The following is a 57,671-nucleotide window of genomic DNA, read 5'->3' as shown; positions in this document are numbered from 1 at the left end:
CCACGCCGTGTCCACGCCCCCGCGCGCTCCCGCCCCACAGGCCCCCGCGCCCGAGGAGCGCCACCCCGAGGCCGCCTGAGCGCTCCGCCGTAAGGGCCACCCTGAACGAGGCGCCCAGCCCGGCGCCTACGCGCCTGCCGCCTGCACGGCTACAGCCTGCACGGCTACAGCCTGCACGGCTACCGCCTACTCGACGACGACGACCTTCGTGCCGACCGTGGCGAACTTCCACAGCGCGGCGCCGTCCTCGCGCGACTGGCGGATGCCGCCGAGCTTCTTCGAGGCGTCCGGTGCGGCGGTCGAGCCGTCGGCCGCCGCGCTGAAGCCGATCGCGACGCCGTCCACGGTCGCGAAGCGGACGACGTGCTCGATGGCGACGCCGTCGGAACCGGTGACGGCGCCGGAGCGCGAGGTGACCTTGTACGAGGTGGGCGCCGGGTCCACCGTGCCCGGCGTGACCTCGAAGGTGCGCCGGACCCTGTCGTTCGCGCCGACGAGCCAGACGCGGTCGTCGTCCAGCGAGTAGACGACCCGTTCACCCGTGCCCGACCGGGCGGGGAGCGCGGCCAGGTCCTCGGTGCCCGGCGCCTTCGACGCGTTGGTCGTCGGGGACTTGGTGGGCTGCGGTTTGCCCAGATCCTCCGGCACATTGGCCGACGCCCGGTAGGCGAGGAAGCCGACTGCGACGATCGCTGCCGCGGTGAGCCCGGCCACGAATCCCGAGCTGCTCCTAGCCACCTTGTGTGCCCACCTCTCGTATGGCATACGTCTTTTCGGTGACGGTAGCACCAGGTGGTGGCCGGGCCGTGGCGGCCGTGCCCAGGCCTCGGGCGCCGTAGGCTGTTCGCGTGCTCTTGCTCGCTCTGGATACCGCCACCTCCGCCGTCACCGTCGCGCTGCACGACGGGACGTCCGTCGTCGCCTCGTCGAGTCAGGTGGACGCCCGTCGGCACGGAGAACTGCTGCTGCCCGCCGTCGACCGGGTGCTGGCCGAGGCCGGGCTGCGGCTCGACGCCGTCACCGGCATCGTCGTCGGCGTGGGCCCCGGCCCGTACACCGGGCTGCGGGTCGGCCTGATGACCGCCGACACCCTCGGGCTCGCGCTGGGCGTGCCCGTGTACGGCCTCTGCACCCTCGACGGCCTCGCGTACGCGGCCGACATCGGGACCCCCTTCGTCGTGGCGACCGACGCCCGGCGCAAGGAGGTCTACTGGGCGCGCTACTCCGATTCCCGTACGCGGGACACCGAGCCCGCCGTGGACCGGCCCGCCGAGATCGCCGAGGCCGTCGCCGGTCTGCCCGCAGTCGGCGCGGGCGCGCGGCTCTACCCCGACACCTTCCCCGACGCGCACGAACCCGAGAACGTCTCCGCGGCGGCACTCGCGTCCCTCGCGGCGGAGAGGCTGGCGCGCGGCGAGGAACTCCCGGCCCCCCGCCCGCTGTACCTGCGCCGCCCCGACGCCCAGGTACCCAAGAACTACAAGGTGGTCACCCCCAAGTGACGGCGGTGCTGCGCGAGATGCGCTGGTGGGACATCGATCCCGTACTGGCGCTGGAGAAGGACCTCTTCCCCGAGGACGCCTGGTCGCGGGGCATGTTCTGGTCGGAGCTGGCCCATTCGCGAGGGCCGGCCGCGACACGACGGTATGTCGTGGCCAAGGACGGTGAGCGGCTCGTCGGGTACGGGGGCCTCGCCGCCCAGGGCGACGTGGGGGACGTACAGACCATCGCCGTCGCCCGTGACCAGTGGGGCACCGGGCTCGGCGCGCTGATCCTGACCGAGCTGCTGCGGGCCGCGACCGCCTTCGAGTGCGCCGAGGTGCTGCTCGAATGCCGGGTCGACAACGTCCGCGCCCAGAAGCTGTACGAGCGCTTCGGCTTCGAGCCCATCGGTTTCCGGCGCGGCTACTACCAGCCGGGCAACATCGACGCGCTCGTGATGCGACTGAGCACGGCGTCCGACAGCGGCTCCCCCGCGGGTTCCACCTCTGCACAAGGAACAGATACCCATGACTGACGAACCTCTCGTCCTCGGCATCGAGACCTCCTGCGACGAGACCGGCGTCGGCATCGTCCGCGGCTCCACGCTGCTCGCGGACGCGATCGCGTCGAGCGTCGACGAGCACGCGCGCTTCGGCGGCGTCGTGCCGGAGGTCGCGAGCCGCGCGCATCTGGAAGCGATGGTGCCGACCATCGAGCGGGCCCTGAAGGAGGCGGGGGTGAGCGCGCGCGATCTCGACGGGATCGCGGTCACGGCCGGCCCCGGGCTCGCGGGCGCCCTGCTCGTCGGGGTCTCGGCGGCGAAGGCGTACGCGTACGCGCTGGGCAAGCCGCTGTACGGCGTCAACCACCTGGCCTCGCACATCTGCGTGGACCAGCTGGAGCACGGCGCGCTGCCGGAGCCGACGATGGCGCTGCTGGTCTCCGGCGGACACTCCTCGCTGCTGCTCTCCACGGACATCACCTCCGACGTACGGCCGATGGGCGCGAGCATCGACGACGCCGCGGGCGAGGCCTTCGACAAGATCGCGCGCGTGCTGAACCTGGGCTTCCCGGGCGGTCCGGTCATCGACCGGTACGCGCGCGAGGGCGACCCGGAGGCGATCGCGTTCCCGCGCGGGCTGACCGGGCCGCGCGACCCGGCGTACGACTTCTCCTTCTCCGGTCTGAAGACCGCCGTGGCGCGCTGGATCGAGGCGAAGCGGGCGGCGGGGGAGGAGGTGCCGGTGCGCGACGTGGCCGCGTCCTTCCAGGAGGCGGTCGTGGACGTGCTGACCCGGAAGGCCGTACGCGCCTGTCGTGACCAGGGGGTCGACCACCTCATGATCGGCGGCGGGGTGGCCGCCAACTCCCGGCTTCGGGTCCTCGCCCAGGAGCGCTGCGAGGCCGCCGGGATCCGGCTGCGGGTCCCCCGGCCCAAGTTGTGCACCGACAACGGCGCGATGGTGGCGGCGCTCGGCGCCGAGATGGTGGCGCGCGGGCGCGCGGCCTCGGACTGGGACCTCTCGGCGGACTCCTCGCTGCCGGTGACGGATCCGCACGTCCCTGGGCGTACGCATGATCACGTGCACGAGGTGAGCAAGGAGAACCTGTACTCGTGACGGTCGCCTTGATGTGGGAGGCGCGGGCGGTGGCAGGCCGGGGCGAGGAGCTGCTGGCCTGGGCCCGGGCGCAGGACCTCGCCGTGAGTCCCCTGCGCCGGGAGACCTTCCGGGCACCTCAGGACCGCGTCCTGGTCATCACCTGGTGGGACGCTCCGTACGACGCCGACCTTCCCGAACTGCCCGAGCCGGACGGCGAGTTGGTGACGCGGGCGGTGCACAGGTGGCGGTTCGAGCCGGTGGCGGAGGGCTGACCGGACGGTAGTCGTCCAACCGTCGTCGGGACAGCCGTCGGGAGGCACTGTCGGGACAGCCGTCGGGATCACTGTTGGGACAGCCGTCGGGTTCAGTCGTCGGGCCAGCGACTCGGTTGTGACCTCCTTGGGCGTGGTCCTCACACAAGAAGAACGCCGAAGCCGAAGCGTCGAAGGCGAAGGACGCCCAGGACAAGGCTGAAACGGCCGAGGGCACCGCGGTTGAGAAGAAGAACGCAGCGGTCAAGGCCCGCGACAACGCCAAGGCCAAGCGGGACGACGCCTGGGACGCGGAGCAGAAGGCCGACGCCGCCCGTGCCAAGGCGGATGCGAAGGGCGCTTACGCCGACTCCCTGGAGGCGGGGGAGGCGGCAGACGCCGCCCGAACTGCTGCCGGCAAGGCGGACAAGCACGCGGACGACGCCGAAGCGGCCGCCGGCAGGGCCCGTTCCGAGGCCGACGCCGCCACGAAGGCGGCAGCCGACGCGGACGCCGCAGCCACCCGCGCCGAGGCGGCGGCGAAGCGGTCCCGTGCCCACGCCGACGGTGCGCAGGCCGCGAAGCTGAAGGCCGATGCCGCGGTGAAGACCGCGACCAGCGCCGCAGCCGACGCCATCAAGGCTGCCGCCCACGCCGCCTCCGAGGCGAAGACGGCCGTCAAGCTGGCCGACGACGCGGAGGAGAAGGCCAAGACCGCCAAGGGTCATGCGAGCGAGGCGAAGAAGGAGGCCGTCAAGGCCCTGGCGGCATCGGCGAAGGCCGCTGGCTTCGCCCATGTCACCGCTCAGGCCGCCGTGGACGCCGGCAACGCGGCCGCGCAGGTCGCCAAACCGGCGAACGACGCGATCCAGCTCGGCTCCCCCTACGTCACCACGGACTCGGCAGCGAGCCTGGTCGTGCTGACCGGGCAGGCATCGAAGACGATCGCCGATCAGCAGAAAGCCGTCGCCGACGCCCACGCCAAGAACGCCCAGGAGGAATCCGCCACCGCCAAGGCCCTCGCCGAAGCGGCGCAGGGTGACGCGAAGGCGGCCTATCAGCACGCGGCCAACGCCGCCTCGCACGCCTCGGATGCCCGCACGTTCGCGAAGGAGGCCCTCGGCTACGCTGCCGACGCCGCCACGGCCGCATCCAAGGCCACCGCGTCACTGGCTCGCACGATCGAATACGACCGTCAGGCAACGGAAGACGCGGCCGCCGCGGACAAGGCAGCAGGCCGCGCCGAAGGCTACGCCAAGGACGCCCGCGACTCCGCCGACCAAGCCGCCCTCGACGCGGCAGCCGCACGCACGGCCGCCTCGGAGGCCGAACAGGCCGCGAAGGACGCGCGGGCAGCGGCCGACCGCGCCGACACCGCGGCAACCGAAGCCGAACAGGCAGCCAAGGACGCGGAGAAGTACTCCAAGGAAGCGCAGGAAGCAGCCGACAGGGCCGAGAGGGAGGAGAACGCGAAGCAGATCGAGACGGGAACCGTCGTCGACGAGGTCGGTGTCGCCATCGGCAACATGTTCTACGTCGTCGACCACCTCAAGAAGACCAGCGATCCGGAAGTCGTGAAGAAGTCGGACGGCTGCGACGGCTGGATCGACAAGCTCTTCTACAACGGCGACTGCACGATGACCACGAAGATCCGGTTCAAAGCGGACCTCGACCTGTACATGTGCACCGCGCAGGATCTGGACCTGTCGGAGTTCACGTGCCCCTCCGGCGCGACGGTGTACCTGGGCGAGTACTCGACCAAGGAACTGTCCACCGAGGTCACGCACACCATCACGATCGCGGAGTACCAGAAGAACATCGACCCGGTGGACATCCTCTTCGGGAGCTGGATCAAGTGCGCCCAGAAGATCACCCCCGGTGGTGGAAACGGAAGCTGGGGCGGATGCGCCTGGGCAGCCGTGGATGTCGCGAGCCTGTTCGCAGGCAAGATCCTCAGACCCATCGCGGACGCCGTCAGAGCGGTTGACGCCGCTGCGAGGACCGGTATCGGCTTCACCGACGCCTACAGGGCCCTGCGTTCCCTCGGCCTGTCCGAAGAGGTCATCGCCGGCATCAGTAAGGTGAAATTCCAGAGGCTGAGGGAAGCTTGTCTGAAGGACAGCTTCCCCGCCGAAACGAACGTGCTGTTGGCTGGTGGTACGTCGAAGCCGATCGACGCGATCAGCGTCGGCGACAAAGTGCTAGCCACTGACCCGAATACTGGTATTACCCGCTCGGCACCAGTCACGGCGACATACTCCCACCCGGCAGACCGGCTCCTTCAGATCGCCCTTGCCGATGGCGGACGGATCGTCACCACTCCGGGACACCGGATGTATGTTCAGGGCCGTGGCTGGGTCAGGGCCTCCGACCTGCATACGGGAGATCCGCTCCGTACGGCAACCAGTGCCGTGGACGACGTGGTCGGCATCCGCCCGCTGACCGCTCCACAGAGGGTCTGGGACTTGAGTGTCGCCGACCTTCACACCTTCTACGTGCTCGCGGGCATCACTCCTGTACTCGTCCACAACGTCAACTGCCCGACATACGTTGACGTAGCCCCAAGCGGTAATGGAATCGTGGCCGACATCGACGCCAAGGGACTCTTCTCGTTTGCCATCAAGGTCGGTTCGGACACCCCGCGCGGGGGCGAAATGTTCAACGCCGCTCTTGCTCATTTCGGCGACAAGGTGAAGGGTGTTAAGGCGTACTGGCAGGGCGGTGGAGAGCTCAGCGACAACTTGAACTCCTTCAATGCGGCCGTGCGAGGTGGCGCATCATTTGAGGATGCGGCTCGAACCACATTCACGGGAAAGATGTCACAGAGAGCGGGGTTTTCGAATGTGGAAATCATTGAACTCCGAGGCATGCCGGGAGAATACACAAACGTGGGTGTGATCTTCCAGTAGGGGACCGCCTCGCGCCATTTGCGAGATGCTGGATGCGCGCCAGGGTGGGTTTCACACGAAAGTGGTACGCACCCTGGCGCCGTGCAGTTGCCGGGCACACAAAGAAGGGAAGATGAGCGCAAGATGGATAAGATGAAGGAAATCGCAGGTGAACTGCGAGCAGCTCACGCCGAAGGAAAGGACGCAGTGGAGCTCGCATTGATTTCCCGAGAAAAATTGGGCCCGGCATTTGGCGTCATCTCTTTCATTGCTTCATTCCGTCTTGCTTTTAATATCCCGTTGCCCGTCCTGCAGCGGGCGCAAGCATGGGAGCGGTTCGGTTGGGGAGGTGTTCAAATTTCTGATGAAGAATTTTCCGCCATCCTCTCGCCCTGGCTCGCGAGGCAGTGAGCCTTTCCCAGTGATAGATCATGGCTCTGTGAGATCGTTCAGATGGTGCGGTCGTACTCGAGCTGGAGCAGAACGATGGCTGCGGCGGCGATCTGGGTGATACGGCTGAGACCGAGGCTGCCCCGGCGTAAGGCCTTGAAGCTGGTCTCGCGCAGGGAGTTAGCGCGCTCGCCTACGCCGTAGATGATCTTGCCGTAGGTCTGCTGGGCGGGTGGGCTTCACCGCGAGGCCTGCCACACCCCGTCACGAGAAGAAGAAAAGCCATGTCAGAGTACGGCTTTGCCCGCGCATCCGATGAAGTTCTCACCGTCAGAAATGAGCTGGCCAACCAGGTGGTCCAGGCGCTCCAGCGCGCCTGCCTGCCTGCCTGCCTTCCGCGACGGAGAAACAACAGCGGACCGGTCGGGTGCTGTGGTCTACGTCGAGCCCGACGCAGAGACGACTTCGGCGTCTGTGTCCGTGGGATGGAGATGCGACCCTGGCGCGGTTCAGGCGGCTGTCGGCAGTCTCACCTCTGGCAATCCTGACGCGCCGGTCGTCCGCTATCCCGGGGCGATCGGTCAGCACATGCAAGGTGCGCTGATCAAGATCTTGCTGTCGGCGAGAGTCATCGCAACGCTGGAAAACGACAACATGAATCCGGAACACGTCCTGGTATTCGGGATGATGTCTGACCTGTCACCCGCGCTAAGGCCCATATTCGTTCCGCCGGAAATTTAGCTTCGACCTTCCGTAGGGGACCGTCAGCAACAGCATCGGTGAAGACGTCGACGCGTTCAACAGGAATGGACTCAGTGCTGATGGGAAGTACGTCGCTGCATGGGGGAAACCGGGCTGCTGACCCCGTTGCGGAATTTCAGGGTATTGTGCAGGACGTCCTGGATGCCGCTGAGGAATCGTGCGGAGTTGAAGGTCTTGAACAGGTCCTGGAGCGGGCGCTTGCAGTTCTGCAGCGAAACCCAGACTTGAGGAAGCAGTTCGAGACCGAGCTCATTTCCCTGATCGATTCGCTTGAGGAGGGGGTGACCGAGTTGGTTTCCTTCGTCATGCACGAGCTGCGATGGCAGGCTGTTGAGGAGGCGGTTAGAAACAGAATCCTCTTCTCGCAGGGAAATGTCAGTAACCTTCGACTCTATGAAGCGATCCTGGATTCATTTTCCGATTCATGGCGTGATCGCGACCTCTATTCGAGATTTATTCGATAAGGGGCTTCAGAGACAGCTGTGGATGGCAGTAGTGGACCGAACGCCGGCGGAGAGACTGGTGTTGAGCGATTCGTCAGGGACGCAGCGTACGACGCCGAGCTTCCCGAACTTTGCCTTTCCAAGGTCCTGCGTTGACATAAAGGCCGACAGACTCATGCTGTGCCTGCCGGCCCGCGTAACCCCGTGAACCGGGACAAGGCCGTGCTCGTCGCCGTGCTGATTGTGTTCGGCGTGCTCTCGGTCCTGTTGTTGCCGGACGGCTGGGGTTTCGCCTCGTTGCCTCTGGTGCCGGTCTGTGTCGCTCTGGTGCACGGGTCACGTCGGGCCTGGTCGCAGCGTCAGTTCCGCCCATACCGTCTTGCGCGGTGCCGGGCCGTCGGTCACGCCCCAGCGGGTCGCCAGGGCCCCGACGAGAGTGAGACCGCGACCTGATTCCGCGTCCGGGGCGGCGGGGGCCGGTGACTGCTTCGGGCGGCAGTCGGCGCGGGGGTCCATGACCTCGATCCGCAGGGTGTGAACTCCTGTGAGGAGCAGGCGCAGTTCGAAGCCGCGGCCCGGGACGCGGGCATGCACGACGGCGTTCGCCGTCAGTTCGGCGACGATCAACGCTGCGGCGTCCGAGGCCCCACTGCCGTACGGGACGTCCCACGCGTGCAGTTGGCCGAGAGCCAGCATTCGCGCCAGGCGGGCTGCCCTCGGCGTGGCCGAGAAGCGCTGGGTGAACACACGTACGGTAACCGGGACTTGGGTGTCGGGGCGGTTCATGGTGGTCAACGGTGGCGGGCTGGGGCGCTGTCTACCAGGCTGTACGTCCGTACTGCGGGTGGAGTACGGGGTCGCCGTGTGGACAGTACGGTGATCGTTCGGTGACTCTGGGTGCATGGCACACGATATTGGCTGGGTGGCGCAGGGGCAGGGCGGTGAGCCGGAGTCGTCGGACAGCATGAGGGCGTTCGGCGGATTCGTCCAGGGGCTGCGGGAACATGCGGGGTTGAGCCGGGAGGAGTTCGGGGCGCTGGTTCATCTGTCCAGGCACTCCGTGGAGTCCATTGAGTTGGGACGGCGGCTTGCGGATCAGAGGTTCGTGGATCTGGCTGAGGAGGCTTTGGGGAACACAGGAGCGCTACGCAGGGCGTTCCGGCATATGGCTCGGCAGCCGGGATTCGCGGCCTGGTTCCGCATGTGGGCAAGGCTGGAGAGGCAGGCGGTCAGTCTCGACACATACGAGTGCAGGCTGGTGCCGGGGCTGATGCAGCCCGAGCCCTACGTACGGGAGGTGTTCGAGAACGCGGTCCCGCCCCTCACCGACGAGGAGTTGGCGGCACAGGTTGCCGCTCGCATGGAGCGCCAACAGCTCCTGCGGGAGCGTCCCAACACCTCGTTCAGCTTCATCATCGAGGAGAGCATCCTTCGCAGGGATCTGGGCGGTCCGGCGGTGACACGTTGCTTGCTGGATCGCATGCTGGAGTGCGCGGGGCGGCGCAATGTGGCCCTCCAGATCATGCCGCTGGAGCGCAAGCAGCACGCAAGTCTGGCGGGACCGCTGCAACTTCTGGAGACCCCTGATGGACGCCGGTTCGCCTACGCCGAAGGGCACATGAACGGTTGGCTGATTACCGAGCCGAAGGACGTGGTCGTACTCAGTCAGCGTTATGCGAGACTGCGCTCGCAGGCCCTCACTCCCGAGGACTCCGTGGGTCTGCTGGAGCGACTGCGAGGAGCCTTATGAGCACCGTCGAACTCGCCTGGTTCAAGTCCAGTTACAGCAGCGATCAGGGCGACAGCTGTATCGAAGTCGCCCCCACCCCCACCACCATCCACATCCGCGACTCAAAAGACCCAAGCCGCCCCCACCTCGGCCTCACCCCCGCCGCCTGGGCCACCTTCATCGCACACGCCGCCGCCCGGGCGGACTGACCCAGGCCGCCCGGGCCCCCTGTAGCCTTCACGCTGACCCCGGTTTTCCGGAAGGATCCTGCAAGGTTTCGGCAACGGAGGTGGGCGCAGTGGCCCGGGAGAGCATCAAGAACAAGGTGACCATCACCGAGATCGCCCGGCAGGCCGGGGTCTCGGTCCCCACCGTGTCGCGTGTCGTCAACGGCCGCTCCGACGTGTCGCCGGAAACCCGGTCCCGGATCGAGGATCTGCTGCGGCGCCACGGCTACCAGCGCAAGTCCGCCGCTCAGCGCGACCGGGCCGTCCTCATCGACCTGGTCTTCAACGACCTCGACAGCCCTTGGGCGGTGGAGATCATCCGCGGTGTGGAGGAGGTCGCGCACGCGTCCGGCGTGGGCACCGTGGTGTCCGCCATCCACAACGCGTCGGGCTCGGCGCGGCAGTGGATGACCAACCTGCGTACGCGCGCGTCGGACGGGGTGATCCTGGTGACCTCCGTCCTCGAACCCCGTCTGCACGAGGAGCTGCGGCGCCTCGGCGTCCCGCTCGTCGTCGTCGACCCCTCGGGCTCGCCCTCCCTGGACGCGCCGACCGTCGGCGCGACCAACTGGGCGGGCGGCATGGCCGCGACGGAACACCTGCTGGGTCTCGGCCACCGCAGGATCGGCTTCATCGCCGGGCCGCAGCGGCTGCTGTGCTCGCGGGCACGGCTCGACGGCTATCGCGCGGCCCTCGAGGGCGCGGACGTCGCGGTCGACGACGCCCTGATCGTGCCGGGCGACTTCTATCACGCGGCGGGCTTCGACGGCTGCAACGTCCTGCTCGACCTGGACGAGCCGCCGACCGCGCTGTTCGCCGCCAGCGACCAGATGGCCCTCGGCGCGATCGAGGCCCTCAGGCGCCGCGGGCTTCGCGTGCCGGAGGACATGAGCGTCGTGGGGTTCGACGATCTGCCCGAGGTCCGGTGGTCGGCTCCGCCGTTGACGACGGTTCGCCAGCCCCTCGCGGACATGGGCAAGTTGGCGACCCGCACGGTGCTGCGGCTCGCGGCCGGCGAGGAGCCGGCGTCCCCTCGGGTCGAGCTCGCCACCGAGCTCGTCGTACGGGCGAGTACGGCAGCGCTTGCCGGCCGTTCCTGACGGCGGCGTGCCCCACGTTCCTGGCAGGTCTGACGTGCCTGCCGGTCCGCCTCGATCTCGATTACTCCGATATTTGTCAGGAGCGTTGACATACCTGTCGGACGCCCGTAACTTCCGTGCGCACTTAACCGATAATTTTCGGGCAACCTTCCGGAAGGTGTGCGATGCGAGCGTTGGGCAACACCTCACTCTCCCGCCGCGGATTCCTGGCGGCCTCCGCGGCGACCGGCCTGGGGGCGGCCGCCCTGAGCGCGTGCGGTTCCTCGGACGGCGGGAACAGCTCGGGCAAGACCGAGATCGAGTGGTGGAACATCACCACCACCCAGCCCGCGAAGAAGCTGTGGGCCCAGCGGGCCAGGGAGTTCGAGGCCGCGCATCCCGACGTGAAGATCAAGATCGTGACGCTGGAGAACGAGGCGTACAAGTCCAAGATGACCGCGCAGACCGCCTCCGGGAAGCTGCCGGACATCTACCACACGTGGGGCGGTGGCGTCCTCAAGCAGCAGATCGACGCGGGTCTGGTCGAGGACCTGACGGACAAGGTCGCGTCCTGGACGAAGGACTTCATGCCCGCCGCGGTCGAGGCCTACCGGTTCGAGGACAGGGCGTACGCCGTCCCCTTCGACATCGGCATGGTCGGCTTCTGGTACAACAAGGCGCTCTTCAAGCAGGCCGGCATCGACACCCCGCCCACCACCTGGTCCGGCTACCTCGACGCCGTCCAGGCCCTCAAGGACGAGGGGATCACGCCCATCGCCCTGGCCGGCAAGGAGAAGTGGCCCGGCATGTACTACTGGGCGTACCTCTCGATGCGTGTCGCGGGCCTGGAGGCGATGCAGAAGGCCTCCGACGACGCCGACTTTACCGGTGAGGACTTCGTCAAGGCCGGCGAGCACCTCAAGGAACTCGTCGCCCTCAAGCCCTTCCAGAAGGGCTTCCTCGGCGCCGCCTACTCCACGCCCACCGGCGAGGCGGCCACGATGGGCAACGGCAAGGCGGCCATGGAACTGATGGGCCAGTGGGCGCCGGTCGTCCAGAACGACTCGGGCAAGGGCATCGGCAAGGACCTCGGCTTCTTCTCCTTCCCCGGCGTGGAGGGCGGCAAGGGCGCGCTCACCGAGGTGTTCGGCGGGGGCGGCGGCCACGCGGTGCGCAAGGGCGCGCCGGAGGCGGCGGTGGAGTTCCTGAAGTTCTTCGCGGAGAAGGAGTTCGCCGAGAAGCTCGTCAAGGAGACCGGGCTGATACCGGTGTCCAAGGCCGCCGAGGGCGCGCTGACGGATCCCAACCTCACCGCCGTCTCGGACGCACTGAACAAGTCCACCGGCTTCCAGCTCTACCTCGACCAGGCCTACGCCCCCGCGGTCGGCCAGGAGATCAACGACAGCGTCGCCGCGCTCCTCGCGGGCTCCAAGTCGCCCGAGCAGGTGACGCGTTCGGTCACGCAGGTCGCCAAGAGCGAGGGCTAGCGGCGGCCGATGACGCATCCGACCTCTACCCCGACCTCGATCACTTCATCGCCGACCTACGCGCCGGACGCCGGCAAGTCTCCCCGCCCGGCGCCCGATTCACCCGGCCCGGCCGCCCGGCGGCCTGCCCTGCGCCGGGTGCGTGACTGGCTGTCGGCCTTCGTCTTCACCGTCCCGGCCCTCGTCCTGTTCGGCCTGCTCGTGCTCGTGCCGATGGGCTACGCGTTCTACATCAGCTTCTTCAACTGGGGTGGATTCGGAACGCCTTCGGACAGCGTGGGGTTCGACAACTACACCCGGCTCCTCGACGACCCGGTGTTCCTGGGCGACCTGTGGCGCGGCGTCCTGCTCATCGCGTTCTCCATCGTCCTTCAACTGCCGTTCGCGCTCGCGATGGCCGTGTTGCTGAACCAGAGGCTGCGCGGCCGGGCCGTCTACCGGATGCTGTTCTTCGCGCCGTACATCCTGTCCGAGGTCATCACCGGTGTGCTGTTCAGCATGATCTTCGCGCCGGGTGAAGGGCTCGCCGACAAAACCCTCGACGCGATCGGGTTCGGCGGGCTGGGCGGGGACTGGTTCGCCGGCCAGGACTCCGTCCTGCCCACGCTCTTCCTCGTCATGACCTGGAAGTACTTCGGCTTCCACATGATGCTGTACCTGGCGGGTCTGCAGGGCATCCCGGCCGAGTTGCACGAGGCGGCGCGCATCGACGGCGCCGGCGCCTGGCAGCGCTTCCGGCACATCACGCTGCCGCTGCTCGCGCCGACCCTCCGGATCAGCGTCTTCCTGTCCGTGATCGGCGCCATCCAGCTCTTCGACCTGGTGTGGGTGATCACTTCGGGCGGCCCCGACCACGCCTCCGAGACCATGGTCATCAGCCTCTTCCAGTACGGCTTCAAGCGCTACCAGATGGGCTATGCCAGTGCCATCAGCGTGGCGATGTTCCTGATCAGCCTCGTCTTCGCCCTCGCCTACCAGCGCTTCGTGCTGCGCCGCGACACCGAAGGAGCCATCACCACCATGCGAGCCAAACGATGAGCGCGTCGACGAGCGTGACCGGGGCCAAGAGCGCACCGCCGCGCGTCCCGGCCCACGTGCCGAAGAGCGTGCGGCGGCGCCGGAGGCTGCGCACCGTCCCCGTGTACGTGGTCCTCTGGGCGGTCGGCGTCTTCATGGTCACCCCGCTCCTGTACGCCCTTGTCTCCGGCTTCAAGTCGACCGACCAGCTGTCCGGCAACACCTTCGGCCTTCCGGACCCGTGGGTGACCTCCAACTACACGTCACTGCTCGGCTCGGGCGCGTTCTGGCGGTCCATCGGCAGCAGCACCGTGATCGCCCTGGCCACCGCCGTGCTGACGGTGGGGGCGGCGGCGCTCGCCGCGTACGCGCTGGCCCGGTTCGCCTTCCGGGGACGGGAGTTGCTGTTCACCGTCTTCACGATGGGGCTGATGTTCCCCTTCGCGGTGGCGATCCTGCCGCTGTTCATCCTGCTGCGCACCTTCGGGCTCCTGGACAACCCGTGGGGCGTGATCCTGCCCCAGGCGGCCTTCGGCCTGCCCATGACGATCGTCATCCTGCGCGGCTTCTTCCGGGAGATACCCGGGGAACTGGAGGAGGCCGCGACACTCGACGGCTGCTCGACCTTCGGTTTCTTCTGGCGCATCCTGCTGCCGCTGGCGCGCCCGGCCCTCGGCACGGTCTCCGTCCTCGCCATCGTGGGGAGCTGGAACAACTTCCTGCTGCCGCTGCTCGTCTTCAGCGAACCCACCTGGTGGACGATCCCGGTCGGCATCCAGCAGTTCCAGGGCCAGTACTCCTCCGATGTGGCCCGCATCTTCGCGTATCTGGTCCTCGCCATGGCACCCGCCCTGGCCTTCTACGCGGTCGCCGAGCGTCAGTTGATCGGTGGCATCACGCTCGGCGCGACCAAGGGCTGACCTTGCCGAATTCCCCTCTGGATGTGAGGAGTCACATGACCGAGCCCTGGCAGGACCCGGCTCTGCCCGCCGGCGCCCGCGCCGCCGACCTGCTCGCCCGCATGACCCCGCAGGAGAAGATCGCCCAGCTCTACGGCGTCTGGCCCGGCTCGAACTCGACCCCGGGCGGCGACATGGCCCCGCTGCAGCACGCGATGTCCGAGGACGTGGACCTCACCGAGCTGCTGCCGCACGGCCTCGGCCAGCTGACCCGGCCCTTCGGCACGGCGCCGGTCGATCCCGCCAAGGGCGCCGCCCGGCTGGCGTCCCTCCAGGAACGCGTCCGTGCCGCGAACCGCTTCCGGCTGCCCGCCCTCGCGCACGAGGAGTGCCTCACCGGCTTCACCGCCTGGCAGGCGACGGTCTTCCCCACGCCGCTCGCCTGGGGCGCCAGCTTCGACCCGGCGCTGGTGAAGGAGATGGCGTCGGCGATCGGCGCCTCCATGCGGTCGGTCGGCATCCACCAGGGTCTGGCGCCCGTCCTCGATGTCGTACGGGATCCGCGCTGGGGCCGTACGGAGGAGTCGATCGGCGAGGACCCCTACCTCGTGGCGACGGTCGGCACCGCCTACGTCCAGGGGCTGGAGGCGGCGGGCATCGTCGCCACGCTCAAGCACTTCGCGGGCTACTCGGCCTCACGCGGCGCCCGCAACCACGCGCCCGCCTCGATCGGCCCGCGCGAACTGGCGGACGTCATCCTGGCGCCGTTCGAGATGGCCGTACGGGAGGGCGGCGCACGGTCGGTGATGGCGGCGTACAACGACATCGACGGGCTGCCCGCGCACGCGCACCGCGGACTGCTCACCGAACTTCTGCGGGAACAGTGGGAGTTCACCGGCACGGTCGTCTCCGACTACTTCGGCGTGTCCTTCCTTGAGGCGGCGCACCAGCTCACGGACTCCCCGGCGGGGGCGGCGTCGCTCGCGCTCGCGGCGGGCGTGGACGTGGAACTGCCGGCGGTGCGGTGCTTCGGAGCGGGACCGCTGGACGAGGAGCTGGTGGACCGGGCGGTGCTGCGGGTCCTGACACAGAAGTGCGAGGCGGGTCTGCTGGATCCGGACTGGGCGCCGCCCGGTCCCTCGTCCGATCTGGTCTCGTCCGACCCGGTGGATTTCGACCCGCCCGCCATGCGGGCCCTGGCAGGGCAGTTGGCCCAGGAGTCGGTCGTCCTGCTGGCCAACGACGGCATCCTGCCGCTCGCCGCCTCCGAGGCGCGGCGTATCGCGGTCCTCGGCCCGCACGCCGACGACCCGGCGGCCATGCTCGGCTGCTACACGTTCCCCCGCCATGTCCTCCTGGACCACCCCGAGGTACCGATGGGCGTCGCCGTGCCGACGCTGCTCGAAGCGCTGCGCGCGGAGCTGCCGGACGCGGACTTCGTGGACGATCCGGCGGCGGCCGAGGTGTGCGTGGTCGCGGTCGGCGACCGGTCGGGGCTGTTCGGGCGCGGCACGTCGGGGGAGGGGTGCGACGCGGCGGACCTCGAACTGCCCGAGGGGCAGGGTGAGTTGGTGGACGAGGCGCTGGCGTCGGGAACGCCGGTCGTGCTGGTCGTGCTGTCGGGCCGCCCGTACGCGCTCGGGCGCTGGGCGGACCGGGTCGCGGCGGTGGTGCAGGCGTTCTTCCCCGGCGAGGAGGGAGGACCCGCGGTGGCGGGCGTCCTGTCGGGGCGGGTCAATCCGTCCGGGCGGCTTCCGGTGAGCGTGCCGCGCGACCCCGCCGGGCAGCCGTGGACGTATCTCGCGCCGCCGCTCGGACAACGAGGAGAGGCGAGCAACCTCGACCCCACACCGCTGTTCCCGTTCGGACACGGGCTGTCCTACACGACGTACGACTGGCAGACACCGTCGGTCGACGACGACTCGTTCCCGACGGACGGCGAGACCACGCTGCGCCTGACGGTGCGCAACAGCGGGTCGCGGCCCGGCGCGGAGGTGGTCCAGCTCTATCTCCATGACCCGGTCGGCAAGGTGGCCCGCCCGGTGGCCCGTCTTGTGGGCTATGCGCGCGTGCCGCTGGAGGCGGGGGCGTCGGCGGAGGTCCACTTCACGTTTCCGGCGGACATGGCCGCGTACACGGGCCCGGAAGGTGACCGGATCGTCGAACCCGGAGCGCTGGAGCTGCGGTTGGCCGCGTCCTGCGCCGAGGGTGATGTGCGGTATGCGGTGCCGGTGACGCTGACCGGGCCGGAGCGGGTCGTGGGCCGGGAGCGGCGGATGCGGTGCGAAGTACGGGTGAAATGAGATGGGCGTGGTCATGAAGCGCCCGGCTCACGCCGTGTCCCAGCCCGCGACGCTCGCCGAGATCGCCAGAGCGGCGGGAGTCTCTGCTCCGACTGTTTCGAAGGTGCTCAACGGTCGTGCCGATGTGGCACCGGCGACCCGGACCCGGGTCGAGGAGCTCCTGCGCCGGCACGGCTATCGGCGCCGCCGGGCCGAGGCGTCCCGGTCGCCTCTGATCGACCTGGTCTTCCACGAGCTGGAGAGCGCCTGGGCGTTGGAGGTCATCCGGGGCGTCGAGAATGTCGCGCGGGGCGAGGGCCTGAGCGTGGTGCTCTCCGAGAGCGCGGGCCGGCCCACCCCCGGGCGTACCTGGGCCGACCAGGTCGCGGCCCGGCGGCCGCACGGTGTCGTGCTCGTCCTGAGCGGGCTCGGCGAGTCCCATCGGGCGCTGCTGACCAGCCGTTCCATTCCGTTCGTGGTGATGGATCCGGCGGGCGACCCCGGCGACGACGTGCCGTCCGTCGGCGCCACCAACTGGCAGGGTGGGCTGGCCGCGACCCGGCATCTCGTGTACCTCGGTCACCGGCGGATCGGCGTGATCAGCGGGCCCTTGCAGATGATGTGCAGCCGGGCGCGTCTCGACGGCTACCGGGCCGCGCTCGAAACGGCCGGGCTGCCCGTGGACCCCTCGCTGATCCGGGCGGGCGACTTCCACCACGAGGCCGGCCACCGGGCCGGGCTGGAGCTGCTGCGGCTGCCCAACCGCCCGTCCGCGGTCTTCGCGGGCAACGACCTGCAGGCCCTCGGGCTGTACGAGGCGGCCCGTGAGCTTGGGCTTCGCATCCCGGAGGATCTCAGCGTCGTCGGCTTCGACGACCTCCCCGTGGCCCGCTGGGCGGGACCGCCGCTGACCACCGTGCGGCAGCCGCTCACGGAGATGGCCGAGGCGGCGGCCCGGCTCGTCCTCGACCTCGGACGCGGGGAGCGGCCGCCGACGGTGACCCAGGTGGAGGTGGCGACGAGTCTGGTGGTGCGGAGCAGTTGCTGTCGGTGGGATGCCGAAAATTTCGCAGAAGCCGGAGGTGTCTGAGGAAACTCAACGAAAGATGAGAGTTTCCTCAGGAAAGGCGGTAAGGGGTTCCTGCTCGTAACAATTCGGACTTACGTTCCTCTGTGTGAGCGGAGAAGACGAGCACGAGGACGACAACGGGGGTGTCGTGCGACGCGGTGACCGGCGGGCACGACTGCTGAAGATCACCGGAATCGTGCTCGGTTGCGCCCTCGTCGTCTCGGCCGCCGGAGTGGCATGGGCCTACTGGCATCTGAACCGCAACATCCAGAGCGTCGACATCGACAGCGCACTGGGCGACGACCGTCCGGCGAGGGCGATGGTGACGCCGGCCCCGGCCGGCTCCGGCTCTGACTCCGGCTCCGGCGTCGACTCCGCCGCGGCCGAGTCGCTGCCGAGCGGTGCGATGAACATCCTCGTCCTCGGCTCGGACTCGCGCAGCGGCAAGCGGAACGCCTCGCTCGGTGGCGGTGGTGCGAGCTCGGGTGCCCGCTCCGACACGGCGATGGTCGTTCACATCGACGAGGGCCGCACGGAGGCGACGATCGTGAGCATCCCGCGCGACACGCTCGTCACCCGCCCCGCGTGCCCGCGGGAGTCCGGAGGCTCGACGCCGGTCGCGTACGGCGTGATGTTCAACAGCGCGTACTCGGTGGGCGGTCCGGTCTGCGCGGTCAAGACGGTGGAGTCCCTGACGAACGTCCGCATGGACCACTACATGGAGATCGACTTCTCCGGCTTCGCGGACCTGGTCGACGCGCTGGGCGGCGTGACGGTGACGACGGACGAGGACATCTCCGACGAGCAGAGCCACCTGAACCTGAAGGCGGGCACCCACGACCTGGACGGCACTGAGGCACTGGCCCTCGCCCGCACCCGCCACGGCATAGGCGACGGCAGCGACCTGGGCCGCATAGGCCTCCAGCAGACCCTGGTGAAGGCCCTGCTGGACCAGATCTCCGCCACCGATCTCCTCACCCGTCCCGCCCAGCTCTACACCGTCGCCGACACCGTCACGGGCAGCCTCACCACGGACACGGGCCTCGACTCCCTGACCGAGCTGATGCGCCTGGGCCAGAGCCTGAAGGGCCTTACCTCGGCCGACACCAAGACGGTGACGATGCCGGTGGTCACGGCCCCGTCCGACCCCAACCGGGTGGTGGCGGACGAGCCGGAGGCGCGGGAGCTGTGGGCGTCGCTGAAGTGACCTGACCGCACGTCGGGGCGAGCTTCGGCTCTGAACCAGCTTGGCCGCCCGGCCCCGGGGGTGTCTGATGGTGGCGTGAGAGCAGAGCCGCCGGACCAGCACGGACCGGACCAGCACGGACCGGACCAGCGCAGAGGTGCCGCTCAAAGCGCCACCGAGACCGTCTTCCGCATCGAGTCGCCTCGCATCATCGCGGGCGTCGCACGCATCGTGCGCGACGTCGGCATCGCCGAGGAACTCGCGCAGGACGCGCTGGTCGCCGCCCTGGAGCAGTGGCCCAGGGACGGCGTCCCGAACAACCCCGGCGCCTGGCTCATGGCCACGGCCAAGCACCGGGCGATCGATCTCGTACGGCGGCGGGAACGGTACGCCCGCAAGCTGGAGGAGATGGGCCGCGACCTGGAAAGGTCCGCCTCCGCCTCCGAGTACGTGAACGAGCCGTCCGACCCCGACGACATCGACGACGACTTGCTGCGGCTGGTCTTCATGGCCTGCCACCCCGTGCTCTCCGCCGACGCCCGCATCGCCCTCACGCTGCGGCTGCTCGGCGGACTGACCACCGCCGAGATCGCCCGCGCCTACCTCTCCCCGGAGGCGACCATCGCGCAGCGCATCGTGCGCGCCAAGCGGACGCTCGCCGCGAAGGGAGTCGCCTTCGAGGTGCCGTACGGGCCGGAGCGCGAAGCCCGGCTCGGTTCCGTGCTCGAGGTCATCTACCTGATCTTCAACGAGGGGTACGCGGCCACCGCCGGGGACGACTGGTTGCGGCCGGCGCTCTGCGAGGACGCGCTCCGGCTCGCCCGGGTGCTGGGCGAGTTGATGCCCAAGGAGCCGGAAGTGCACGGTCTGGCGGCCCTGTTGGAGCTGCAGGCGTCGCGCTCGGCGGCGCGCACCGGACCGTCGGGGGAGTTGGTCCTGCTCAAGGACCAGAACCGGGCCCGCTGGAACCGCATGCTGATCCGCCGCGGTTTCGCCGCCCTCGCCCGCGCGGAGGCCGTCTCGAACGGCGGACCGGGACCGTACGTCCTCCAGGCCGCCATCGCCGCGTGCCACGCCCACGCGTACACGTACGAGGAGACGGACTGGGGCCGGATCGCCACGCTGTACGGGTTCCTGGCCGCCCGCATTCCGTCCCCCGTCGTCGAGTTGAACCGGGCCGTCGCCGTCTCCATGGCCGAGGGTCCCGAGCCTGCCCTCGCGCTCGTCGACGCCCTCGCCGCCGAACCCGCCCTGCGCGGCTACCACTTGCTGCCCAGCGTGCGCGGCGATCTGCTGACGCGCCTGGGGCGTACGCCGGAGGCACGGGCGGAGTTCGCACGGGCGGCCTCACTCACCCGCAACGAGCGCGAGCGCGAGCTGCTGCTGGCGCGGGCCGAGGAGTGCGACAGGGCTTAGGGCCTGCACGGCGGATCATGGCCGGGTCCGCTCCTGATCCGCCGGACAGGCCCTGGGCCGGTCAGGAGGCGCAGAGGCAGAACGGGTGGCCGGCCGGGTCCGCGTACACCCGCCAGGTCCGCTTCCGGTCCTCCGCGTCGAGCACCTTCGCGCCCAGCGCCAGGACCTCCTTCTCCGCCGCGTCCATGTCCTCGACCGTCAGGTCCAGATGGAACTGCTGCGAGCCGTCGGGCGCGGGCCACTTCGGCGCTACGTGGCCGGGGGCGGCCTGGAACGCCAGCGGGTGCCCTCCGGGGACGCGCAGGTCGACCCAGCCCTCGTCCTCCTCGATCTCACCGCCCAGAATCCCGGCGTAGAACTCGGCGAGGGCACGCGGATCGGGACAGTCCAGGACGACGACGCCCAGCTTGGCGATAGCCATGACTTCCTCCTCGGTGCGGTTACCCCTATACGGGTCCAACTGGTAACCGTTACTGCATGCTGCCGCATCAGAGGTAACGTCGCAAGCATGAATGACAGAGCGCCCGCTCCCGGCGGCCTGCTCCTGATCCAGTCCCTGGTGAACACGCTGGACATCGAGTCGGGCGTCGATTCCCTGGACACGGCCGAGGGGCGCGCGGCGCTGGACCTGACGGAGGCCGGCGTACCGAGCGCGCGCGAACTGCGCGAATCGCTGCGTGCCGCGCTCCTGGCGCACGCGGGCCACCGGCCCCACCGCACGGTGCGCCCCCTGGGCGAGCTGCTCGCCTCGGCCCCGCTCGTCGTCACCGTCTCCCCGGCCGACGGCTCCGCGGCCCTGCGCCCCGCCGGCGACCCCGCCCCGCTCGCCTCCCGTGTGGCCCAGGCCGTCGCGGAGGCCGTCACGGCCGGCACCTGGCTCCGGCTGAAGGCCTGCGAGGCTCCGGACTGCCACTGGGCGTACTACGACCGCAGCCCGGCGGGCCGCGGCCGCTGGTGCTCGATGGCGGTGTGCGGGGCACGGGCGAAGATGCGCCGCTATCGCGCGAAGTAAGCATCTCGTCCGAGATGTCGCTCAGGGTTCGGCAGGCTGCTCCTCGTCTCGCCGGGCCGCCGACCGCGAGCCCACCAGGAGCAGGCACAGCACGGCCGCTCCGGCCACGATCCCGGCCAGTACGAGCAGCGGATCGAGTGGCCGTACCGACGCGGCGGGCTGCACCGCGGGGGCCGCGGCGGCGCTCGACGCCGGAGCGGCCGCCGCCGTCTCGGTCACGGACACACCGGGTGAGGGCGACTCCGCCTTCGGGGCCTTCGTCTTCTTGCTGCCGGCAGCCCCTTCGCCCGCCGGACTGGACGGCGGCCGACTCACCACGGTCCCGTGGTGACCCGAGGAGGTCTCCGCGTGCGTGTGAGTGGGTGGGGGCGCCGCCGAGGTGGCCGGCGCGCGGACCACGATCCGAGCCGTCATGTCCGGGTGGACCGTGCAGTAGTAGCCGTACGACCCGGCCTTCGTGAACGTGAAGCTCCAGCTCCGTCCCTTGTCCAGCATCGGTGAGTGGAACGACACGGGTCCGGAGGTTGTCTTCACGTCGTGAGGTGCGGTGTCCTGGTTCGTCCAGGTCACCGTGTCGCCGACGTCGACGGTCAGGACACTCGGCCCGAAGGCGTACCCCTTCATCAGCACCTGGTGCGAGGCTGCCGAGGCCTGCCCGGGTGCGGCCGACAGCAGGGCGAGCAGGGCGAGCGGGGCCAGCAGGGCGAGTACGACACCGAGCACCGCCCGCCGCGCCGCGCTCACGCGAACTCCCCCGCGATGAGCAGCCGCAGCCGGGAGGCCGGGCACAGCCGGGGCCATCGGAATCCGGTGGCACGCCGCAGAAGCCGGTACGGCAGCCGGGCCGTGCCCACGACGAGCAGCCGGTCGTCGGCGCGCTCGACCACGCGCAGCCGTAGCAGTACGGGGAAGGCGACACCGCGCAGTTCGAGGTCACCCGTCAGCCGCAGCCTCCTCCCGTGGTCGAGGAGTTCGACGTGCTCGGACGTGAGGGTGGCGCGCAGGGGGCTGCCGAGGACGAAACGGAACGAGGGCCGGGTCTGGGCGTCCTGGACCTCCTGGACCTCCTGGACCTTCGGGATCGTGAGTGCGGCCCCGGTGAGCAGGACGCGGCGCCGACGGGTCGCGAACGGGCCGTAGAACGCGGTGAGTTCGACGAGGGAACGGCCGGGCGCGACGGCGTACCGGCCGGGCAGTGGCAGCGGCGACGGGTCGGGGTTGTCGTCGGAGTCCGGCGGGGGCGGGGGCACGGCGGGCAGGGTGACGGTCGTCATCCTGGTTCTCCTTCGGGGAGAGGTGGGGCGCGGTGGGAGAATGGGGTGGACGCCGGTTCGGCCGACTGAGCCTCGGCCGAACCGGCGTCGCCTTGTGTGCCGTGTCAGCAGCTGCCGGTGAGGTAGCTCTCGGTGGGGGCGAGCATCTGCTCGGCCCAGATGGTGTGCATCTTCACGTAGCTGTCGGCGTTGAGCAGATCGGTGATCTGCTGCCCGGGCGACTGCTCCAGATGTGCCTTGTTGATGTGGTTCAGCAACACGCTCAGGGTGTCGTCGAGCGTGGCGCCCCCGCCCTCCGTGGCGGGCATGAGGATGCTCTCGACCCACACCGTGTGCGTCTTGATGTACGCGTCCAGCGCGAGCGCGTCCTGCACCTGCTGACCCGGAGAGCGCTCCAGGTGCGCGGAATTGAGGTGCTGCAGGATGGGCAGCAGCACGTCCTGGACGCTGGCGCACTGCTCGTCGTCACCGGAGCCGCCACCGCTGCCGCCACCGGAGGTACCGCCGGTGCTGCCTCCCGTGCCGCCACCGGAAGACCCGCCGGAGCTGGATCCGCCGGTGGATCCCCCCGACGAACCGCCGGTCGAACCGCCCGAGGTCCCGCCGGAGCCGCCCGTGGTCCCGCCGCTGCCGCCCGTGGTCCCGCCGCTGCCGTCCTCGACGACCTTCACGGACGAGACCATGTCCGGGTGCACCGCGCAGTAGTACTCGTACGTCCCCGCCGCGGTGAAGGTGTACGACCACGAGTCACCCTGTTCCAGCGTGCCCGAGTCGAACTTCTTCGGGCCCTTGGTCGTGGTGACCGTGTGCGGAACGCTGTCGTGGTTGGTCCACCGGACCGTCTCGCCGACCTTGACGACGAGCTGTTTGCCGTCGCCGAACTTGTAGTTCATGATGTCGATCTGGTAATCGGGCGCGGCGGCAGCGGCGGGCTGAGCCTCGGCCGCCGCGGCTGCGGGCGCCTGAGCCGCGCCCGCAGTCGAGTCGGTGGCCGTAGTGGATCCCGACGCCGCGTGCAGCAGCCCCAGGCTCAGCACCGCGGCCAGAGCCGCGCCGAGCCCGGCGACGACCAGGCCCCGGTTTCCGGCCGGGGGCCGGCGGTCCCGCTCGCTGTCGCCCGTTCCTTTGCTTCGTATCACTGCAACTCCTATTCCTTTCCAGGGAGTTCAGCGGCCGGGATCGGCCGTGACCAGGAGACTCGTCACGGCGAGCACGACGAGGACGAGCCCCGTCTCGGCCGCGACCGAGTAGCTGAAGGGCCGCACGGTGGCGGCGTCGCCGCGCAGCAGCACGGCGAGATCGAGACGCGTGCGCACCCACTGGCGACTGCGCTGTGCGGCCAGCAGAACAACGGCGAGCACACCGGTCTTGATGAGCAGCAGATGCCCGTACGAGGTGTGCAGCAGGGCACCGTACGAGCCCACGACCTGCCAGGCCAGCACCAGCCCGGCGGCGGCGATCGCGGCCACGGACGCGCCAGCGAGCTTCGAGTAGCCGGGCACGACCAGGGCCAGCTCGTCGGGGTCACGGCGCGGCAGCACGGCCACCGCGAGCATGACCAGACCGCCGATCCACAGGCTCGCGCCGAGCAGGTGGACCAGGTCGGCCACCGCACCCCAAGTGGGCCTGTTCCCCTCGGAGTTGTGGCCCACCATGCCGGCCGTACGCAGCAGACCGAGCGTGACGGCGAGGGCGCCCACACGCCAGCCCGGCGAGCGGGCGGTGCGCCCGCCGCCCTGCAGCAGCGCGGTCAGCACCACGGCGGCGAGCACCCACAGCAGGCCGCGGGCGGCGAGCGCGATGCCCGGCTTGGTGGCGAGGACGGACGCGTACGTCGCCGGGGTGAGCGCATCGCGGAGGCCGCCCAACTCGGCGTACGCGCCCTGCAGTCCGATCGTCGCGACGGTGGACAGCAGCCCGGCCGACCAGGCCAGCGTCAGCAGTGTTCTGGCCCTTCGCTCGTCCGCGCCGCGTGGCCACAGCAGCGCGACGAAGGCCAGCCCACCGACGAAGAGGGCCAGCGAGAGATAGCCGGTCCAGCGAGCGGCGACGAGGCCTTTTCGCACCGAGGGGGAGGGCGCGGGGGCGGCCTCGTCGCCGTGGTCCCGGAGTGCGGCCGGGGCGCGGACGGCGAAGGCGAGCCGCCCGGAGGAGAGATGTCCGTCCTCCTCGTCGACGACGGACCAGGTGACGGCGAACTGGCCGTCGGCGGCTGCGGGCAGGGAGACCCGCACGGTGTCGCCGTTTCGGCGCGGCGCACGGGCCACCGGCAGCCGGTCGCCGGCCATGGTCATCACGCGTACGTCGGCGGGCTCGACCGGTTCGTCGAAGGTGAGAGTGAGGTGGTCCGGCCGGCGGTCGAGTTCCGCGCCGTCCTTGGGGGTGGAGCGGACCAGTTCGGTGTGGGCGGAGGCAGGAGTCGTGCAGAGGAATCCGTAGAGGAGTCCGGTGAGGAGAAGCAGCAGTAGCGGACGCCGGGCCGTCACGGCGTCACCGTCGGCGTGGCGAGTCCGACGCAGGGGGAGGGTCCCGGCTCGGGCGTCGAGGTGTCGTCCGCGGCGCCTGCGTTGGCCGCGTCCGTTCCGCCGACGAGGCCGAGCAGCTGTCCCCCGAATCCCGCGATCCCGGTCAGGAGCGGCTTCAGGAGGCGTACCTCGCCGTCCTCGCAGTCGGCGTCGGAAGAGCCGGGGGAGCCGTCGGGCCGCTCCGGGCTCGTGGAGTGGGACGGTGAGGGCGCGGGAGTGTCCATACCGTCGTGTCCGTGCCCCGAGCCGCCGCCCGTGGAACCGTGCCCGGCGTGACCGCCGCTGCCGCCGTCGATCGGCAGCTCGACGCCGCCCACCGGCAACTGCCCGGTTCCGGCGGGGACTTGACCGCCGGGCTGTACCGCGCCCGGCGCGGCCCCCGGTGGCGCCTGACTCGGCGGAGCCGTCGCGGCCGGAGGCGACGTGGGCGGGACGGCGGCCTGGGCGGACCCGGGCGCGTTCGGCGCCCCGATCCCCGACGCGTAACCGAGCACGATCACCACGGCGCCGACGAGCACCCCCGCGACTGCCTCGTCGCGGTGATCCCCCGGCCAGTCCGCCCTGCGGAACAACGGCATGATCACTCCTGGCATGGTCCGGTCATTCCGGTCAGTGAATGCGGACCAGTGGAGTGGGGCGCGGATTCGGAGCGGCTACGCGCCGGTTAATCGCCTGTTGCCTGGCTCTCTTTCGGGGGTACCCCTGCTGTGAGAACGGGCTACGTCGACGTTATCCCCGCAATTCGAGTGTGAAGAATTCGGGTGCGGGTGCAGCAATTCCGACACAATACTCGAATGCGATTACCCATTGAGGGGGCGCCGTGTTGAATATATGTCGGGCGAATACCGAACCGCCACAAGGCCGATGGAGCGATGGCTGCCGACAGGCGCCGACGACTGCTTGCCGACCCGTCAGGCCGAAGGCCGCCCCATGGCCCGGTAGGTCCACCCCGCCGCGCGCCATGCCGCCGGGTCCAGGGCATTTCGGCCGTCCAGGAGAATCCGCTGCGCGGCGGCCTCGCCGAGCCGCGCCGGATCCAGCTCGCGGAATTCGCGCCACTCCGTGAGATGCAGGACGACATCGGCGCCCCGTACTGCCTCGATCGCGGAATCGGCATACCCCAGCGTGGGAAAGAGCCGCCGCGCGTTCACCATTCCCTTGGGGTCGTAGACCGTGACCTGACCGCCCTGGAGATGAATCTGCCCCGCCACGTTCAGGGCGGGAGAATCCCGTACGTCGTCCGAGTCCGGCTTGAACGTCGCGCCGAGCACCGCGACCCGCTTGCCGAGGAACGCCCCGCCGCCGAGCGCCTCGCGGGCCAGCTCCACCATCTGGCCGCGCTGGCGCATATTGATGGAGTCGATCTCGCGCAGGAAGGTCAGTGCCTGGTCGGCGCCCAGCTCGCCGGCCCGGGCCATGAACGCGCGGATGTCCTTCGGCAGACAGCCGCCGCCGAAACCGATCCCGGCACGCAGGAACTTCTTCCCGATCCGCTCGTCGTACCCGATCGCCTCCGCCAGCTTGGCGACATCGCCGCCCGCGGCCTCGCACACCTCGGCCATGGCGTTGATGAAGGAGATCTTGGTCGCGAGGAAGGAGTTCGCCGAGGTCTTCACCAGCTCGGCGGTGGGGAAGTCGGTCACCACGAAGGGCGAGCCCTCGGCGATCGGCGTCGCGTACACCTCGCGCAGCAGCTTCTCGGCGCGGTCGCCGCGCACACCCACGACGATGCGGTCGGGGTGCAGCGTGTCCTGGACGGCGAAGCCCTCGCGGAGGAACTCCGGATTCCAGGCCAGTTCGACGTCCTCGCCCGCGGGCGCCAGTTCCGCGAGGCGGGCCGCCAGCCGGTCCGCCGAACCGACGGGCACGGTCGACTTTCCGACGACGAGGGCGGGACCCGTCAGATGCGGGGCGAGTGATTCGAAGGCGGCGTCGACGTACGACATGTCGCACGCGTACTCGCCGTGCTTCTGCGGGGTGTTCACGCAGACGAAGTGGACGTCGCCGAACTCCGCGACCTCGGCCCAGTCCATCGTGAACCGCAGCCGCCCGCTGGCCCCTTCGATGCCCGCGACGTGCTTGCGCAGCAGCTCTTCCAGCCCCGGCTCGTACATCGGGACCTCGCCCCGCTGGAGCATCTCGATCTTCTCGGGAACGACATCGAGACCCAGTACCTCGAAACCGAGTTCGGCCATCGCCGCGGCGTGCGTGGCACCGAGATAACCGGTGCCGATCACGGTGATCTTCAAGGCCATGTCCGCTCCAGTAGGTGTCGGGCGTAGGTGAGCTGCCCGAGCGAGCATAGTCGGGGCGTGGCCCGCCCCCTCACGGGGCAACTTTCCCGTGTCCTGCCCGCTGCCGTTCCTGCCGACCGTTCGCGTTGTCGTCAAGCTCACTTGTCACTTGTCGTCAAGCTCACGTATCACTCGCGTGGCCGGACCCCTAAAATTCGAGTTACTTAACGGTAGTTAGCGTCAGCATCGCAGTGTCTTTGGAGCGTGAGAGACCTTGGCCGGATCGGCTGATTTCGACCTGTACCGCCCGTCCGAGGAGCACGACATGCTCCGTGACGCCATACGTTCGCTCGCCGAGGCGAAGATCGCGCCGTACGCGGCGATCGTGGACGAAGAGGCCCGCTTCCCGCAGGAGGCGCTCGACGCGCTGGTCGCCAACGACCTGCACGCGGTGCACGTACCGGAGTCGTATGGCGGTGCGGGCGCGGACGCGCTGGCGACGGTGATCGTGATCGAGGAGGTGGCCCGCGCCTGCGCGTCCTCCTCCCTGATACCGGCGGTGAACAAGCTGGGCTCGCTCCCCGTCATCCTCTCCGGCTCGGAGGACCTGAAGAAGAAGTACCTGTCCCCGCTGGCCAAGGGCGACGGGATGTTCTCGTACTGCCTCTCCGAGCCGGACGCGGGCTCGGACGCGGCGGGCATGAAGACGAAGGCGGTCCGCGACGGGGACTCGTACGTCCTGAACGGCGTGAAGCGCTGGATCACGAACGCGGGCGTGAGCGAGTACTACACGGTCATGGCCGTGACGGATCCCACGAAGCGCTCGAAGGGCATCAGCGCCTTCGTCGTCGAGAAGTCGGACGAAGGCGTCTCCTTCGGCGCACCGGAGAAGAAGCTCGGCATCAAGGGCTCGCCGACGCGCGAGGTGTACCTGGACAACGTCCGCATCCCCGCCGACCGCATGATCGGCGAGGAGGGCACGGGCTTCGCGACGGCCATGAAGACCCTGGACCACACCCGCATCACGATCGCCGCACAGGCGCTCGGCATCGCACAGGGCGCCCTCGACTACGCCAAGGGCTACGTCCAGGAGCGCAAGCAGTTCGGCAAGCCGATCGCCGACTTCCAGGGCATCCAGTTCATGCTCGCCGACATGGCCATGAAGATCGAGGCCGCCCGCCAGCTGACGTACGCCGCCGCCGCCAAGTCGGAGCGCGGCGACCGCGACCTCACGTTCCAGGGCGCCGCCGCCAAGTGCTTCGCCTCGGACGTGGCCATGGAGGTCACCACGGACGCTGTCCAACTCCTCGGCGGCTACGGCTACACCCGTGACTACCCGGTCGAGCGCATGATGCGTGACGCGAAGATCACGCAGATCTACGAAGGCACGAACCAGGTCCAGCGCATCGTCATGGCGAGGAACCTGCCGTAACGCGACGTCAGACGCCGAAGGGCCCCGCCGGGACATCGGCGGGGCCCTTCGACATGCGTGTGAAGGTGGCTCAGTTGCCCGAGACCGTCACCTTCTCGTCGTTCTTCAGCTGGCCCACCAGGGTCTTGACCTTGGCGGTGTCCCACTGGAGGTTGCCGTTGGCGGAGTTGCCGGAGATCGGCATGTTCATGGACTTGCCGTCGCCGCCGGTGATGCCCTTCATGGCCCAGAACATGGAGGCGAGGTCGAAGAGGGACATGTCCTTGTCGACGGTGAGGGTGTCGAGGCCGGCGCCCATGGTCGGGTAGAGCTTGAAGGGGTTGAGGATCGTGGACGGCGTCGCGGTCTGGTTGGCGAGGGCCGAGAGGAACTTCTGCTGGTTCTTCGTACGGTCCAGGTCGCTGCCCGCCAGTGCGTACCGCGTACGGACGAAGGCCAGTGCCTGCTCGCCGTTGAGGGTCTGCTTGCCCGCCTCGAAGTCGGCGCCGGACTTGGAGTCCTTCATGCCGCCCTTGGGGATGTCGATCTCCACGCCGCCCACCGAGTCGACGATCTTGGCGAAGCCGGCGAAGCCTATCTCCGCGTAGTGGTCGATGTGCAGGCCCGTGTTCGCCTCGACGGTACGCACGAGCAGCTCGGGCCCGTCCTCCGCGTACGCCGCGTTCAGCTTCACCTGGCGGCCGGTGCCCTGGTAGACCTTGCCGGAGTCCGAGCCCTTGAAGGTCGGGATCGTGACATTCGAGTCGCGCGGCAGCGAGATCATCGTGTTCCCGTTGTCGCCGACGTGCAGGATCATCATCGAGTCCGTGCGCTTGCCCTCGGCCGAGCCCGTGCGGAGCTTCTTCTTCTCCTCGGCGGACAGGCCCTCGCGGCTGTCGGAGCCGACGATCAGGAAGTTGGTGCCCTCGCCCGTCTCGGGCCGGTCGATCACCTTCGACAGGTCGACCTCGCGCTTGAGCTTCGAGTCGGCCCAGAAGTACGTACTGACGGAGACCACGACCAGCAGGGTGACCAATGTGATCGTGGTCCACTTGATGCGGCGGCCCCAGTTCGGCGCGGGCCGCGCACGCCGGCCGCGGAAGCCGGGCTCGTCCGGACCGCCGCCGCCCGACGAGCCGTACACCTGGCCCGTGTTGTAGCCGCTGTCGTAGCGGTCGCCGCCGGGCTCGTCGTCATAGCCGTACCCGTCGTTGTAGGTCGGCTGTCGCGGTACCCCGCCGTAGGGCGGCGCCGACGGGCGCGGGCCGGAGCCCGGGCCACGCCGCACCTGCCGCATTACGCGCGCGCCCTCGGGCTGGGCGCTCGCGCTGCCGCGGCCGTAACGGTCGCCGCCGTTGTCTCCGGACCATCCCTCGGGCCTAAAGTTCATGCGCACCAGTGTGCAGTGCCCGAGTGTGTGCCTCACAAGAGTCGGCGGAAAATCACACCACGCCTGTTGCAAACCTGATGCACAAACTGCACGACCTGCCCCGGCATAAGGTGGAGGCCCTGACAGAACAGGCCCCGGCCCCGGAGTCCGATATACCGGGCAAGCCGACTTCCTTCATCGACCGCTGAGGCCACCGACCGTTTTCAGCCACTCCCCGCCATGGTCTGCGGTCCATCTCGGCCCGCGGTCCATCTCGGCTCGCGGTCCATTACGGCTCGTGGTCCGTCATGACCTACGGACACACCACCTGGTCGCCCCTCACCACCGCGGACTCCCGCTGCACCGGCTCCTCCGCCCGTACCCTCCGCACCTCCCGGAAGTCCAAGCCCGCGATCACCTTCAACGTCTGCCCCTGCCCCTGGACCGCCCGCAGCTCGCTGCCCGGCAGTGCCGCCGCGAGCGAAGTCGCCGAGCGGTCCCAGCGGGGGTCGTACGTGATGACGGTGCGGTGCGCGGCACGTTCGCGGGCGTTCACCGGCGTACGTGTCGTATGGAACCCGGTCGCCCGCAGCTCGCTGTCGAGGCGTTTGCCGAGACCGGCGATCCTCGTGCCGTTCTCGACCTGGACCCTGATCTGCTGCGGGGCGACATCGACGGTCACGGTCTTCGGCGCCCTGGCCTGGTGCGCGGCGAGCGGCTTGTCCTCACGCATGGCACGGAAGAGACGTTCCGCCTTCTTCTCGTTCCACTTAAGCGTCGAGCCGATGCCCTTCACGACGTGCCCCATCCGCCCGAGCGGGACCGTCGTGAACTCCGACGAGGACGGCGAGAAGTTCCGCATCGCCCGCCCCAGAGCGATCATGTCGTCAGGCCCGAACCCTTCGTCCGCCCGCACCGATCCGAACGCGGCGTGCGTCAGCTCCCGGAACTTCACCGGGTTCAGCAGAACTCCGGACGACGTGGCCCGCTCGACCAGCGCGGCCAGGAAGCGCTGCTGGCGCTGCATCCGGCCGAGGTCGGAGGCGCCGTCGACGTACCGCGAGCGCACGTACTGGAGTGCCTGGCCGCCGTTCAGCTCGTGCGTCCCCGCCGGCAGGTTGAGCCCGGTGTGCGAGTCCTTCAGCGGCCGCACCGTACAGATCCGCACCCCGTTGAGCACGTCCACCGTCTTCATGAAGCTGGTGAAGTCGACCTCCAGGTAGTGGTCGATCTTCAGGCGGGTCATGTCCTCGACGGTGCGTACGGTCAACTGCGGACCGCCCTCCGCGTATGCGGCGTTGAGCTTGACCGGGTGCGATTTGTGGTGTTCTCCGGTGGTTTGGTCGGTATGCGCGGGCATCTCGGCGTATGAGTCGCGCGGCAGGCTCACGACGCTGGCCCGTTTCCGGTCCGCCGAGATGTGCACGATCATCATGGTGTCCGTGCAGTGGCAGGGGGCGCCGCCGAGCCGGTACTCGTTCTTCTCCGCCTGTGTGATCTTGTGCCGTTCGTCGGTGCCGACCAGCAGGACGTTCATGCCGTGGCCCTTCACGGGCCGGTTCTTCATGTCCTTGAAGGGGTCGACCCGCTTGATTTCGGTATCGACGCGGGTGACCAACGCGTGCCCGATGCCGGCCGCCGCGAGCACCACCACGGAGACCGAGGTCGTCGCGCGCATGACCCACCGCGGCTGTTTGCGTCGTACGGACGGACGCGCCGGGCGCTGCCGCGGAGGCCGGGCAGGGGATCGGGGCGGCTTGGGCACGGGGGGACACCTCCGCGTGGGACGGGTGCGTGATCCGTGAGCACCGTAGGCCCATACGATCGGCTTATCGGCGCAGCGCCCCGGGCGGCGCGCGACCGTGTCCCCCGTTCGCGGTAACGTACCCCCCGTTGTTGCTTTCCCGGGGGTCGACCTCAGGACCCCGGCCCCCGGAGCCCCGGACCCCGGCCGAGAAGACGAGATGGAACCCCAGCGCGTGAATTCCGACGGGCGCCTCCCCGCCGTATCCGTGATCATGCCCGTTCTCGACGAGGAGCGGCATCTGCGCGGAGCCGTCCAAGCGATCCTCGCTCAGGAGTACACGGGCGAGATGGAGGTCGTGATCGCCCTCGGTCCCTCCACGGACCGTACGGACGAGATCGCCGCGGAACTCGTCGCCGAGACCGCGTCCCACCCGAACAAGCGCGTGCACACGGTCCCGAATCCGACCGGGCGCACCCCCGCCGCGCTGAACGCCGCGATCAAGGCGTCCCGCCACCCCGTCGTCGTACGCGTCGACGGTCACGGCATGCTCTCGCCGGACTACATCGCGACCGCCGTGCGCCTCCTGGAGGAGACCGGCGCGCAGAACGTCGGCGGCATCATGCACGCCGAGGGCGAGAACGACTGGGAGCACGCTGTCGCGGCCGCCATGACCTCGAAGATCGGCGTGGGGAACGCGGCGTTCCACACCGGCGGTGAAGCGGGTCCCGCCGAGACGGTCTACCTCGGTGTCTTCCGGAGGGAGGCCCTCGAGCAACAGGGCGGCTACAACGAGGAGTTCATCCGCGCCCAGGACTGGGAGCTGAACTTCCGCATCCGGGAGGCGGGTGGGCTCATCTGGTTCTCGCCCGAGCTGAAGGTCTCCTACCGGCCGCGGCCGAGCGTGAAGGCACTGGCCAAGCAGTACAAGAACTACGGCCGTTGGCGCCACGTCGTCGCCCGCTACCACGAGGGCTCCATCAACCTGCGCTACCTCGCCCCGCCGACCGCGGTCTGCGCGATCGCGGCGGGCGTTGTGGTGGGCGCGGCGCTGACTCCGTGGGGTCTTGTGATCCCGGCCGGCTACCTCCTGGCCATCGCCGCGGGTTCCGTACCGGCGGGCAAGGGACTTCCGCTGAGGGCGCGGCTGCAGATCCCGGTCGCCCTCGCCACCATGCACATGTCCTGGGGCTGGGGCTTCCTCACCAGCCCGAAGGCCCTGGCGAAGAAGGTCATCGCCTCGCGGCGCCCGGCGGTGCTGAGCGAGGCCTGAGCCTCTGCCTGAGGCTTTGCCCGAGTCCCTGCCTGAGCCGTGTGGGTGTGGGCCGTCTCTCGCCGAGAGGCGGCCCACACTCCGTTACGACTTCCAGGTGAAGTTCGGGTCGACGTGCATGCAGGCCTTGTCGTTCGCGCCGTTCAGCGCGTCCGCCGACGTCGGAGTCTTGTCGTCCTCCTTCTCGGCCTGGTACGCCGTGCCCTCGCGCCAGTCCGCGCCCACGACCAGGGTCACCCCTGAGACGTCGGTCGACCTCTCCACCGAACGCAGCGGAATGCCGAGGGACTTGGCGACCTGCTGGGCATCACCCTCCAGCTCGGCGCTCGGATAGCGGACGACGGTCTTGTCCTCCGCCAGCTGCGCCGAGTGGTCGGCCGTCGCCTTGGTGAAGCCCTTCCCGACGAGCAGTCCGCTCACCGCGCCCGCACGCCCGGAGACGGGGGCGAGAGTGGACGTGCGCGTGCCGTTCTGCACCACGATCCCGATTTCGTCATCCGCTGCGGCCGGGTCTTTGGAGACCTTCTCCTTGGCCGGACTCTTCGCGCTCTTCCCGTCCAGGGCGATGTCCTCACGCACCAGCCGGAACAGCTTCTCCGCGTCACCCGGCTTGGGCACCACCCGCGCGCCGAGGTACTGGTACGGCATCGTCGTCATGGTGATGCGCTTCGGCGGTACCTTCCTCAGCTCGTTGCTGAGGTCGTAGAGCTTCTTGACGGTGTCCAGACCCGGGTCCACGGTGATGGCCTCGGTGGCCTTCTCGGCGAGTGTGCGCAGCTTGTTGGGATTGCTGAGGGTGGCGTTCTCGCGCAGCTCCCGGACCATCGAGTTCATGTACATGTGCTGCGCCTTGGCGCGGCCTATGTCGCTGCCGTCCTCGAAGCCGTAGCGGGTGCGCAGCCACTGCAGGGCCTGCTCGCCCTTCACGGGATGAGTGCCCTCCTTCATCTTCAGGCCGGAACCGTGGCCCTCGCTGTCGCGCGAGTAGATGTTGGCGTCCACGCAGACCGGGACTCCGCCGATGGCGTCCGCCATCGACACCACACCCGCGAAGTCGATCTTCATGAAGTGGTCGATGTGGATCCCGGTGAGCTCCTGCCAGGTGGCCACGGTGCAACCGGGGCCGCCGCGGCCGAGGGACTGGTTGGTCATCGTCAGCTGCGTGCTCGCCGGATAGACCTTGTCGTCCTCCGGATCGGTGCACTTGGGAATCTTCAGCAGGGTGTCGCGCGGCATGCTGATCACCGACATGTTGGAGCGGTCGGCGGACAGGTGCAGCAGCATCTGGACATCCGCGAGCGGTGTGCTGCCGAAGGTGTCCTTGGCGCCGCCCAGCTTCTGGTTCTCCTTCGAGTCCCGTGCGTCCGACCCGATGAGCAGGATGTTCAGGGGGGTCTGACCCGCCGCGTTCGGTGTCGGCTCTGCGATCTTCTTGTCGCCGAGGTTCAGGTCGTCCTGCTTGATCTTGCTGTTGAGATGCTCGTAGTACAGATATCCCGCGCCGGCGGTGCCGAGTATCAGTACGGCGAGCACGATCGCGAACCATCGAAGGATCTGCCGACCGCGCCGAGGTATCCGCGGCCCGCCCCCGTGCCGCCCTCCGCCTCCGTTACGTCTTCGGCCCCCTGGCGCTGGAGTGGAGTTCTCGCCCCGCGCCTCGTACCGGCTGTGGCCCCCGCTTCGGTCCGCCGAATGCGGGGCGCGTGATCTCGGCCCCTCCCCACGCACGCTGCTCTGCGCCATGTCCCTGCCTCCCACCCCTAGCGCCCACCTGCACACGGGTCCGTCCCGCGCCTTGTTAGACGCGGGACGGACCCATTAGGTCACTTGGCGCACTCAACCTTGTCCGCAGTGGACTTCTGGACATCCGACGCCTTCGACGGATTGGTCAGGGAAACCCCGGCCCCCTTGAAGTCCGCCCCCAGGGTGAGCGTTATCGCGGGCTGTCCCTGGGAGTTGGTCACGCTTTCGCCCGGCTTCATGGCCGATCCGGGCAGGCCCATGAGGTCGGCGAGCCTGCGTGCCTGGTCGGCCTGATCGGGAGCGTACTCGAGGGTTGTCTTCTTCAGGGTCGTCTCGGCGTTGCCCGCGTTCTCGGACTTGGTCACGCCCTCGTCGTTCTGCAGCCAGTTGAGGGTTTCCTGTGCGGAGCCGGCGGGGGCACCGCCGTTGAGGACCCGGACGCGTACCTCCGAAGCGTCGGCCTTGCTGCCCTTGAGGCGGGCGGCGACCTCGGCCTTCTCCTTCTTCTGCTGCTGCTTGACCGCGGTGAGCGATGTGTCGTCGCGGATCAGGGAGAACAGCTCGTCGGACTGGGGCTCCTGCAGGACGACCGTCGTCTTGACCTTCTCCGCGGGGTTGTCGATCACGGGCACGGTGGTGAAGGACAGGTTCTTGGTGTCGAACTTGCCCAGCTCGAGGCCGAGGTCGCGGAGCTTGTTGATGTCGTTGATCTTGGAGTCGACGGTCAGCGCCTTGGTGCCCGCCTCCGCCAGCTTCAGCAGCTTCGTCGGGCTGGTGAGTGTGTCGTTCGACTTCAGCTTGCGCATCAGGGCGCTGAGGAACTGCTGCTGCAGTCCGATCCGGCTCAGGTCGCCGCCGAAGCCCACGGAGTGGCGGGTGCGGACGAACGCCAGCGCTTCCTCGCCCTGGATGGTGTGCTTGCCCTTGGACAGCTTGAGCTTGGAGTCCGGGTCGTTGATGTCCTTGCCCAGACAGACCTCGACACCGCCGACCGCCGAGGTCAGCGTCTTGACCGCGTTGAAGTCGGCCACCATGAAGTGGTCCATCTTTATGCCGGTCAGTTCGGTGACGGTCCGCATCGTGCAGCTAGGCGTCCGCCCCTCCTGGCCGAGGCTGTTGTTGAAGCGGGTGTCCGGCGTGCCCTTGATGACCCTGGTGCTGCCGTCCTTCTGCGTCGTCGGGCAGTCCGGGATGTCCGTGATCAGGTCACGCGGGATGCTCAACGCGGTCGCGTTCGAACGGTCCTTGGAGACGTGCAGGACGACTGTGGTGTCGGCGTGACCGGCACTGCCGGAGTCGCCGTAGCCGTCGTTGCCGCTGCCGGTGCGCTTGTCGGTGCCGACCAGCAGGATGTTGATCGCCCGGTCCTTGCTGAAGCCGCCGGTGCCGGCGCCGTCGTCGGAGACGGACGTGATGTTGCCGTTCAGGTGCTCGTAGTAGAGGTACGCCGCCGCGCTCGTTCCGACCAGGAGGAAGGCCATCGTGCCGCCCGTCCAGATCAGGATCCTCTTGCCCTTCGACTTCTTCGGGCGGCCCTTGCGACGGCTGGGCGGCGGGTCCTGCGGCGGGCGTCGCCTGCGCTGTCCGGGCACCGAGGGCTCCAGAAGTGTGTCCTCCGTCGTGCCGCGGCGCTCGCGCCCCGGCGCCGTACGGCCGCGCGTGGGCGCGGCCGCACCGGTCGCGGTGGCGGCCGCGACACCCGCCTTCGCGGTTCTGCGGGAGCGGGGCCCCGGAACCGACGGCTGCGCTGCGGAAGGCTGCAGTCGCAGTTCGTAGTCACCGGTGTTCGGATTGAGTACCCATTGGTCTGCGGGGTCGATGTTGTCCGCCCGCCCACGGCCTTGCGCGTCCACGGTTGTCTGAGTCCTCCGTCGGGGCCACGCGGCGCCTTCCCCCTCCAAGGCGCTCGGTCTGTTCCAAGCAGTGCGCGACCTCATGGCCGGTTGCACCGGGTCGCTCACACTATCCGGCCAGTTCAGCGTCAAGGGACGCCGGTGACAAATTCCACGTCTTACAACCGGGCAATCCGACCTATTTCTTTGAACGAATGTTCCCCGTCTTGACGTGCGCTTTACTCGCAGGCGCGTTCGGCGCTTAACCGCAGGCGTCCTCGGCCGCGGTGTTGCCACGGAAAGTCGGCGCCGGGCTCGGCGTGCGTGAAGGCGCGGCAAGCCGTTTTCCGCCCGATTTGCCGTTCTCGTCGCCGCGGCCGTCCGGCTTCGTGCCGTGGTTTCCCCGCGATTCCCCATCGCCTCCGGGTGCTTCAGTGCTCCGTTTTGCTCCGGAATCCTCCGGAACTTCCTTGGCGACTTCCACCGGAGCGTCCCTCCGAAGCCGATCGAAGAGTTTCTCCGCCTCGGGCTCCACGAGCTGGTCACGATTGGCGTTGTGGGTGTACGACTCTCGAGGCACCGTCAGAAACTGCACACGTTCGGTAGGGATATCGCGCATGCCGCGGACCAGGTCATACAGACCCCTCAGGTTCGCCAGTGCCGGATCCGTGGTGAGCGACGAGGTCGCCGCGTCGAGCAACGGATAGAGCTTCACGGGATTCAGCAGTACGTCATTGCCGCGGATCTTGTTGACGAGCGCGCCCAGGAACCGCTGCTGGCGGCCCATCCGCTCGGTGTCGCTGCCGTCGCCGATGCTCTTGCGGGCGCGTACGTAACCGAGGGCCTGCTCGCCGTTGAGCTTCACCCGGCCCGCGGGGAGCCGCAGTTTCGCCGCGGGGTCGTCGATCGGCCCCTTGAGACAGACCTGGACGCCGTCGACCGCGTCGACCATGTCCTTGAAGCCGCTGAAGTCCACGACCACGTGGTGGTCGACGCGGATGTCCGTCAGCTTCTCGACCGTACGGATCGTGCAGGCCGAACCCCCGGTCTGGAAGGCGTGGTTGAACATCGCGAACACCGGCTTCGAGCGGCTGCCGTCCGGGCGGCGGCAGCCGGGCACGTCCACCATCAGATCGCGGGGGAGCGAGACGGCGGTCGCGCTGTGCCGGTCCGCCGCGAGGTGCAGCAGGATCGTGGTGTCGGAGCGTTCGGTGCCCGAGTCCCGGCCGTACTCGCCGTTGCCGTCGCCGGAGCGCGAGTCCGACCCGATCAGCAGGATGTTCTGGGCGCCCCGGACCAGAGCGGTCGGCCGCTCCTTCTCATAACGGGCGAGCTCGGCGGCGGCGGCCTCGTCCGCGGTGATGTTGCCGTTCAGCTTCTCGTACACCGCCCAGCCGGCCCCCGCGGCACCGAGCACGACGACGGCCGCTCCGATCGCCGCGTACCGCAGCCACCGCCGCCGACGCCGCGCGCGCCCGGCACCGGTGGGGGACACGCCCGCACCCGGCCCGAGAACGCCTTCGGCGCCCCTCGGCCCGGGCCCTGAGGAGGGCGTACCCGCGGTGTCGCTCACGTCTGGGTCCACCCCTCATGGCGTACGAGCATGTCGTGCTCTTACGACCATGGCCCGGACGAACGCGAGGGGCCCGCGGGCGAAGGGTCGGGCTGGGCCGAACGGGGGACGCATTCATGCGGGGTAAGGGGGCGCCCCGTCAGGGGCGCGGGGAACTGCGCGACCAGCCCCGTACGACCCGCAGCCTGCAACCGACCCGCAGTCCCCTGCCGTACGCCCACGGATCGCCTCAGCGAGCCGTGGCCGTCACCCGTTCACTCTCGATCCGCTTGGCGAGAGCGTCCTCGCCGAGCTGGTCCAGATGGCGGCACAGAACCACGGAGCCGCCGATGGAGAGCGGCGCGTACAGACCGGCGCTCAGGCCCTCCCAGGTGTCGTACGGACGCGCCGACAGCAGCCGCGATCCGGGTCCCGTCAGGTCGAGCCCGGGGGCGTCGGCGCGGGCCCGCTCGACGACCTCCGCGCCCGTGTACTCCGCCCCGGCCACGATCAGCGCGGGAGCCTCCGGGTCCACGGGGGCGTACGCCTGGAAATGGTCGCCGTGGGTGGGGACCTCGACCGCGTAGTCGGCGTACCCGGCGGGCGGGGTCGGGAAGCGGCGGCCCAGCGGTGCGAGGGACAGGGCGATCCGGTCGCCGGAGCAGGCGAGCCCCGCGTCGAACTGGCCCGGTCCTGCGACGACATGGTCGGCGGCCGCCGCGTCGCCCCCGACATCCGCGATCACTCCCACCGAGGAGCAGGCGAGCAGCCACACCGCCGTCTGCCAGTGCGCGGGCAGCAGCAGGGCGACCCGCTCACCGGGCTCGGCGGACCACTCGTCCTGGAGCAGATTGGCGGTCTTGGCCACCCAATTGGCGAAGGTCGCCACGGACAGTTCGACGCGTTCGCCGGTGGCGTCGTCGTAGAAGGTCACCAGGGGGCGCGCGGGGTCCGCGGAGAGCGCGGATCGCAGCAGGTCGGCAGGGGTGCGGTCGGTGGCGTTCACGGGACGCAAGCGTACGCGGGCGGTCGTCCGGGCGGAGGAGCGCGGGCCCACCGGTTCGGCCGAGTGCACCCGACGGTCCGTCAAGTCCCGGATGGACAGGAAAGTATGGATATGTTCAAGATCAGCGTTATGCGTGGATATCTTTTTTCCTCGATCGCCGTGACATGTGCGGCCGCCCTGGCCCTTCCGCTGGCCTCTCCCTCCGGCGCGCTGGCCGAGCGGCCGACGGCGGCGGGCGGCCCGGCCATCCCCGGCAGCACTCAGTCGCTGCCGCTCGCCCCCCTCGACGGCGACCGCACCCTGGGGCCTTCCGCCGAGCAGGGACTGCCCCAGAGCGACGTGCGCCGCTTCTCGTTGGTCGGTGTGGTCTGGGACGACCCGGACACCGAACTGCACGGCCGCGTCCAAGTGCGTACGCGCGCGACCGGCACCAGCCGGTGGTCCGACTGGCAGGACATCGAGACGCACAACCGGGAGCACTCGGCCGACCTGGACGCCGCCGAGCGCACCACCGGGCGGGTGCGCGGTTCCACGGCACCGCTGTGGGTGGGGGATTCGGACGGCGTGGAAGTACGCGTACAACCAGGCCTGGACGAAGGGGCCGAGGGGGCCGAGGAGGCCGAGGCAGGTGTGCGGTCCGGGAGGACCGGCGTGAGCGAGCCGCTGCCTGACGGGCTCCGCCTCGAACTGGTCGACCCCGGCGACGATCCCCCGCCCGCGAGCCTTGGCCCGCTGACCGCCGCGTCCGCCGCGTCCTCGGCCGTCAACTCCGACCTCGCGCCCCTCGGCGCCACCGTGATCCCGGCGCTGAGCCGGCGGCAGACGATGGAGGCCCTCCTCGCGACCCGCGGCGAGGACATGGCCGACCAGCGCGCGCAGCCGTACATCGGCCCGCGTCCGCGCATCGTCACCCGCCGGGGCTGGCGCGCCGACGAGAAGCTGCGTGAGCGGGACTTCGCCTACACCAAGACCGTGAAGGCCGCCTTCGTGCACCACACCGCCACGGGCAACACGTACCGCTGCTCGCAAGCCTCTTCAGTCATCCGCAGTATCTACCGGTACCACGTCAAGAGCATGCGCTGGCGTGACATCGGCTACAACTTCCTCGTCGACAAGTGCGGAAACATCTACGAGGGGCGCGCCGGGGGCGTGACCAAGCCGGTCATGGGCGCCCACACGCTCGGTTTCAACACCAACAGCATGGGGATCGCCGTCCTCGGCACCTTCGGCTACTCCCGTCCGCGCGGCGCCGCGGTGAACGCCATCGCCCGGCTCACGGCGTGGAAACTCGGCATCTACGGGGCCAATCCAGCCGGCAAGACATACCTGAAGTCGGGCGGTGGCAATCTCTACCGCAAAGGAAAGAATGTGCGACTGAACGTGATCTCCGGCCACCGGGACGGCTTCGCCACCACGTGCCCGGGAGGCCGGCTGTACGCCAAGCTCGGTACGGCCAGGACCAGTTCGGCCCGCTACCAGGGCCGGTGACGTCCGGGCAGCGGAGGTGACGACGTCCGGTGGACCGGGCCAGGGGGTGTTCCCGACCCCCTGGCCCGAAGGCTCCCCACGGCCACCAGAGGCTCCCCACGGCCATCGAACGGTCTGCATACACTGGCCGGCCGAAAGACAGTTCGGCCGGCCCCAGCAGGAAGCAGAGACGACAGGTGACAGAAGCGATCCTCCTGGTCGGCGGCAAGGGCACACGGCTGCGCCCGCTCACGGTGCACACGCCGAAGCCGATGGTCCCGGCGGCCGGGGTACCGTTCCTCACGCACCAGCTGGCCCGGGCGAGAGCGGCGGGGGTCGAGCACATCGTGCTCGCCACGTCCTATCTGGCCGAGGTATTTGAGCCATACTTCGGCGACGGCTCGTCGCTGGGGCTCCACATCGAATACGTCACCGAGGTCGAACCCCTCGGCACGGGCGGTGCCATCCGGAACGTGGCCTCCCGTCTGCACTCCGCTCCCGACGACCCCGTCCTGATCTTCAACGGGGACATCCTCACGGGACTGGACATCGAGGCCCTCGTCGCCACGCACCAGTCGTCGGGCGCGGACGTCTCGCTCCATCTGACGTGTGTCGAGGACCCCAGGGCGTACGGCCTGGTCCCGACCGATGCGTCGGGCCGTGTCCAGGCATTCCTCGAAAAGCCCCAGACCCCCGAGGAGATCGTCACCGACCAGATCAACGCCGGAGCGTACGTCTTCCGGCGCTCGATCATCGACACGATTCCGGCCGGGCGGCCGGTCTCGGTGGAGCGCGAGACGTTCCCCGAGCTGCTCGCCGCGGGCGCCCATCTCCAGGGCATGGTGGATTCGACCTACTGGCTGGACCTGGGCACTCCCCAGGCCTTTGTGCGCGGTTCCGCGGACCTCGTCCTCGGCCGCGCCCCGTCCCCGGCCGTCCCCGGCCGCCGCGGCGACCGCCTGGTCCTGCCGTCGGCCTCGGTCGCCCCGGACGCGAAGCTGACGGGCGGCACGGTGGTGGGCGAGGACGCGGTGATCGGCGCGGGCGCGCGGCTCTCGGGTTCGACGGTCCTGGCGGGGGCGGTGGTGGAGCCCGGAGCCGTCGTCACCGACAGCCTGATCGGTGCCCGGGCCCAGGTCGGCGCGCGCTCGGTTCTCACGGGGGTGGTCGTGGGCGACGGCGCGTCGGTGGGCCCGGACAACGAGCTCCGGGAGGGTGTACGGGTGTGGTGCGACGCCCGGATTCCGGCGGGGGCGGTTCGGTTCTCCTCGGATCAGTAGCGCTCCGTCGGATCAGAGCGCTCTGTCGGATCGGTAGCGCTCTGTCGGATCAGCAGCGATCGGATCCGGTAGCGCTATAAACGACCGATGTCCCCACGAGGCATACGAGGTGCACGGCGGGGCGGCGTGCGGCCGGAGAGCAGGATGAGCCGGGCCGCACGGTGCCGCTGCCCCGCGTAGGGCTCCAGCAACTCCAGCATCACGGCGTCGTCCGCGTCCCGGTCGCCCGCCAGGGCGTACCCCACGATCCCGGGAAGGTGCAGGTCCCCGACCGTCACCGCGTCCGCCGCCCCATGGCTGCGCTGCACGGTCTCCGCCGAGGTCCAGGGCCCGATCCCGGACACCAGCTCCAGCCGGGCCTGGGCCTGCGGCGGATCGAAGTGCACGGCCTCCTCCAGCCGCCGAGCCACCCGGACCGCCCGGAGAACGGTCGATGCCCGCTTGCTGTCGACCCCGGCCCGATGCCACTCCCATGAGGGGATCAGCGCCCAGGTCCGCGGCTCCGGCATGACGTACATCCGCGCGGGAGCGGGCCCGGGAGCCGGCACGCCGTACTTCCGTACGAGCAGCCGCCATGCCCGGTACGCCTCGCCCGTCGTGACCTTCTGCTCCAGAATCGACGGAATCAACGACTCCATGACCAGTCCCGTACGCGTCAGCCGCAGGCCGGGCCGGCGATGCCGGGTGAGCGCCACGAGACGATGGCGTGGCTCGAAGGCGGCGGGGTCGTCCAACTCTCCGAGCATCCGCGGTAGTTGGTCCAGCAGCCAGTCGGCTCCCGGCCCCCACGCCTGGCCTTCGACCACCCCGCCTCGTATCGAGACCCGCAGTGTCCCGGGCCCCACGGGCGTACGGCTGGTCCGCCACACGGCGCCGTCCGGCGTCGCACTGAAGGTCGGATCGCCGGACCCGCGCCGCAGTGGCCCGAGCACGAGCCCGAGATCGAGCGGTCCGGGCGGCGTCCAGACCCGCGTACGCCCGGCCGTCTCGGGCGCGGCAGCCGGCCGCGGCACGCGCCCGGACGCGGCGACGTCACCGCCGCGTACGGTCGTACGCGTGGGTCGGGGGTCGAAACGTCCGGCCACGGGTGGGTCCTAAGGAGTTCCTGGTGTTCTCGGAGCGTGTTCTCAGAGCGTATGCGCTCCGCGGGACGCGAGAGTCGACGGACGAACGTCAGCGGACTTCGATGAAGGACCCCGCATCCCGCTCGGGCCGGGGCTTCGGCTCCTCGGCCGCGTGCCCGACGGCGACGGCCCCCATGGGATCCCACGCTTCGGGCAGTCCGAGAACGCGTCGTACGACATCACGGCAGAACATCGTCGACGACACCCACGCGGACCCGAGCCGCTCCCCGGCCAGCGCGACCAGGAGGTTCTGCACGCCGGCGCCCGCGGCGACCACGAACATCTCGCGCTCGGCCATGTCCCGGCGCGGATCGCCGTATGTGTGCGAACCGTCCATGACGAGACAGGGCACGACCAGATACGGCGCGTTGCGCAGCACGTCCCCGCGTCGCACCCGCTTGGCGATGGACTCCTCGCTCTTCCCGTCCCGCCGAAGGTCAGCGATCCAGGCGTCCCGCATGGCGTCGAGCAGCCGCGTGCGCGACTCCTCGGACTCCAGGAGAACAAATCGCCACGGCGTCGTGTGATGCGGTGCGGGTGCGGTCACGGCCGCGGCCACCGCCCGTCGTACGGCACCGGGATCGACGGGCTCGTCGGTGAAGGCCCGTACGGTGCGCCGCTGGGTGACGGCCTCCCGTACGGCCTCGGAGGTGCCCAGCCGGAACATGTCGTCGCGTGCGCCCCGGACCATGGCCCGCGTCCCCTCGTCCTCTTCGGCGGCTGTGGTGACCGTGTGGGGCAGCCCGCGCACGACGGCGACGGGCAGCCCGTCGGCCTTGCCCTTGACCAGGTCGCCCGCGGCGGCGAGTTCGTCGGCCGTGGCGACGACGGTGGCGCTGAGCGGGTTCCCGTGAGCGTCGGTGCCGCCCCTCAGATCGTCGAGGACCCGCACGCCCGCCGCGCCGATGGCGACATCCGTGAGCCCGGTGCGCCACGGCCGCCCGAACGTGTCGGTCACCAGCACTCCGACGTCGACACCGAGCGCGTCCCGCAGCCCGTCCCGGATCGTGCGCGCGGACGCGTCGGGATCCTCGGGCAGCAACAGCACGGTCCCGGACGGCGTGTTGGAGGCGTCCACCCCGGCCGCGGCCATCACGAGCCCCAGCCGGTTCTCCACTATCCGCAGCGCCCCGCGGCGGGCCACGACCCGCACGGTCTCGGCATCGATGGCGGCCTCACGATCGACCGCCTCGACGATCCGTCCCTCGGCCTTGGACACGATCTTCGAGGTGACCAGCAGCACGTCCCCGTCGACTAGCCCGGGCTCGACGGCGGCGATCAACTTCGCGAGATCGTCCCCCTCCCGCACCTCGGGCAGCCCGGGCAGTGCCCACACCTGATAGCCGGGCGCGCCACGCACCGCACCGGCCGCCGGCCCGCTCGCTTCCGCGTCGCCCGGAGATGTGCGTCTCGAAGGAACCCCATCGCTCACACTCAAGCGACCCGCACCTCCTCCGCCAACGTCAGCGCCTCGCCGGCCATCCGGGCGGCCGCGGGCAGGTCGGTCATCAGGAGGGGGATGGCTCGGCAGCGGATGCCGGCGGCCTCCACGCGGTCCACAGCGGCGGCGTCGACCGTGTCGACGAGCCAGCCGTCGAGCAGTCCCGAGCCGTAGTGCTCGGCAACGGCGGCGGCGGTGGCCTCCACACCGACGGCCGCCAGGACCTTGTCGGCCATGCCCCGCACGGGCGCGTCCCCGACGATGGGGGAGAGACCGATCACCGGCACCCCGGCCTCGGCGATCGCCTCGCGGATGCCGGGCACGGCGAGGATCGTGCCGATGGACACGACGGGGTTGGACGGCGGGAAGAGCACCACATCGGCCGAGGCGATCGCCTCGAGCACCCCGGGCGCCGGCTTCGCCTGCTCCGCGCCGACGGGCACCACGGCATGCGCGTCGACCGAGGCCCGCAGGCGCACCCAGTACTCCTGGAAGTGAACGGCCTTGCGCTCGCCCTCGACCTCGACGGCCACATGTGTCTCCACGCGGTCGTCGGACATGGGGATCAGCCGGACACCCGGCTTCCACCGGTCGCACAGCGCCTCCGTCACGGCGCTGAGCGGATACCCGGCGCCCAGCATCTGCGTACGGACGATGTGCGTCGCGAAGTCCCGGTCGCCGAGCCCGAACCACTCCGGCCCCACCCCGTACGCCGCGAGCTCCTCCTTGAGGTGGAAGGTCTCGTCGGCCCGACCCCAGCCCTGCTCCTCGTTGATGCCGCCGCCGAGCGTGTACATCACCGTGTCGAGGTCCGGGCAGACCTTCAGCCCGAAGAGGTGGATGTCGTCCCCGGTGTTCCCGATGACCGTGACGTCCGCGTCCGGCGCGGCCTGCCTCAGACCACGCAGGAACCGGGCACCGCCGATGCCGCCTGCCAGAACCACAATGCGCATGAGGTTCAGTCTTGCAGGCGGGTACGACACCGCGTCACGCGGTTACGGCATCCCCGGCCTCGTTCGCCTGCGACGCGGCGCAGTTGGTCGCGTGCATCGGCATCTCGGTCAGACCCGGGTAGTAGATGTGCAGGCTCACGGCCGGCTCGAGCGCGTCGTTGACCACCTCGTGCACGTATCCGGGTGCGAACACCCGCTGCGCGCCGGATCCCAACGCGCGCGTGCCCCGCTCGGTGCGCTCGGTCAACGTGCCGTCCAGGACGGTGAGTACGCCGGAGGAACGGCCGTGGTCGTGCAGACCGCTGCCCTGCCCGGGCACCCAGGAAAGCAGCCACACCTCATAACCGGGGCCGGTGCTCAGCCGGTGGTACCAGCGGGAGGTCGCGTCGTACTGGACGAGGTGCTCCCACTGGGAGCGGTCGGCGGCGATGGAGCGGGCGAGACCGACGAAGTCGGCCACGGTGGAAGGATGCGCGCGTGGCGCCTGGAGGAGGTGCGGGACTTCGAGGATGTCGCCGGCGATCTGAAGGTCGCTGTCGCTGTTCATGGGGTGCGGTGGTTCCTCGGCGGAAGAGTCTGCTGGCGGTCTGAGGTGTCGCGTACCGTCCGCCCGGGCGGGGGCGTCGGGGGACCCGCCCTGGTGCGGGCGGAAGGGATTCAGCGGCCGGACCTGAAGTGGACCCGGCGGCAGCGGGAGCGCGAGAGGCTCAACAGCTGTGACAGCAACAGCTACAGCGACCGGAGGCAGCACCGAGGGACCCGGCAGTGCGGGTCGGGGTGAGCACCAAGTTCGCGAGCATGCCCACAAGGACAGCGGTTCACACCTCCACTGTCAACCTGATGCCCGCTATGTGGGAGATGTTTCACCTCATCCGGTTCATCAGTGAGGTGAAAGGTTTGCTCAGGTATCTGCCGGGACACATGGCGCACATCCGGGCCCGCGCGCCTCGTTGCGATCCTGTGATCGGAATGTGATCCGGTTCGCTTCGAGTGACGTGTCGGAACTGGGATCGAACTCCCGGGCGTCCTTCCCCGTAGGCACTGCGTGGGGCGGGAGTCCCGGCCGGGCCTTCTGATGCTGTCAGGGTTTATGCCGATTTGAACACTTTCCGCAAAGCCTTGGTTCTGCAGAGTGAATAAGGGGCCCAATAGCAGATCTCGGCTTGACTCGCCCGGAGCTGCACACTTGTAATTTCACTCGTGTCGTTCAGCCGGAATCGGTAACGGCAGCATCACGGGGACGCGAGACGGACGAGGGGCGCGCATGACCGAGCTGTTTCAGGAACTGCTGGTCGACGAGGCCGACGAGGAGCTGGGCTGGCAGGAGCGGGCGCTCTGCGCCCAGACCGACCCCGAGTCCTTTTTCCCCGAGAAGGGCGGCTCCACCCGCGAGGCCAAGAAGGTCTGCCTCGCCTGCGAGGTCCGCTCCGAGTGCCTCGAGTACGCGCTGGCGAACGACGAACGCTTCGGTATCTGGGGCGGCCTGTCCGAACGGGAACGGCGCCGCCTGAAGAAGGCCGCCGTCTGACGCGAACGGCACGCGCTCCACATAACGATCGGCCCGTCGCAGGTGGGTTGTCCACAGGCGGCGGGCCGCTGTGGTGCCCAGCCGTTAGTGTGGGCCTCCGTCCGAGACGCCTCAGTGCCCCCGCAGGGCTCAGGCGTCCACCGCAGTCCATCGAACCGGGGCCCGTACCTCGATGTCCGTGCACAGCCACACGGCAGCTCAATATGACGCTGCCACCGCAGCGTTCGACCCAGCCCGCGCGGCAGCGTTCGACCCGACCCGCCAGACGGAGTTCGACCCGACCCGCCCGCCCGAGGTGCCGCGGCACGTCGTCACCGCCGTGCTCGTCTCGCACGACGGTGCCCGCTGGCTGCCCGACGCCCTCACCGGGCTGCTCGGTCAGGAACGCCCCGTACAGAACGCCCTGGCGGCCGACACCGGCAGCGCGGACGACTCCGCCCGGCTGGTCACCGAAGCCCTCGGCGCCGACCGGGTCCTGCACCTCGCCCGGCGCACCGGCTTCGGCCAGGCCGTCGACGAGGCCGCCCGCACCGCCGGCATCCTCACACCGGACGACCTGCCGTACCTGAAGCGGCCCAGCGGCTGGGACCCGGTCACCCGCACCTGGCGCGACGACGCCTACGACATGCCGGAACTGCCGCACGGCGAGCCCGTCCAGTGGCTCTGGCTCCTGCACGACGACTGCGCCCCCGAGCCCGACGCCCTGGCCCAACTCCTCCGCGTCGTCGAGAACGAACAGGAGCTCGGCAGGGACGTCGCGATCGTCGGCCCCAAACTCCGCGGCTGGTACGACCGCAGACAACTCCTCGAGGTCGGCGTCACCATCGCCAACAGCGGCCGCCGCTGGACCGGCCTGGACCGGCGCGAGCAGGACCAGGGTCAGCACGACCACGTACGGCCCGTCCTGTCCGTGTCCACGGCCGGCATGCTGATCCGCCGCGACGTCTTCGAACAACTCGGCGGCTTCGACCGGCGACTGCCCCTGATGCGCGACGACGTCGACCTGTGCTGGCGCGCCCAGGCCGCCGGCCACCGCGTCCTCATCGCCCCCGAAGCGGTCGTACGCCACGCCGAGGCGGCCTCCCGCGAGCGGCGCACCGTCGACTGCGTGGGCCGCACCTCCGCGTCCCCGCACAAGGTGGACAAGGCGGGCGCCGTCTACACACTGCTCGTCAACGCCCGCACCGCGGTGCTGCCCTGGGTCCTGCTGCGACTCGTGTTCGGCACGCTGCTGCGCACGGTCGCGTATCTCGTCGGCAAGGTCCCCGGACAGGCCGTCGATGAGATCCGCGGTCTGCTGGGGACGCTGCTGCGGCCCGAGCGGATCATCGCGGGCCGGCGTCGGCGTGGTCGGCCCCAGGTCGACAAGGGCGAGTTGCGCGCGCTGTTCCCGCCACCCGGCGCGACGGTGCGGGCCACCGTCGAACAGGTCGCGAGCAACCTCGTGGGCCGATCCGATCCCGAGCTGAGCGCGGCCGGGCGGCACGGCGGCGCCGTCGAGTCCGGGCCCGGCGGGGACGATGCCGAGTTCCTGGAGGTCGAGCAGTTCGCCCGGCTCAAGCGCATCGCCCGCAAGCCCGGGCCGATGCTCTTGGTGGTGCTCCTTTTCGTCTCGCTCATCGCCTGTCGTGAGCTGATCGGCAGCGGAGCGCTCGCGGGCGGCGCGCTGCTGCCGGCCCCGTCCGACGCCACCGCGCTCTGGTCGCGCTACCTGGACGGCTGGCATCCGGTCGGCACCGGCGGCACCGAGTCCGCACCGCCCTACGTCGCGCTCCTCGCGCTGCTCGCGAGCGCGCTGCTCGGCTCCACCGGACTCGCGGTCACCGCCGTCCTCGTCGGCTCCGTGCCGTTGGCCGGCTTCGCCGCGTACTTCGCCTCCCGGCCGCTCGTCCAGTCGCGTCTGCTGCGCGCCTGGGCGTCCGTCGCGTACGCCTTCCTGCCCGCCGCCACCGGCGCACTCGCGGGCGGCCGCATCGGCACCGCCGTGCTTGCCGTCCTGCTGCCCCTCATCGCGCGCGCGGGCATCGCGGCAAGCGGCCTCGCCTCGTCGACGGGACGCGGCAGCTGGCGCGCCACGTGGGCGTACGCGCTGCTGCTGACCCTCGCCACCGCCTTCACACCGATCGTGTGGCCCATCGCGCTGGTACTGGGCCTCGCCCTGCTGGCCGTGCGCCGCGGCGAGATCGTCGCCTACGGGCCGCGCGTCCTGGCCCAGCTCGGCACACCGCTGCTGATCCTGGCGCCCTGGTCGCTCTCGCTGCTCCCGTTCGGCTTCTTCCAGGAGGCCGGTCTGGAGTACGGCGGGGGAGCGGCGTCCGCGCTCGATCTGGTCGGCGGCAGCCCCGGCGGCCCCGGCACCGTCAGCGGGCTGATGCTCGTCGGCATCGTGTGCGCCGCGCTGGCCGCGCTGCTGCGCCAGGAGCGCCAGTGGGGAATCCGGACGGCCTGGGCTGTCGCCTTTGTGGCGCTCGTCTTCGCCGTCCTGTCCAACAGCTCCACCTGGGCCGGGCCCGCCACGCTCGTCTACGGCATCGCCCTCCTGGCCGCCGCCGCGCTCGGCGCCGACGGGGCACGCTCGCGCGTGGCCGAGCAGAGCTTCGGCTGGCGTCAGCCGGTTGCCGTGCTCATCGCGTTCGCGGCGGCCGCCGGACCGCTGCTCGTCGCCGCCGGCTGGATGATCCGCGGCGCCGACGGGCCCCTGGAGCGGCGCGATCCCGTCCAGGTGCCCGCGTTCGTCGCGGAGGAGAGCAGCACCCGCGACCAGGCCCGCACCCTCGTCATCGACAGCGACTCGGCCGCCAGGGTCGGCTACACGCTCGTACGCGGCTCCGGCGCCCGGCTCGGCGACGCCGAACTGGCCGCGGCGGACGGCGAGAACGAGAAGCTCGACTCCGTCGTCGCCAACCTCGTAGCAGGCTCCGGCGCCGACCAGGCCAAGCAGCTCGGCGGCTTCGCCGTGCGCTACGTACTGGTCTACAAGGGCGCGCCCCGCGAGGTCACGCGCGTCTTGGACGCCACGCCCGGTCTGACCCGGCTGAGCCAGCAGGACGGCAGTTCGCTGTGGCGCGTGGACCGGCAGGTCTCGCGCGCGGCCATCGTCCCCGACTCCGGAGACCCGCAGCCCATCGCCGCCGGACCCGTCGAGCTGCACACCAAGATCTCCGCCGGCGCCGACGGCCGCGTGCTGCGTCTCGCCGACACCGCCGACGAGGGCTGGACCGCCACGCTGGACGGCAAGCCGCTGACCAGGACCACGGTCGACGGCTGGGCGCAGGGCTTCGAACTGCCCGCCGACGGCGGCCGGTTGGACGTCACCTTCGACGCACCCACGGGCCATACGGCCTGGCTGTGGACGCAGGGCGCGCTCGCCGTCGTCCTCGTGGTGCTCGCGCTGCCGGGCCGGCGCCGCGATGTCGACGACGACCTCCCCGAGGAGCCGGTCGTCCCCGCCCAGCCCGTCTCCGGCGAGGGCCGCAGGGCCCGCAGGCTGCGCGCCCAGGCGGAGGCCGAACAGGCGGACCCGTCCGCACAGGTGGACCCCGCGGGGCAGTTCTCGCAGAGCCCCCCTCCGCCGCCGAGCTCCCCCCCGCCGCCCCCTCCTCCGGAGGAGGCCCCGGTTTCCGCTCCCGTGCCGCCTCAGCCGTCGTACGGCGGGTGGGACACGACGGCCTACTCGGGCGGCGACTACGGCACGTACGGCGGCGAGCAGTACCAGGGTGCCCAGCAGTACCCGGTGGGCACCTACGAGCAGCAGTCCTACCAGGCGGATCCCTACCAGGCAGGCCAGTACGACCCGTACGCGTACGACTCCGGGACCGTGGCGTATGACCCGGCGCAGACGTACACCCAGGGGTACGACGCGCCGTACGACCCCGAGCAGCCACAGCAGCAGTCGCAGCAGCAGCAACAGCAGCAGCCGCCGCGCGGCACAGACAGTGAGCGCCCCGACGGGAGCCAGCAGTGAACCGCACCACCGTGTCCCTGATCGCCGGCGTGGCCGCGCTCGCCGCCGTCGCCGGATTCGCGTCTCTCACCGAGCCGGACGCCTCCGGTGGGGACACGGCGAAAGCGGCCGCCCAAATGCCCGTGGAGCGCACCAGCCTGCTCTGCCCGGGTCCCAGCATCTCGGACGTCGCCGAGACCGCGTACACGTCCTACACGCCCGTCACGAAGGGCGCGGACAAGAGCGGCCGGGCTGAACTCGCCTTCGCGGGCGAGGAGTCGACCGACGGCGGGTCCCAGAAGGGCGACAAGCCCGAAAAGGAGAAGAAGCCCGTCCTGGAGCCGAAGGAGCCGGGCAAGCCCGTCACCGGCGAGGCCTCGGGCGCCGACTCGCCCGCGCTGATCGGAACCGCCGAGGGCAGCTACGCGCCCGGCTGGACCGTCCAGCAGACCACCGAGGTCTCGGTGGGCACCGGCCGTGGGCTGCTCGGCACCAACTGCACCTCACCGGACACGGACTTCTGGTTCCCGGGCGCCAGTACTTCTGAGGAGCGCAACGACTACGTGCACCTCACGAACCCCGACGACTCCGCCGCCGTCGTCGACATCGAGCTGTACGGCAAGGACGGTGCCCTCAAGTCGACGGTGGGGGAGGGCATTCAGGTCCAGCCGCACTCCACCGAGCCGGTGCTGCTGTCCACGCTCGTGGACGAGCCGCAGACCAACCTGACCGTGCATGTCACCGTGCGCAGCGGCCGGGTCGCCGCCGCCGTCCAGGCCCTCGACGACAAGCTGGGCGGCGACTGGCTCGCCGCCTCCACCGATCCGGCCGGCAGCCTCGTCATGCCGGGTGTCCCGAAGGACGCCACGTCCGTGCGCCTGGTCGCCTTCGCGCCCGGCGACAGGGACGCCGACCTGAAGGTGCGGCTCGCTTCGCCGTCCGGACCGATCACGCCCGCCGGGGCCGAGACGCTGCATGTGAAGGCGGGCATGACGGCAGCCGTCGATCTCGGCGACGTCACGCGCGGCGAGGCGGGCTCCTTGATTCTGACGCCGACGGAGAAGTCCGTGCCGGTCGTGGCCGCGCTGCGCGTCGTGCGCGGCAAGGGCGACAAGCAGGAGACGGCGTTCATTCCGGCCACGAAGCCGGTGGGCACGCGCGCGACGTCCGCCGACAACCGCTCAAAGGGCTCCACGCTCTCCCTGGTCGCGCCCGGCCGAAGCGCCAAGGTCAAGGTCACCGCCTCCGCGGGCAGCGAGGGAGGGACGCCCGCGACCAAGACGTACACGGTCAAGGGCGGCACCACCCAGGACATCGAGCCGCCCGTCCCCAGCGGCCTCAAGGGCACGTACGCGCTGACCGTCGAGCCGGTCTCCGGAGGCCCCGTCTACGCCGCGCGGACCCTCGAGATCTCCGCCGAGGGCCTACCGATGGTCACGGTGCAGACGTTGCCGGACGACCGGGGGACGGTGGCCGTGCCGGACGCTCAGCAGGATCTGTCGGTGCTGCAGAAGTGAAGTAGGGGACGGTACGGAGCGGGCCGGGGACGGGGCCAAGCCCGCATCGCGGAAGCAGGGCCGCCACCGCGGAAGCAGGGCGGCCTCGGCGGATGCGCCTCCCCGCGCGTCAGTCCTCGCCGTATCGGGGGTCCACGGTCTCCGGAGTCAGGCCCAGAAGCTCGGCCACCTGCTCCACCACGACCTCGTGGACCAGGGCGGCTCGCTCGTCGCGTCCCTTGGTGCGGATCTCGACCGGGCGGCGGTAGACCACCACGCGGGCGGGACGGCCCTCGTGTGCTGCGATCGTGCCGCCCAGCGGGACCGCCTCGTCGCCCCAGCCCCCGCCGCGACCCGGGTTCAGGCGTGGCACCTCCAGCACCACGAACTCGATGTCGGCGAGCTGCGGCCAGCGCCGCTCGAGCCGCTCCACGGAGTCCTGCACCAGATCCGCGAACACCTCGGCCCGGCTCGCGGAGAGCGGCACCTGGGGCGGCGCGACGGGTCCGCGCATCCCGCGGCCGTGGCGGTCGCGGCGGCGGGGCCGGGGGTCGGCGGCGCGGGGCGGTACGGGGGGTACGGGATTGTCCATCACTGACGAAGCGTAATCCTCGCGCGGTGCCCTTGCCCGGCCTCCCCGCGGCCGGGCGATCAGTGTTCACCTCGCCTGCCGTCAGCGCCGCGGCCCGGTGGCCGACGCCCCGGCGACCGCTTGCGGCAGTGACATCTCTTGCCGCTTGATGAGCATTCCAGCCAAGCTTGGGCTCGATTTCGTTTCTCCCCGAGACCTTCGAACTCATGGCAATTGAACGGGTTTGTGTCGGATGGTGACCAGGATGTGACCGTCCGGTATCTCGACCAAGGTCGTACTCGCAGGTCAGTAAGGCCGGTTCGGAATGCCCTGTGGTCCTCCTCACAGCACGACACGGTGGAGTGACCTCGTGGAGAGTCGTCGCAGCCCGCTCAAGAGTGCGGTACCGTCCAACGTCGTGAGCCCTGTACGTCGCTGTTCGCGCACCGCTTGCGGCCGTCCCGCCGTCGCGACGCTGACGTACGTCTACGCCGACTCGACCGCGGTCCTCGGCCCGCTCGCCACCTATGCCGAACCCCACTGCTACGACCTGTGCGCCGAGCACTCCGAGCGCCTCACCGCCCCGCGCGGGTGGGAGGTCGTCCGGCTCGCCGACGCTTCCGGTCCCGCCCGCCCCAGCGGCGACGACCTGGAGGCGCTCGCCAACGCGGTGCGTGAGGCGGCCCGCCCGCAGGAGCGCGCGGCGCGCGCCGCCGGCGAGGCGCGAGGGGCGGACCCGATGGAGGTCGCGCGCCGCGGTCACCTGCGGGTGCTGCGCTCGCCCGACTCCTGAACCTCCCCTCTGAACTTCCCCCCCGGAACTCTCCTGCCCCGACGGGAACTTCACTCGGTGCACGTCTCGGTGCACGTACGGTGCACATTTCATTCGGTGCTGTGCGAGCATTGACGCGCGCTTGGCGCGGACACGACCATTTTCCCCACCCGTGATACATCACTTTCCGCATCACGGAATCCCGGGGAGGTTCTGTGTACGTCCAGGAACTGGAGCCCGTGGCCGATTCGCTCGGCCTGTCCGCCCTCGTCGCGACCCTGCCCCTCGTCATCGTCCTGGTCCTGCTCGGCGGCGTCCGCATGAAGGCGCACCTGGCCGGGCTCATCGGCCTCGCGGCGGCGGCCCTGGTCGCCCTGCTCGCGTACGGCATGCCCTTCGGTCAGACCCTGTCCGGCGCTGCCCAGGGCGCCGCCTTCGGCCTCTTCCCCATCCTGTGGATCGTCGTCAACGCCCTGTGGGTGTACCGGATGACCGTCCGCACCCGGCACTTCGACATCCTGCGCCGTTCCTTCGGCCGGCTCTCCGACGACCCGCGCATCCAGGCGCTCGTCGTCGCGTTCTGCTTCGGCGCGCTCCTGGAAGCCCTCGCGGGCTTCGGTGCGCCCGTCGCGATCTGCTCGGTGATGCTGGTCGCGCTCGGCTTCGAACCCGTCCGCGCGGCGGTGGTCGCGCTGGTCGCCAACACCGCGCCGGTCGCCTTCGGGGCGATGGGTACGCCGGTCGTGACGCTGGCCCAAGTCACCGGCCTGCCCCTGGACTCGGTGGCCTCCGTGGTGGGCCGTCAGACGCCCCTATTGGCCCTTGTGGTGCCGCTCGTGCTCGTCGGGCTGGTGGACGGCCGGCGGGGGCTGCGCGAGACCTGGGTGCCCGCGCTGGCGTGCGGATTCGCCTTCGCCGTCGCCCAGTTCGCCGCCTCCAACTACGTCTCCGCCCAACTCGCCGACATCGGCGCCGCCTTGGCGGGTGCCGGCGCCCTGGTGGCGGTGCCCCACGCGCGCCGGCCCGCCGCCGAGCCCGTACGGGCCGCGGTGCTGACCGGCGTACGCAGTGAGGACCTGGACGAGCACGATCCGCGCCCCGAGGTGCTGCGCGCCTACGCCCCGTACGCGCTGATCGTCGCCATCTTCTCCCTCGCCCAGATCCCCGCGGTGAAGGACCTGTTGGCGAAGACGACCCGCACCTTCGACTGGCCCTTCCTCAACGTCGCGAACCCGGACGGCGACCCCGTCAGCGGCAACGTCTTCTCGTGGCCGATCGTTTCGACCGGCGGCACGCTGGTCCTGCTCGCCGGTCTGTGCACGGCGGCCGTTCTCGGGGTGCACGCGCGCGTGGCCGTCAAGGAATGGGTGGCCACCGTCCACGAGTTGAGGTTCGCGATCCTCACCGTGACGTCCGTCCTCGCGCTCGCGTACGTCATGAACCTCTCCGGGCAGGCCGCCACGATCGGCCACTTCGTGGCGGCGGCGGGCGCGGGGCTAGCCTTCCTGTCGCCGGTCCTGGGGTGGTTCGGCGTGGCGGTCTCCGGATCGGACACCTCGGCCAACGCGCTCTTCGGCGCCCTGCAGGTCACTGCGGCGCGGGAGTCCGGGCTCTCGCCCGAGCTCCTCGCGGCCGCCAACAGTTCGGGCGGTGTCCTGGGGAAGATGATCTCGCCGCAGAACCTGACCATCGCGTGCGCGGCCGTCGGTCTCGCGGGCCGTGAAGGGGACCTGCTGCGCAAGGTGCTGCCCTGGAGCATTGGTCTCTTGCTGGTCATGTGCCTGATCGTCGTCGGACAGAGTTCCGCCGTGCTGGAGTGGATGCTTCCGTAAGTCCGTATGCACGCTCCCAGGCACCTCCCGGCTGCGTGTCGGCGAGGGCGGGTAGTTTGGGGGCACCCAAGAGGAATCCAGGAGGATTGGCCGTGGCTGCTGATCTGTCGCAGATCGTGAAGGCGTACGACGTACGCGGGGTGGTCCCGGACCAGTGGGACGAGCCGCTGGCCGAGTTGTTCGGCGCGGCCTTCGCGCAGGTGACGGGCGCGGGCGCGATCGTGATCGGGCACGACATGCGGCCCTCGTCGCCGGGCCTGTCGCGTGCCTTCGCACGCGGTGCGGCGGCGCGTGGCGTCGACGTGACGGAGATCGGGCTGTGCTCGACGGACCAGCTGTACTACGCGTCGGGGTCGCTGGACCTGCCCGGCGCGATGTTCACGGCGTCGCACAACCCCGCGCAGTACAACGGCATCAAGATGTGCCGGGCCGGCGCGGCCCCGGTCGGCCAGGACACCGGCCTCGCCGACATCCGTGAACTCGTCGAGTCCTGGGCGGACTCGGGAGCCCCGGAGCCGGCGGCCACCCCGGGAACGATCACGCAGCAGGACACGCTCGAGGACTACGCGGCGCACCTCCGCGGCCTCGTCGACCTGACCTCCATCCGCCCCCTGAAGGTCGTCGTCGACGCGGGCAACGGCATGGGCGGACACACCGTGCCGACCGTGTTCGCGGGGCTGCCCCTCGACCTCGTCCCGATGTATTTCGAGCTGGACGGCACGTTCCCCAACCACGAGGCCAACCCGCTCGACCCGGCGAACATCGTGGACCTCCAGAAGCGCGTCCGCGAGGAGGGCGCCGACCTGGGCATCGCCTTCGACGGCGACGCCGACCGCTGCTTCGTGGTCGACGAGCGGGGCGGCCCGGTCTCGCCGTCCGCGATCACGGCACTGGTCGCCTCGCGCGAGCTGGCCAAGCACGGCGGCAAGGGCACGGTCATCCACAACCTGATCACGTCGTGGTCGGTGCCGGAGGTCGTCCGGGAGAACGGCGGCACACCGGTACGCACGCGCGTGGGCCACTCCTTCATCAAGGCCGAGATGGCCAGTTCCGGAGCGATCTTCGGCGGCGAGCACTCCGCGCACTACTACTTCGCCGACTTCTGGAACGCCGACACGGGCATGCTCGCCGCCCTCCACGTCCTGGCGGCCCTCGGCGGCCAGGACGGCCCGCTGTCGGGCCTGGTCGCCGAGTACGACCGCTATGCCGGCTCCGGCGAGATCAACTCCACGGTCGACGACCAGGCCGCCCGCCTCGCCGCGATCAAGGCCACGTACGAGGGCCGCGACGGCGTCACCCTCGACGAACTCGACGGCCTGACGGTCACCTCCGCCGACTGGTGGTTCAACGTCCGCGCCTCCAACACGGAACCCCTCCTGCGCCTGAACGCGGAGGCACGGGACGAGGCGACGATGGCGAAGGTACGCGACGAGGCATTGGCCATCATCCGAGGCTGAGCCGAGCACCACGAGGCCACGGTGAGGGGCCGGTGCGCGGGAGCTCGGGGTAAGGAGCACACCCCGGCGCCCGGCCCCCCACAGCGGTACTCTGACCAGGCCACATCAGCACAACTCCGCGCCCCCGAAGGGACCCCTCATGCCGCTCGAAGCCGGCCTCCTGGAGATCCTCGCCTGCCCGGCCTGCCACGCCCCCCTCAAGGAGGAGGAGACCGAGCTGCTGTGCACCGCCCAGGACTGCGCCCTGGCGTACCCCGTCCGGGACGGCATCCCGGTCCTCCTGGTCGACGAGGCCCGCCGCCCCGCGTAACGGACGAACCGGCACAACGGACGAACCCGTGTAACGGACGAACCGGCACAACGGACGAACCGGCGATCGGAGACTTCCACCCATGCTCGACGAATCGCTGCTCGACGCCCCCGAGGCACTGGCGGAGGCAGACCGCCGCGGACTGCTCCGCGGCGCCGCGGAGGCGGGCGCACGCATCCGCACCGCGACCCGGCACGCAGCCGAGGCGGGCATCCCCGAGCTCAAGCCGGACGGCCGCCCCCGCGCGGTCCTCATCGCGGGCCCCGGCGCCGCCGCGAGCTGCGCCGCCGATCTGCTCGGCACGCTCGCCGGCG

The 57,671-nt window shown here is 70.1% G+C and carries 50 protein-coding genes and 2 pseudogenes (1 of these 52 running past the window's edge); 31 read left to right on the top strand and 21 right to left on the bottom strand.

What is annotated here, in order from left to right:
• On the top strand, positions 1 to 79 hold the end of the coding sequence (locus FE633_RS47135) for a hypothetical protein (RefSeq protein WP_171059912.1). Its footprint begins 95 nt before the window's first position; 79 of the gene's 174 nt are visible here — the last part of the coding sequence; its start codon lies off the left edge, out of view; its stop codon occupies positions 77 to 79.
• Positions 80 to 186: 107 nt separating this feature from the next.
• Here the strand turns inward: FE633_RS47135 and FE633_RS11970 are convergent, their stop codons facing one another.
• On the bottom strand, positions 187 to 738 hold the full coding sequence (locus FE633_RS11970; protein WP_138045118.1) for a L,D-transpeptidase: 552 nt from the start codon (positions 736 to 738) through the stop codon (positions 187 to 189).
• Positions 739 to 848: 110 nt separating this feature from the next.
• Here FE633_RS11970 and tsaB point away from each other — a divergent pair, with 110 nt between their 5' ends.
• From tsaB to FE633_RS11940, 6 genes are all read left to right on the top strand, one after another.
• Positions 849 to 1,502, top strand: coding sequence for a tRNA (adenosine(37)-N6)-threonylcarbamoyltransferase complex dimerization subunit type 1 TsaB (gene tsaB / locus FE633_RS11965; RefSeq protein ID WP_138045117.1), 654 nt, complete (start codon positions 849 to 851; stop codon positions 1,500 to 1,502).
• A 17-nt stretch (positions 1,503 to 1,519) separates the two neighbouring features.
• A complete protein-coding gene (gene rimI / locus FE633_RS11960) occupies positions 1,520 to 2,017 on the top strand; it encodes a ribosomal protein S18-alanine N-acetyltransferase (RefSeq protein WP_138045223.1) in 498 nt (165 codons plus the stop codon).
• Positions 2,010 to 3,101 carry a tRNA (adenosine(37)-N6)-threonylcarbamoyltransferase complex transferase subunit TsaD gene (gene tsaD / locus FE633_RS11955; protein ID WP_138045116.1) on the top strand — a complete coding sequence of 364 codons (1,092 nt, stop codon included), beginning with the start codon at positions 2,010 to 2,012 and terminating at the stop codon, positions 3,099 to 3,101. The genes rimI and tsaD overlap by 8 nt, the downstream gene beginning before the upstream one ends.
• Positions 3,098 to 3,355, top strand: coding sequence for a hypothetical protein (locus FE633_RS11950; protein ID WP_138045115.1), 258 nt, complete (start codon positions 3,098 to 3,100; stop codon positions 3,353 to 3,355). Before tsaD ends, FE633_RS11950 begins: the two co-directional genes overlap by 4 nt.
• A 581-nt stretch (positions 3,356 to 3,936) precedes the next feature.
• Positions 3,937 to 6,243: a Hint domain-containing protein gene (locus tag FE633_RS11945; protein WP_246113569.1), complete on the top strand. Its 2,307-nt coding sequence runs from the start codon at positions 3,937 to 3,939 to the stop codon at positions 6,241 to 6,243.
• A gap of 81 nt (positions 6,244 to 6,324) precedes the next feature.
• Entirely contained in the window at positions 6,325 to 6,633 is a 309-nt protein-coding gene (locus FE633_RS11940) for a hypothetical protein (protein ID WP_138045114.1), read from the top strand.
• A 38-nt stretch (positions 6,634 to 6,671) separates the two neighbouring features.
• On the opposite strand, the pseudogene FE633_RS11935 reads toward FE633_RS11940, so the two are convergent.
• Positions 6,672 to 6,839 (bottom strand): annotated as a pseudogene (locus FE633_RS11935) (IS5/IS1182 family transposase); the annotation flags it as partial.
• Between the two features lie 588 nt (positions 6,840 to 7,427).
• Between FE633_RS11935 and FE633_RS11930 the strand changes: the two are divergent.
• Positions 7,428 to 7,838: a glutathionylspermidine synthase family protein gene (locus tag FE633_RS11930; RefSeq protein WP_138045113.1), complete on the top strand. Its 411-nt coding sequence runs from the start codon at positions 7,428 to 7,430 to the stop codon at positions 7,836 to 7,838.
• A 315-nt stretch (positions 7,839 to 8,153) separates the two neighbouring features.
• Here FE633_RS11930 and FE633_RS11925 read toward each other — a convergent pair whose 3' ends face one another.
• Positions 8,154 to 8,603 (bottom strand): ATP-binding protein, encoded by a 450-nt coding sequence (locus FE633_RS11925; RefSeq protein WP_138045112.1) that lies wholly within the window; start codon positions 8,601 to 8,603, stop codon positions 8,154 to 8,156.
• 115 nt (positions 8,604 to 8,718) lie between these two features.
• Here FE633_RS11925 and FE633_RS11920 point away from each other — a divergent pair, with 115 nt between their 5' ends.
• The 10 genes from FE633_RS11920 (at position 8,719) to FE633_RS11875 (ending at position 20,208) form a co-directional block, all read left to right on the top strand.
• Entirely contained in the window at positions 8,719 to 9,567 is an 849-nt protein-coding gene (locus FE633_RS11920; RefSeq protein WP_138045111.1) for a helix-turn-helix domain-containing protein, read from the top strand.
• Positions 9,564 to 9,755, top strand: a complete 192-nt coding sequence (locus FE633_RS11915; RefSeq protein ID WP_138045110.1) for a DUF397 domain-containing protein — start codon at positions 9,564 to 9,566, stop codon at positions 9,753 to 9,755. The genes FE633_RS11920 and FE633_RS11915 overlap by 4 nt, the downstream gene beginning before the upstream one ends.
• An 89-nt stretch (positions 9,756 to 9,844) precedes the next feature.
• Positions 9,845 to 10,873 (top strand): LacI family DNA-binding transcriptional regulator, encoded by a 1,029-nt coding sequence (locus FE633_RS11910; RefSeq protein ID WP_138045109.1) that lies wholly within the window; start codon positions 9,845 to 9,847, stop codon positions 10,871 to 10,873.
• Positions 10,874 to 11,046: 173 nt separating this feature from the next.
• On the top strand, positions 11,047 to 12,339 hold the full coding sequence (locus FE633_RS11905) for an extracellular solute-binding protein (RefSeq protein WP_138045222.1): 1,293 nt from the start codon (positions 11,047 to 11,049) through the stop codon (positions 12,337 to 12,339).
• Between the two features lie 9 nt (positions 12,340 to 12,348).
• Positions 12,349 to 13,377, top strand: coding sequence for a carbohydrate ABC transporter permease (locus FE633_RS11900; protein WP_138045108.1), 1,029 nt, complete (start codon positions 12,349 to 12,351; stop codon positions 13,375 to 13,377).
• Positions 13,374 to 14,276 (top strand): carbohydrate ABC transporter permease, encoded by a 903-nt coding sequence (locus FE633_RS11895; protein WP_138045107.1) that lies wholly within the window; start codon positions 13,374 to 13,376, stop codon positions 14,274 to 14,276. The genes FE633_RS11900 and FE633_RS11895 overlap by 4 nt, the downstream gene beginning before the upstream one ends.
• Before the next feature lie 35 nt (positions 14,277 to 14,311).
• Positions 14,312 to 16,558, top strand: coding sequence for a beta-xylosidase/alpha-l-arabinosidase (locus FE633_RS11890; protein ID WP_138045106.1), 2,247 nt, complete (start codon positions 14,312 to 14,314; stop codon positions 16,556 to 16,558).
• A 13-nt stretch (positions 16,559 to 16,571) separates the two neighbouring features.
• On the top strand, positions 16,572 to 17,627 hold the full coding sequence (locus FE633_RS11885) for a LacI family DNA-binding transcriptional regulator (RefSeq protein WP_246113568.1): 1,056 nt from the start codon (positions 16,572 to 16,574) through the stop codon (positions 17,625 to 17,627).
• Positions 17,628 to 17,712: 85 nt separating this feature from the next.
• Positions 17,713 to 18,813 carry an LCP family protein gene (locus FE633_RS11880; protein ID WP_138045104.1) on the top strand — a complete coding sequence of 367 codons (1,101 nt, stop codon included), beginning with the start codon at positions 17,713 to 17,715 and terminating at the stop codon, positions 18,811 to 18,813.
• A 171-nt stretch (positions 18,814 to 18,984) separates the two neighbouring features.
• Complete coding sequence (locus FE633_RS11875; RefSeq protein ID WP_246113577.1) at positions 18,985 to 20,208, top strand: RNA polymerase sigma factor; 1,224 nt, start codon at positions 18,985 to 18,987, stop codon at positions 20,206 to 20,208.
• 61 nt (positions 20,209 to 20,269) lie between these two features.
• Here FE633_RS11875 and FE633_RS11870 read toward each other — a convergent pair whose 3' ends face one another.
• Positions 20,270 to 20,629 (bottom strand): VOC family protein, encoded by a 360-nt coding sequence (locus FE633_RS11870; protein WP_138045102.1) that lies wholly within the window; start codon positions 20,627 to 20,629, stop codon positions 20,270 to 20,272.
• 87 nt (positions 20,630 to 20,716) lie between these two features.
• Here FE633_RS11870 and FE633_RS11865 point away from each other — a divergent pair, with 87 nt between their 5' ends.
• A complete protein-coding gene (locus tag FE633_RS11865) occupies positions 20,717 to 21,220 on the top strand; it encodes a CGNR zinc finger domain-containing protein (protein WP_138045101.1) in 504 nt (167 codons plus the stop codon).
• Between the two features lie 21 nt (positions 21,221 to 21,241).
• Here FE633_RS11865 and FE633_RS11860 read toward each other — a convergent pair whose 3' ends face one another.
• From FE633_RS11860 to FE633_RS11835, 6 genes are all read right to left on the bottom strand, one after another.
• The gene (locus FE633_RS11860) at positions 21,242 to 21,964 is read right to left on the bottom strand and encodes a cupredoxin domain-containing protein (protein ID WP_246113567.1); all 723 of its coding nucleotides are present in this window, start codon (positions 21,962 to 21,964) and stop codon (positions 21,242 to 21,244) included.
• Positions 21,961 to 22,494, bottom strand: a complete 534-nt coding sequence (locus FE633_RS11855; RefSeq protein ID WP_138045099.1) for a hypothetical protein — start codon at positions 22,492 to 22,494, stop codon at positions 21,961 to 21,963. The genes FE633_RS11860 and FE633_RS11855 overlap by 4 nt, the downstream gene beginning before the upstream one ends.
• A gap of 104 nt (positions 22,495 to 22,598) precedes the next feature.
• Entirely contained in the window at positions 22,599 to 23,633 is a 1,035-nt protein-coding gene (locus tag FE633_RS11850) for a cupredoxin domain-containing protein (RefSeq protein WP_212747205.1), read from the bottom strand.
• Positions 23,634 to 23,660: 27 nt separating this feature from the next.
• Positions 23,661 to 24,980, bottom strand: coding sequence for a copper resistance CopC/CopD family protein (locus tag FE633_RS11845; protein ID WP_138045098.1), 1,320 nt, complete (start codon positions 24,978 to 24,980; stop codon positions 23,661 to 23,663).
• Positions 24,977 to 25,597: a hypothetical protein gene (locus FE633_RS11840; protein ID WP_138045097.1), complete on the bottom strand. Its 621-nt coding sequence runs from the start codon at positions 25,595 to 25,597 to the stop codon at positions 24,977 to 24,979. The genes FE633_RS11845 and FE633_RS11840 overlap by 4 nt, the downstream gene beginning before the upstream one ends.
• 333 nt (positions 25,598 to 25,930) lie before the next feature.
• Positions 25,931 to 27,274, bottom strand: coding sequence for a UDP-glucose dehydrogenase family protein (locus FE633_RS11835; protein WP_138045096.1), 1,344 nt, complete (start codon positions 27,272 to 27,274; stop codon positions 25,931 to 25,933).
• A 253-nt stretch (positions 27,275 to 27,527) separates the two neighbouring features.
• Between FE633_RS11835 and FE633_RS11830 the strand changes: the two genes are divergently transcribed.
• Positions 27,528 to 28,685 (top strand): acyl-CoA dehydrogenase, encoded by a 1,158-nt coding sequence (locus FE633_RS11830; RefSeq protein ID WP_138045095.1) that lies wholly within the window; start codon positions 27,528 to 27,530, stop codon positions 28,683 to 28,685.
• Positions 28,686 to 28,755: 70 nt separating this feature from the next.
• Here the strand turns inward: FE633_RS11830 and FE633_RS11825 are convergent, their stop codons facing one another.
• Both FE633_RS11825 and FE633_RS11820 read right to left on the bottom strand, forming a co-directional pair.
• Positions 28,756 to 30,054, bottom strand: coding sequence for an LCP family protein (locus FE633_RS11825; protein WP_138045094.1), 1,299 nt, complete (start codon positions 30,052 to 30,054; stop codon positions 28,756 to 28,758).
• Between the two features lie 292 nt (positions 30,055 to 30,346).
• Positions 30,347 to 31,798, bottom strand: a complete 1,452-nt coding sequence (locus tag FE633_RS11820; protein ID WP_484422046.1) for an LCP family protein — start codon at positions 31,796 to 31,798, stop codon at positions 30,347 to 30,349.
• A gap of 199 nt (positions 31,799 to 31,997) precedes the next feature.
• On the opposite strand from FE633_RS11820, the gene FE633_RS11815 reads away from it, so the two are divergent.
• Positions 31,998 to 33,050, top strand: coding sequence for a glycosyltransferase family 2 protein (locus tag FE633_RS11815; RefSeq protein WP_138045092.1), 1,053 nt, complete (start codon positions 31,998 to 32,000; stop codon positions 33,048 to 33,050).
• 84 nt (positions 33,051 to 33,134) lie between these two features.
• Here FE633_RS11815 and FE633_RS11810 read toward each other — a convergent pair whose 3' ends face one another.
• From FE633_RS11810 to FE633_RS11795, 4 genes are all read right to left on the bottom strand, one after another.
• The gene (locus FE633_RS11810) at positions 33,135 to 34,793 is read right to left on the bottom strand and encodes an LCP family protein (protein WP_138045091.1); all 1,659 of its coding nucleotides are present in this window, start codon (positions 34,791 to 34,793) and stop codon (positions 33,135 to 33,137) included.
• Between the two features lie 80 nt (positions 34,794 to 34,873).
• On the bottom strand, positions 34,874 to 36,646 hold the full coding sequence (locus FE633_RS11805) for an LCP family protein (RefSeq protein WP_138045090.1): 1,773 nt from the start codon (positions 36,644 to 36,646) through the stop codon (positions 34,874 to 34,876).
• 241 nt (positions 36,647 to 36,887) lie between these two features.
• Complete coding sequence (locus FE633_RS11800) at positions 36,888 to 38,198, bottom strand: LCP family protein (RefSeq protein ID WP_138045089.1); 1,311 nt, start codon at positions 38,196 to 38,198, stop codon at positions 36,888 to 36,890.
• A 229-nt stretch (positions 38,199 to 38,427) separates the two neighbouring features.
• The gene (locus FE633_RS11795; protein ID WP_138045088.1) at positions 38,428 to 39,183 is read right to left on the bottom strand and encodes a TIGR03089 family protein; all 756 of its coding nucleotides are present in this window, start codon (positions 39,181 to 39,183) and stop codon (positions 38,428 to 38,430) included.
• Positions 39,184 to 39,312: 129 nt separating this feature from the next.
• Between FE633_RS11795 and FE633_RS11790 the strand changes: the two genes are divergently transcribed.
• Both FE633_RS11790 and manB read left to right on the top strand, forming a co-directional pair.
• Positions 39,313 to 40,671 carry a peptidoglycan recognition protein family protein gene (locus FE633_RS11790; protein ID WP_246113566.1) on the top strand — a complete coding sequence of 453 codons (1,359 nt, stop codon included), beginning with the start codon at positions 39,313 to 39,315 and terminating at the stop codon, positions 40,669 to 40,671.
• 176 nt (positions 40,672 to 40,847) lie between these two features.
• Entirely contained in the window at positions 40,848 to 41,930 is a 1,083-nt protein-coding gene (gene manB / locus FE633_RS11785; RefSeq protein WP_138045086.1) for a mannose-1-phosphate guanylyltransferase, read from the top strand.
• A 74-nt stretch (positions 41,931 to 42,004) separates the two neighbouring features.
• On the opposite strand, the gene FE633_RS11780 is transcribed toward manB, so the two are convergent.
• From FE633_RS11780 to FE633_RS11765, 4 genes are all read right to left on the bottom strand, one after another.
• Entirely contained in the window at positions 42,005 to 43,015 is a 1,011-nt protein-coding gene (locus FE633_RS11780; RefSeq protein WP_138045085.1) for a DNA-3-methyladenine glycosylase family protein, read from the bottom strand.
• A gap of 88 nt (positions 43,016 to 43,103) precedes the next feature.
• Positions 43,104 to 44,414, bottom strand: coding sequence for a coenzyme F420-0:L-glutamate ligase (locus FE633_RS11775; RefSeq protein ID WP_138045220.1), 1,311 nt, complete (start codon positions 44,412 to 44,414; stop codon positions 43,104 to 43,106).
• Between the two features lie 74 nt (positions 44,415 to 44,488).
• On the bottom strand, positions 44,489 to 45,448 hold the full coding sequence (gene cofD, locus FE633_RS11770; protein WP_138045084.1) for a 2-phospho-L-lactate transferase: 960 nt from the start codon (positions 45,446 to 45,448) through the stop codon (positions 44,489 to 44,491).
• 34 nt (positions 45,449 to 45,482) lie between these two features.
• Positions 45,483 to 45,995, bottom strand: a complete 513-nt coding sequence (locus FE633_RS11765; protein WP_138045083.1) for a cysteine dioxygenase — start codon at positions 45,993 to 45,995, stop codon at positions 45,483 to 45,485.
• Between the two features lie 717 nt (positions 45,996 to 46,712).
• Between FE633_RS11765 and FE633_RS11750 the strand changes: the two genes are divergently transcribed.
• The 3 genes from FE633_RS11750 to FE633_RS11740 all read left to right on the top strand — a co-directional run bounded on the left by FE633_RS11750 (position 46,713) and on the right by FE633_RS11740 (position 52,436).
• A complete protein-coding gene (locus FE633_RS11750) occupies positions 46,713 to 46,976 on the top strand; it encodes a WhiB family transcriptional regulator (RefSeq protein ID WP_119102212.1) in 264 nt (87 codons plus the stop codon).
• A 172-nt stretch (positions 46,977 to 47,148) separates the two neighbouring features.
• Complete coding sequence (locus tag FE633_RS11745) at positions 47,149 to 50,940, top strand: glycosyltransferase family 2 protein (RefSeq protein ID WP_138045081.1); 3,792 nt, start codon at positions 47,149 to 47,151, stop codon at positions 50,938 to 50,940.
• Positions 50,937 to 52,436, top strand: a complete 1,500-nt coding sequence (locus FE633_RS11740; protein WP_138045080.1) for a DUF5719 family protein — start codon at positions 50,937 to 50,939, stop codon at positions 52,434 to 52,436. The genes FE633_RS11745 and FE633_RS11740 overlap by 4 nt, the downstream gene beginning before the upstream one ends.
• A gap of 109 nt (positions 52,437 to 52,545) precedes the next feature.
• Here the strand turns inward: FE633_RS11740 and FE633_RS11735 are convergent, their stop codons facing one another.
• Positions 52,546 to 53,007, bottom strand: coding sequence for a metallopeptidase family protein (locus FE633_RS11735; protein WP_138045219.1), 462 nt, complete (start codon positions 53,005 to 53,007; stop codon positions 52,546 to 52,548).
• 349 nt (positions 53,008 to 53,356) lie between these two features.
• On the opposite strand from FE633_RS11735, the gene FE633_RS11730 reads away from it, so the two are divergent.
• The 5 genes and pseudogenes from FE633_RS11730 to FE633_RS11710 all read left to right on the top strand — a co-directional run.
• Complete coding sequence (locus FE633_RS11730; protein ID WP_119102216.1) at positions 53,357 to 53,779, top strand: DUF3499 domain-containing protein; 423 nt, start codon at positions 53,357 to 53,359, stop codon at positions 53,777 to 53,779.
• Positions 53,780 to 53,973: 194 nt separating this feature from the next.
• Positions 53,974 to 55,590, top strand: coding sequence for an L-lactate permease (locus tag FE633_RS11725; RefSeq protein ID WP_138045079.1), 1,617 nt, complete (start codon positions 53,974 to 53,976; stop codon positions 55,588 to 55,590).
• Positions 55,591 to 55,682: 92 nt separating this feature from the next.
• A complete protein-coding gene (locus FE633_RS11720) occupies positions 55,683 to 57,047 on the top strand; it encodes a phosphomannomutase/phosphoglucomutase (protein ID WP_138045078.1) in 1,365 nt (454 codons plus the stop codon).
• 139 nt (positions 57,048 to 57,186) lie between these two features.
• A complete protein-coding gene (locus tag FE633_RS11715) occupies positions 57,187 to 57,357 on the top strand; it encodes a Trm112 family protein (protein WP_119102219.1) in 171 nt (56 codons plus the stop codon).
• Between the two features lie 82 nt (positions 57,358 to 57,439).
• Positions 57,440 to 57,671 (top strand): annotated as a pseudogene (locus tag FE633_RS11710) (SIS domain-containing protein); the annotation flags it as partial.

The organism is Streptomyces montanus (assembly GCF_005786655.1).
GTDB classification, from domain to species: domain Bacteria; phylum Actinomycetota; class Actinomycetes; order Streptomycetales; family Streptomycetaceae; genus Streptomyces; species Streptomyces sporangiiformans.
The sequence above is the reverse complement of the archived record's forward strand: the minus strand, read 5'-3'. Positions and strand labels throughout refer to the sequence as shown.

What these genes read in the sequence shown, in the direction of transcription:
- FE633_RS11895 (WP_138045107.1), top strand. Translation starts at nt 13,374, where the DNA reads ATGAGCGCGTCGACGAGCGTGACCGGGGCCAAGAGCGCACCGCCGCGC.
- FE633_RS11735 (WP_138045219.1), bottom strand. Translation starts at nt 53,007, where the DNA reads ATGGACAATCCCGTACCCCCCGTACCGCCCCGCGCCGCCGACCCCCGG.
- FE633_RS11745 (WP_138045081.1), top strand. Translation starts at nt 47,149, where the DNA reads ATGTCCGTGCACAGCCACACGGCAGCTCAATATGACGCTGCCACCGCA.
- FE633_RS11815 (WP_138045092.1), top strand. Translation starts at nt 31,998, where the DNA reads ATGGAACCCCAGCGCGTGAATTCCGACGGGCGCCTCCCCGCCGTATCC.
- FE633_RS11810 (WP_138045091.1), bottom strand. Translation starts at nt 34,793, where the DNA reads ATGGCGCAGAGCAGCGTGCGTGGGGAGGGGCCGAGATCACGCGCCCCG.
- FE633_RS11855 (WP_138045099.1), bottom strand. Translation starts at nt 22,494, where the DNA reads ATGACGACCGTCACCCTGCCCGCCGTGCCCCCGCCCCCGCCGGACTCC.
- FE633_RS11865 (WP_138045101.1), top strand. Translation starts at nt 20,717, where the DNA reads ATGAATGACAGAGCGCCCGCTCCCGGCGGCCTGCTCCTGATCCAGTCC.
- cofD (WP_138045084.1), bottom strand. Translation starts at nt 45,448, where the DNA reads ATGCGCATTGTGGTTCTGGCAGGCGGCATCGGCGGTGCCCGGTTCCTG.
- rimI (WP_138045223.1), top strand. Translation starts at nt 1,520, where the DNA reads ATGCGCTGGTGGGACATCGATCCCGTACTGGCGCTGGAGAAGGACCTC.
- FE633_RS11750 (WP_119102212.1), top strand. Translation starts at nt 46,713, where the DNA reads ATGACCGAGCTGTTTCAGGAACTGCTGGTCGACGAGGCCGACGAGGAG.
- FE633_RS11835 (WP_138045096.1), bottom strand. Translation starts at nt 27,274, where the DNA reads ATGGCCTTGAAGATCACCGTGATCGGCACCGGTTATCTCGGTGCCACG.
- FE633_RS11765 (WP_138045083.1), bottom strand. Translation starts at nt 45,995, where the DNA reads ATGAACAGCGACAGCGACCTTCAGATCGCCGGCGACATCCTCGAAGTC.
- FE633_RS11890 (WP_138045106.1), top strand. Translation starts at nt 14,312, where the DNA reads ATGACCGAGCCCTGGCAGGACCCGGCTCTGCCCGCCGGCGCCCGCGCC.
- FE633_RS11885 (WP_246113568.1), top strand. Translation starts at nt 16,572, where the DNA reads ATGAAGCGCCCGGCTCACGCCGTGTCCCAGCCCGCGACGCTCGCCGAG.
- FE633_RS11920 (WP_138045111.1), top strand. Translation starts at nt 8,719, where the DNA reads ATGGCACACGATATTGGCTGGGTGGCGCAGGGGCAGGGCGGTGAGCCG.
- FE633_RS11925 (WP_138045112.1), bottom strand. Translation starts at nt 8,603, where the DNA reads ATGAACCGCCCCGACACCCAAGTCCCGGTTACCGTACGTGTGTTCACC.
- FE633_RS11825 (WP_138045094.1), bottom strand. Translation starts at nt 30,054, where the DNA reads ATGAACTTTAGGCCCGAGGGATGGTCCGGAGACAACGGCGGCGACCGT.
- FE633_RS11870 (WP_138045102.1), bottom strand. Translation starts at nt 20,629, where the DNA reads ATGGCTATCGCCAAGCTGGGCGTCGTCGTCCTGGACTGTCCCGATCCG.
- FE633_RS11915 (WP_138045110.1), top strand. Translation starts at nt 9,564, where the DNA reads ATGAGCACCGTCGAACTCGCCTGGTTCAAGTCCAGTTACAGCAGCGAT.
- FE633_RS11840 (WP_138045097.1), bottom strand. Translation starts at nt 25,597, where the DNA reads ATGCCGTTGTTCCGCAGGGCGGACTGGCCGGGGGATCACCGCGACGAG.
- FE633_RS11715 (WP_119102219.1), top strand. Translation starts at nt 57,187, where the DNA reads ATGCCGCTCGAAGCCGGCCTCCTGGAGATCCTCGCCTGCCCGGCCTGC.
- tsaD (WP_138045116.1), top strand. Translation starts at nt 2,010, where the DNA reads ATGACTGACGAACCTCTCGTCCTCGGCATCGAGACCTCCTGCGACGAG.
- FE633_RS11790 (WP_246113566.1), top strand. Translation starts at nt 39,313, where the DNA reads ATGCGTGGATATCTTTTTTCCTCGATCGCCGTGACATGTGCGGCCGCC.
- FE633_RS11900 (WP_138045108.1), top strand. Translation starts at nt 12,349, where the DNA reads ATGACGCATCCGACCTCTACCCCGACCTCGATCACTTCATCGCCGACC.